The organism is Arthrobacter sp. P1_H7, from assembly GCF_056405215.1.
Genome location: NZ_JBFUCO010000025.1, coordinates 1 through 54,455 on the forward strand (window position 1 = coordinate 1; position 54,455 = coordinate 54,455).

38 protein-coding genes, 3 tRNA genes and 4 pseudogenes are annotated in these 54,455 nt (G+C 62.5%); 23 read left to right on the forward strand and 22 right to left on the reverse strand.

The annotated features are described in order from the left end of the window. Both AC1DXI_RS19375 and AC1DXI_RS19380 read left to right on the forward strand, forming a co-directional pair. A pseudogene (locus AC1DXI_RS19375) lies at positions 1–240 on the forward strand (HNH endonuclease signature motif containing protein); the annotation flags it as partial. Positions 241–427: 187 nt separating this feature from the next. Then, positions 428–907: a DUF2087 domain-containing protein gene (locus tag AC1DXI_RS19380; protein WP_476939947.1), complete on the forward strand. Its 480-nt coding sequence runs from the start codon at positions 428–430 to the stop codon at positions 905–907. A 207-nt stretch (positions 908–1,114) separates the two neighbouring features. Here the strand turns inward: AC1DXI_RS19380 and AC1DXI_RS19385 are convergent, their stop codons facing one another. From AC1DXI_RS19385 to AC1DXI_RS19395, 3 genes are all read right to left on the reverse strand, one after another. Further along, entirely contained in the window at positions 1,115–2,083 is a 969-nt protein-coding gene (locus tag AC1DXI_RS19385; protein WP_476939948.1) for a GNAT family N-acetyltransferase, read from the reverse strand. Between the two features lie 119 nt (positions 2,084–2,202). Continuing rightward, positions 2,203–3,345 (reverse strand): phosphotransferase, encoded by a 1,143-nt coding sequence (locus tag AC1DXI_RS19390; RefSeq protein WP_476939949.1) that lies wholly within the window; start codon positions 3,343–3,345, stop codon positions 2,203–2,205. Positions 3,346–3,560: 215 nt separating this feature from the next. Further along, positions 3,561–3,866 carry a hypothetical protein gene (locus AC1DXI_RS19395; protein ID WP_026537151.1) on the reverse strand — a complete coding sequence of 102 codons (306 nt, stop codon included), beginning with the start codon at positions 3,864–3,866 and terminating at the stop codon, positions 3,561–3,563. Positions 3,867–4,141: 275 nt separating this feature from the next. On the opposite strand from AC1DXI_RS19395, the gene AC1DXI_RS19400 reads away from it, so the two are divergent. The 3 genes from AC1DXI_RS19400 (at position 4,142) to AC1DXI_RS19410 (ending at position 7,461) form a co-directional block, all read left to right on the forward strand. After that, the gene (locus AC1DXI_RS19400) at positions 4,142–5,755 is read left to right on the forward strand and encodes a phospholipase D family protein (protein ID WP_476939950.1); all 1,614 of its coding nucleotides are present in this window, start codon (positions 4,142–4,144) and stop codon (positions 5,753–5,755) included. Positions 5,756–6,026: 271 nt separating this feature from the next. Further along, a complete protein-coding gene (locus tag AC1DXI_RS19405; protein ID WP_476939951.1) occupies positions 6,027–6,407 on the forward strand; it encodes a nuclear transport factor 2 family protein in 381 nt (126 codons plus the stop codon). 205 nt (positions 6,408–6,612) lie between these two features. Then, positions 6,613–7,461 carry an SDR family NAD(P)-dependent oxidoreductase gene (locus tag AC1DXI_RS19410; RefSeq protein ID WP_476939952.1) on the forward strand — a complete coding sequence of 283 codons (849 nt, stop codon included), beginning with the start codon at positions 6,613–6,615 and terminating at the stop codon, positions 7,459–7,461. A gap of 85 nt (positions 7,462–7,546) precedes the next feature. Here the strand turns inward: AC1DXI_RS19410 and AC1DXI_RS19415 are convergent, their stop codons facing one another. Together AC1DXI_RS19415 and AC1DXI_RS19420 are read right to left on the reverse strand one after the other, a co-directional pair. After that, positions 7,547–8,407: a 3-hydroxyacyl-CoA dehydrogenase gene (locus AC1DXI_RS19415; RefSeq protein WP_476939953.1), complete on the reverse strand. Its 861-nt coding sequence runs from the start codon at positions 8,405–8,407 to the stop codon at positions 7,547–7,549. A gap of 26 nt (positions 8,408–8,433) precedes the next feature. Next, the gene (locus AC1DXI_RS19420) at positions 8,434–9,066 is read right to left on the reverse strand and encodes a TetR/AcrR family transcriptional regulator (RefSeq protein ID WP_476939954.1); all 633 of its coding nucleotides are present in this window, start codon (positions 9,064–9,066) and stop codon (positions 8,434–8,436) included. A gap of 69 nt (positions 9,067–9,135) precedes the next feature. Between AC1DXI_RS19420 and AC1DXI_RS19425 the strand changes: the two genes are divergently transcribed. The 3 genes from AC1DXI_RS19425 (at position 9,136) to AC1DXI_RS19435 (ending at position 14,215) form a co-directional block, all read left to right on the forward strand. After that, entirely contained in the window at positions 9,136–11,544 is a 2,409-nt protein-coding gene (locus AC1DXI_RS19425; RefSeq protein ID WP_476939955.1) for an alpha/beta fold hydrolase, read from the forward strand. Positions 11,545–11,989: 445 nt separating this feature from the next. Further along, a complete protein-coding gene (locus AC1DXI_RS19430; RefSeq protein ID WP_476939956.1) occupies positions 11,990–12,421 on the forward strand; it encodes a hypothetical protein in 432 nt (143 codons plus the stop codon). A gap of 819 nt (positions 12,422–13,240) precedes the next feature. Then, entirely contained in the window at positions 13,241–14,215 is a 975-nt protein-coding gene (locus AC1DXI_RS19435; RefSeq protein ID WP_476939957.1) for an aldo/keto reductase, read from the forward strand. A gap of 202 nt (positions 14,216–14,417) precedes the next feature. Here the strand turns inward: AC1DXI_RS19435 and AC1DXI_RS19440 are convergent, their stop codons facing one another. Beyond that, entirely contained in the window at positions 14,418–15,785 is a 1,368-nt protein-coding gene (locus AC1DXI_RS19440) for a ferredoxin reductase family protein (protein ID WP_476939958.1), read from the reverse strand. Positions 15,786–16,904: 1,119 nt separating this feature from the next. Here AC1DXI_RS19440 and AC1DXI_RS19445 point away from each other — a divergent pair. Both AC1DXI_RS19445 and AC1DXI_RS19450 read left to right on the forward strand, forming a co-directional pair. Continuing rightward, entirely contained in the window at positions 16,905–17,591 is a 687-nt protein-coding gene (locus tag AC1DXI_RS19445) for a DUF6994 family protein (RefSeq protein WP_476939959.1), read from the forward strand. A gap of 1,244 nt (positions 17,592–18,835) precedes the next feature. After that, a pseudogene (locus tag AC1DXI_RS19450) lies at positions 18,836–19,008 on the forward strand (IS30 family transposase); the annotation flags it as partial. 14 nt (positions 19,009–19,022) lie between these two features. On the opposite strand, the gene AC1DXI_RS19455 reads toward AC1DXI_RS19450, so the two are convergent. The 4 genes from AC1DXI_RS19455 to AC1DXI_RS19470 all read right to left on the reverse strand — a co-directional run bounded on the left by AC1DXI_RS19455 (position 19,023) and on the right by AC1DXI_RS19470 (position 20,960). After that, on the reverse strand, positions 19,023–20,225 hold the full coding sequence (locus tag AC1DXI_RS19455; protein WP_476939960.1) for an IS110 family RNA-guided transposase: 1,203 nt from the start codon (positions 20,223–20,225) through the stop codon (positions 19,023–19,025). 485 nt (positions 20,226–20,710) lie between these two features. Continuing rightward, positions 20,711–20,783 (reverse strand) — tRNA-Arg (locus AC1DXI_RS19460). A gap of 6 nt (positions 20,784–20,789) precedes the next feature. Further along, positions 20,790–20,863: transfer RNA gene (locus tag AC1DXI_RS19465), tRNA-His, on the reverse strand. Between the two features lie 24 nt (positions 20,864–20,887). Next, positions 20,888–20,960, reverse strand: a tRNA-Thr gene (locus AC1DXI_RS19470). A 28-nt stretch (positions 20,961–20,988) separates the two neighbouring features. Here AC1DXI_RS19470 and AC1DXI_RS19475 point away from each other — a divergent pair. Together AC1DXI_RS19475 and AC1DXI_RS19480 are read left to right on the forward strand one after the other, a co-directional pair. Continuing rightward, positions 20,989–21,138 (forward strand): hypothetical protein, encoded by a 150-nt coding sequence (locus AC1DXI_RS19475; RefSeq protein ID WP_476939961.1) that lies wholly within the window; start codon positions 20,989–20,991, stop codon positions 21,136–21,138. A 626-nt stretch (positions 21,139–21,764) separates the two neighbouring features. Next, on the forward strand, positions 21,765–22,106 hold the full coding sequence (locus AC1DXI_RS19480; protein ID WP_476939962.1) for a hypothetical protein: 342 nt from the start codon (positions 21,765–21,767) through the stop codon (positions 22,104–22,106). An 11-nt stretch (positions 22,107–22,117) separates the two neighbouring features. Here AC1DXI_RS19480 and AC1DXI_RS19485 read toward each other — a convergent pair whose 3' ends face one another. After that, positions 22,118–22,465, reverse strand: coding sequence for a hypothetical protein (locus tag AC1DXI_RS19485; protein ID WP_476939963.1), 348 nt, complete (start codon positions 22,463–22,465; stop codon positions 22,118–22,120). Positions 22,466–22,526: 61 nt separating this feature from the next. Between AC1DXI_RS19485 and AC1DXI_RS19490 the strand changes: the two genes are divergently transcribed. The 3 genes from AC1DXI_RS19490 to AC1DXI_RS19500 all read left to right on the forward strand — a co-directional run bounded on the left by AC1DXI_RS19490 (position 22,527) and on the right by AC1DXI_RS19500 (position 24,039). Then, on the forward strand, positions 22,527–22,922 hold the full coding sequence (locus AC1DXI_RS19490; protein ID WP_476939964.1) for a hypothetical protein: 396 nt from the start codon (positions 22,527–22,529) through the stop codon (positions 22,920–22,922). A 182-nt stretch (positions 22,923–23,104) separates the two neighbouring features. Continuing rightward, positions 23,105–23,320, forward strand: a complete 216-nt coding sequence (locus AC1DXI_RS19495; protein WP_223916930.1) for a hypothetical protein — start codon at positions 23,105–23,107, stop codon at positions 23,318–23,320. A gap of 149 nt (positions 23,321–23,469) precedes the next feature. Next, positions 23,470–24,039: a GNAT family N-acetyltransferase gene (locus AC1DXI_RS19500; RefSeq protein WP_476939965.1), complete on the forward strand. Its 570-nt coding sequence runs from the start codon at positions 23,470–23,472 to the stop codon at positions 24,037–24,039. On the opposite strand, the gene AC1DXI_RS19505 is transcribed toward AC1DXI_RS19500, so the two are convergent. The 4 genes from AC1DXI_RS19505 to AC1DXI_RS19520 form a co-directional block, all read right to left on the reverse strand. Beyond that, the gene (locus AC1DXI_RS19505; protein ID WP_476939966.1) at positions 24,036–24,284 is read right to left on the reverse strand and encodes a hypothetical protein; all 249 of its coding nucleotides are present in this window, start codon (positions 24,282–24,284) and stop codon (positions 24,036–24,038) included. The genes AC1DXI_RS19500 and AC1DXI_RS19505 overlap by 4 nt on opposite strands. A 226-nt stretch (positions 24,285–24,510) precedes the next feature. Next, positions 24,511–24,795, reverse strand: a complete 285-nt coding sequence (locus AC1DXI_RS19510; protein ID WP_476939967.1) for a DUF4190 domain-containing protein — start codon at positions 24,793–24,795, stop codon at positions 24,511–24,513. 2,704 nt (positions 24,796–27,499) lie between these two features. Next, positions 27,500–28,744 (reverse strand): hypothetical protein, encoded by a 1,245-nt coding sequence (locus AC1DXI_RS19515; RefSeq protein ID WP_476939968.1) that lies wholly within the window; start codon positions 28,742–28,744, stop codon positions 27,500–27,502. After that, the gene (locus AC1DXI_RS19520; protein WP_476939969.1) at positions 28,737–29,615 is read right to left on the reverse strand and encodes a hypothetical protein; all 879 of its coding nucleotides are present in this window, start codon (positions 29,613–29,615) and stop codon (positions 28,737–28,739) included. The genes AC1DXI_RS19515 and AC1DXI_RS19520 overlap by 8 nt, the downstream gene beginning before the upstream one ends. 246 nt (positions 29,616–29,861) lie before the next feature. Here AC1DXI_RS19520 and AC1DXI_RS19525 point away from each other — a divergent pair, with 246 nt between their 5' ends. Then, entirely contained in the window at positions 29,862–30,017 is a 156-nt protein-coding gene (locus AC1DXI_RS19525; protein WP_476939970.1) for a hypothetical protein, read from the forward strand. Positions 30,018–30,353: 336 nt separating this feature from the next. Continuing rightward, positions 30,354–30,665, forward strand: coding sequence for a DoxX family protein (locus tag AC1DXI_RS19530; RefSeq protein ID WP_476939971.1), 312 nt, complete (start codon positions 30,354–30,356; stop codon positions 30,663–30,665). Between the two features lie 88 nt (positions 30,666–30,753). Here AC1DXI_RS19530 and AC1DXI_RS19535 read toward each other — a convergent pair whose 3' ends face one another. Both AC1DXI_RS19535 and AC1DXI_RS19540 read right to left on the reverse strand, forming a co-directional pair. Further along, the gene (locus AC1DXI_RS19535; RefSeq protein ID WP_476939972.1) at positions 30,754–31,776 is read right to left on the reverse strand and encodes an LLM class flavin-dependent oxidoreductase; all 1,023 of its coding nucleotides are present in this window, start codon (positions 31,774–31,776) and stop codon (positions 30,754–30,756) included. Positions 31,777–32,988: 1,212 nt separating this feature from the next. Then, positions 32,989–33,942 carry an HNH endonuclease gene (locus AC1DXI_RS19540; protein ID WP_476939973.1) on the reverse strand — a complete coding sequence of 318 codons (954 nt, stop codon included), beginning with the start codon at positions 33,940–33,942 and terminating at the stop codon, positions 32,989–32,991. 858 nt (positions 33,943–34,800) lie between these two features. Between AC1DXI_RS19540 and AC1DXI_RS19545 the strand changes: the two are divergent. Both AC1DXI_RS19545 and AC1DXI_RS19550 read left to right on the forward strand, forming a co-directional pair. Next, positions 34,801–34,919, forward strand: a pseudogene (locus tag AC1DXI_RS19545) (IS3 family transposase); the annotation flags it as partial. Positions 34,920–35,417: 498 nt separating this feature from the next. Continuing rightward, a complete protein-coding gene (locus AC1DXI_RS19550) occupies positions 35,418–42,809 on the forward strand; it encodes an RHS repeat-associated core domain-containing protein (RefSeq protein ID WP_476939974.1) in 7,392 nt (2,463 codons plus the stop codon). 192 nt (positions 42,810–43,001) lie between these two features. On the opposite strand, the gene AC1DXI_RS19555 is transcribed toward AC1DXI_RS19550, so the two are convergent. The 3 genes from AC1DXI_RS19555 to AC1DXI_RS19565 all read right to left on the reverse strand — a co-directional run bounded on the left by AC1DXI_RS19555 (position 43,002) and on the right by AC1DXI_RS19565 (position 45,449). Then, complete coding sequence (locus AC1DXI_RS19555) at positions 43,002–43,169, reverse strand: MerR family transcriptional regulator (RefSeq protein WP_476939975.1); 168 nt, start codon at positions 43,167–43,169, stop codon at positions 43,002–43,004. 56 nt (positions 43,170–43,225) lie between these two features. Next, positions 43,226–43,684: a hypothetical protein gene (locus AC1DXI_RS19560; protein ID WP_476939976.1), complete on the reverse strand. Its 459-nt coding sequence runs from the start codon at positions 43,682–43,684 to the stop codon at positions 43,226–43,228. Between the two features lie 1,009 nt (positions 43,685–44,693). After that, positions 44,694–45,449: an SDR family NAD(P)-dependent oxidoreductase gene (locus AC1DXI_RS19565; RefSeq protein WP_476939977.1), complete on the reverse strand. Its 756-nt coding sequence runs from the start codon at positions 45,447–45,449 to the stop codon at positions 44,694–44,696. Positions 45,450–45,732: 283 nt separating this feature from the next. Between AC1DXI_RS19565 and AC1DXI_RS19570 the strand changes: the two genes are divergently transcribed. From AC1DXI_RS19570 to AC1DXI_RS19585, 4 genes and pseudogenes are all read left to right on the forward strand, one after another. Next, a complete protein-coding gene (locus AC1DXI_RS19570) occupies positions 45,733–46,455 on the forward strand; it encodes an HNH endonuclease family protein (RefSeq protein WP_476939978.1) in 723 nt (240 codons plus the stop codon). 105 nt (positions 46,456–46,560) lie between these two features. Beyond that, a pseudogene (locus AC1DXI_RS19575) lies at positions 46,561–47,492 on the forward strand (ABC transporter ATP-binding protein). A gap of 6 nt (positions 47,493–47,498) precedes the next feature. Further along, complete coding sequence (locus tag AC1DXI_RS19580) at positions 47,499–48,812, forward strand: ABC transporter permease (protein ID WP_476939979.1); 1,314 nt, start codon at positions 47,499–47,501, stop codon at positions 48,810–48,812. 211 nt (positions 48,813–49,023) lie between these two features. Next, complete coding sequence (locus AC1DXI_RS19585; RefSeq protein ID WP_476939980.1) at positions 49,024–49,401, forward strand: hypothetical protein; 378 nt, start codon at positions 49,024–49,026, stop codon at positions 49,399–49,401. 211 nt (positions 49,402–49,612) lie between these two features. On the opposite strand, the gene AC1DXI_RS19590 is transcribed toward AC1DXI_RS19585, so the two are convergent. Both AC1DXI_RS19590 and AC1DXI_RS19595 read right to left on the reverse strand, forming a co-directional pair. Further along, positions 49,613–51,508 (reverse strand): S8 family serine peptidase, encoded by a 1,896-nt coding sequence (locus tag AC1DXI_RS19590; protein WP_476939981.1) that lies wholly within the window; start codon positions 51,506–51,508, stop codon positions 49,613–49,615. A gap of 874 nt (positions 51,509–52,382) precedes the next feature. Then, positions 52,383–54,281 carry a hypothetical protein gene (locus AC1DXI_RS19595; RefSeq protein ID WP_476939982.1) on the reverse strand — a complete coding sequence of 633 codons (1,899 nt, stop codon included), beginning with the start codon at positions 54,279–54,281 and terminating at the stop codon, positions 52,383–52,385. Positions 54,282–54,455: the final 174 nt, after the last annotated feature.

Genomic DNA, 54,455 nt, shown 5'->3' on the forward strand with positions numbered 1-54,455 from the left:
TGGGAACCACCCCGCTGGCCCGAGGACTGGCTGCCCCACATCCCGGCCACGGACACACGCCCGGAACCCGACACCGGCACAGGCTCCGATCAAGCCCCGCCCGAGGACCCGGACCCAGACCTGCCCACGGATCCGGACCCGGACCTGCCCCCGGACCCCTTCCCGGACTGGCACCAATTCACCGCCGGGCACCCACTGACCGATCCAGTACCGGAATACCGCCTGCTCCAATCCGTCTGAACGGCCAACCGTCAATGTCCGGGCCATCAGTCGCCGCCTGCAGGCCCTGTCCGCCACACCCGCGCGGGACTACGATTTTGCCTGGTGACCAAGCACGGGGTGACCATCACAGGCGGGGCAGACGTAGAGTGAGGAAAACGCTGTGACCGGAGGGACGAGGCTGAGCGGACCGCACTGGCGGCGAGTAGTGGCAGCCCTCGCTAACACGGACGCTCGGACCGCCTACGCGCAAATAGTGCTCGGCGCCAAGCTCCCCGACGTGCTTGCTGACCTGAATGACCACCGACGAAACCGGGCCACCGCCGCCCTGCTTGAGTCAGGGCTCGTGGAACGCAATGCCGCCAACGAACTGGAGGCACCCGAGGCGATCTTCCGCGACCTTCTAACACAGCAACCGCGGCGCCAGGCGCAAACCGGATTGGCCCGCTTCATGCGCTTGGGGAGGATCGAGAGGTATCCAGCCAACATGACGGAACGGCGGGAGCTCCTGGCTTGGATCGTCAGCGAAGCTATCGAGCCGGGCGAACACCTAACGGAAAAGCAGGTTAATGAACGGCTCCTCAGCTATTCCGATGACGTCGTGATGCTGCGCCGCTACATGATCGACTTCGGACTCTTGGAACGTACGGCCTCGGGTTCCTCATACTCCCGTCACGACGAAGCCTAGGACTGGAACCTGGCATTCTGACAGCCTCAAAACCTGTCCGAGCGCAGACGGGACGCAGTAGTCTCTTTTTGCCACCGGGTATAGATGCCACCGGGTACAGAAGGGCAGCTTTGCTGCCCGCCCAAAAGAAGAATGAGAGATGTAGGTCTATTTGGAAGATTTTCCAACAGTTGACCGGGACATGGTGCACGGTAGGGGACGGGGATGTCAGCGCCAGTCGTCGATCACGTAGGCGTCGGGGTGACTGTAGCCGGGCTCGTTGGGCCGGTGCATGGTCACGCCCTGCATTCCGGTATGGAAACCTCGGGCGACCATGCGCTGATAGGCATCCGGGCGGCCAAGGTTCATCCCGGCCTCGAGCTGACCCAGTCCGCGCTCGGCGGCCAGTTGCTCGCAGGCGTCGAGTAGTCGTTCGAATCTGTCACCGGCCTGCCGGCCGGGGCGTACGGCGCCGAACTTGACGAAGCACACATCCGCGCCGGCCTCCGTGCCCGGTCCGCAGTGACACACGGCCAGCCCGTCGAGTCCCGACTCGCCCGGCAGCAGCACGGTGTCCCCGGGTCCCTGCGCGTGCGTGGCCACGATCTCGCGTTCCAGGTCCAGCCCCTCGTACACGGCGTCGGTCAGGGCACGACAGGCGTTGAGGTAGTCGGGCCGCTCGGCGGCGGGCAGTTCGGCATACGTCACCCGGCCGGGCACCGCGCCGCGGGCTTCGACCGGCTTACGCATGACGGCGGTCAGGAATCGGGGCCAGAAGCCGTACCGGCGGTAGAGCTCGAGGTGTTTGGGACTGTGCGCGAAGGTGAACAGGCCGAGGTGGCTATTTCCCCAGGTCTCGAAGCAGCCCATGATCGGCTCCATAAGGCTTTTCCCGACGCCGTGGTCCCACAGGTCCGGACGCACGGTCAGCGGCCCGAAGAACCCGACGCTGCCCCAGTTGGCGGCGAAGTTCGATCCGGCGAGCTCGCCGTCGACCGTCGCGGCGAAGGCGGCGTGCGGATCGGCGGCAAAGCGAGTACGGACATAGTCGGCGGTCCCGAACGGATCGGGGATCCCGAGGAACGTCCCGAACGCCGCCCTGCAGATCTCGTCGGCGCGATCGAGGTCCGTTTCGCGCAGCGGGCGGACCGACACCGGGCCCCCGATACTCTTTCGCCCGGTTTCCTGTGCGGTCATGACTCTCTCCCTCCACGACGTGTTCCTGCCTCCAACCCGTGAGTTGGGTGGCCTCCTCCAGCACCCGCGCTTGCTCATCAAGATCCCCGCGCAGCCCCGAACCCTTGAGCTGACGGAAGCTATGCCTCAGTGCTCTGATAATGCTTTGCCCGTTCGTCGAGAACGGCGGTGGCCATGGCTAGGCGCCCGGGGAGCGGAACCAATGCCTCCCGGAGCCAGATGGTGTCCGAGTAGGCATGGAACCGGTCCGGATTTACATGCAGTTCCTCGACTACGGCCAACACTTGATTGTGAGCCGTAAGGTAACGTGCCGACGACAGGTGGTTCCGTCGCCGGTGCAGCTCCAAGCGCACGTCCATCTTGGCCAGATCGCGGGCCGCCTCTGCTTGGGCTCCTTCGTCAAAATCCAGCAATCCGAGCGGGGACCGGTCGTCGACTACGATGATCTGCTTGCTGTGCAGGTCTCCGTGGGACCACACCAGCGGATCCGGGGCCGTCCGAAGCAAATTCTTCGTCACATCCTCCGCTGCGGCCCGCAAGGCACTGACTTGAGGCGACATTTCCGGCACGTTTTCGAAGTGACGCAGCCAGCGGTTCACGCGTCGCCACAGATACGCTGCTTCCACCTCTGCTGAGCGGAGCGGCAGGCTGTTCAGAACGCTGCGCGCGGCGCTGCCGGGCGGGACGCTCAGCTGAGCGACCCACGAGCGCGCCCATTTCTCCCATGCCCGTGCGAACGATTCATCGCTGGTCGTGTAGTGATCCTCACTCAGCTCGTTCAAGGTCGGTCCCGGGACGGTGCTGAAAACGATGACGTCCTTGGCGCTGCGAAGGATCCTGGGGGTCGTGAAGGTGCCGGCGGCGTCCAGGAGAATGTTCACGCGTGCGCAGCGTTCGGCGGACGCGATGGCCTGCCCTGGCAGGAAAATCTTAATGTAACGGCCCTCCGCCCGGACCACCGCACGCCTGTGGGGCCGATACGTAATGAGTTCGCCTTCCTGCGCTTCCGCCCGCAAGGCGGGCAGTTCGGGATCGTCCAGCGGCACGAGTTCAAAGCGCCCCTGACGCAGATAGGCTCCACGGAGAGCGCGGGTCCGGCCCTGACTCACGACCTCCAGCACGTAGTTTCCTGGCTTCTTGTCGAACCAGGCCCGGCTGACTCGCCAAGTTGTGCCCGTAGCTTCGTCGGCATATTGCAGGACGGGCAGGTTCCAGCTCATCGGATCAGCTCCAAGTGCCGCTTCAGATTGTGTGACCAGCATGAACGAAGAGCATGAGGTCCAGATGAAGTGCGCATTAAGGAACCCTCATGAATGGACCGCCGTCGGATCGCTCTGGCTGAGTTGGACAGTCTGCAGAAGCTCTCGACGGCGGGATGCAGCGCAGAGTCCGCTACGGAAATCAGTGAGGAGATCCGCTTGGAAATCGCCACAATCAACCCAATTCGGGAAATCCAGGACCACAGGATTCTCAGCGGTCAGCCCGCGCCCTGGCCCTCGCGGGCCACCTCTTCCAGAATCCTGGCTGTCGGCGCTGCCGTCATCAGCTGCCCTATCACCTCTGGTTTGTCCCACACCTGGCTGCGCAACTTTTCCAGAAAGCCGGTCGCGGCGTCCTTGGTGTCGAAGTCAAGGAGCACGGCCACGCTGTTCTGGTCCTCGGCATCCCGGAACAAGCGGACAGACCGGGCGCCCGAGGCGGCGCGGCCTGCGGGATCGCTGTCGAAGACGTTCTTGAAAGCCTCGTAGTCCCGGACCGGATAGCTAATCTGCAGGGTGAACATCGTCGTTCCTTTCCCTCGGGCTGTGTCAGGAACACGATAGGCCGACCAGCGCTATCCCGGTAGGGCCAGAGTGCGGCTTTGATCCGGTGCTGCGCCGCCCTCCATAAAAGCCATCCCTGAGTATCAGTTCAAGTGGGCGCCCATCACGAATGGCTGTTCCGCTGGTCCGCTGACACCGGGCGCCTTTGACCCGGTCGGTGACATTAGGCAGCACAGTCGCTACTTTGAAGACCGGACACAAGTGGCCTGGGCTCGGGCGCCGAAAGAAGGACTGAGTGGACAGTGATGCTGGTACGTGGTTTCTGAGCCGCGCTGAGCGGGGGAATTTGGCCACAGACGTACACGCGGGCGGTGCCGGATCGCCGCCGTGGTCGGAGGGCAATCTCGTACTGCCCCTGATTCATGGAGCGACCTACTTCGCCCGGCTGCACGAGGAGTTAACGGCTCTGCAGGCGGGAGACCGCGTGTGGTTCACCGACTGGCGTGGCGACGCCGACGAGCGGCTGCTGGCGGACGGACCGTCGATCGGCGACGTGCTCGCGGGGTTGGCCGGCGCGGGTGTGGAAGTGCGGGGCCTTGTCTGGAGATCCCACGGAGAGCGCGTGTCGGCCCCGATCAGCGGCCGGTCCAACGAGCTCCTGAGTCGTCAGGTCAACGACGCCGGCGGAGAGGTGCTTCTGGATCAGCGTGTACGCCTGTTTGGCTCCCATCACCAAAAAATCTTCGTCATCCGCCGTCGTGACAATCCGTCGCGGGACGTCGCGTTCGTTGGCGGGATCGACCTTTCCCACAGCCGTCGCGACGATGCCGACCACGCGGGAGACCCGCAAGCCGTGACCATGGATTCCCGGTACGGGAAACGACCGCCGTGGCACGATGCCGCCCTCGAACTGCGTGGCCCCGTGGTGGCAGATGTGCTGGCAGTGTTCGCTGAACGGTGGAACGACCCCCATCCCCTGGACCGACGCACCCCCTACCGGATGCTGCTGCAACGACTGGCCCGTATGCCCCGGCACCCCGAACCGCTCCCGGCCACTGCTCCTCCGCCACCGCCGGCGGGCCCCCACGCGGTGCAGCTGCTGCGCACCTACGGCGTTAGGCGTCCCCCGTTTCCGTTCGCGCCTGGTGGGGAGCGCAGCATTGCCCGCGCCTACACGAAAGCCTTCGCCCGTGCCCGCTCGCTGATCTACGTCGAGGATCAGTACCTGTGGTCGAAAGAGGTCGCAGCCGGAATCGCGGAGGCCCTCGACCGGAATCCCGACCTGAACGTGATCGCCGTCGTCCCCCGTTACCCCGACGCTGATGGGCCGCTCGCAGGGCCGGCGGCCCGGATCGGGCAACTGCGTGCCATCAGCATGCTGCGTCGGGTCGCGCCCGACAGGGTCGGCGTGTTCGACCTGGAGAACCGCGCGGGAACTCCGATCTATGTCCACGCCAAGATTTGCATCATCGACGACGCCTGGTTCACCTGCGGCTCAGACAACTTCAACCGCCGGTCCTGGACCAACGACAGCGAGCTCACCTGCGCCGTATTCGACACGACTGTCGAAAACCGGGACGCGGCCGGCACTGACAACAGCCACGACACTTTCCGGCCTTTGGCTCGCGGGCTCCGGCTCCAACTCTGGGCCGAACACTTGGGCCTGGACCAGAACGACCCCCGGCTCGTCGACCCGGCGGCCGGGCTCAAACTTTGGAATACCACCGCAGACACTCTCGACCGCTGGCATGAAACCGGCCGGGGCTCACCCCGACCCGCCGGACACGTGCGCCACCACACGCCAGAGCCGGTGTCGCCGCGCCAACGCATCTGGGCAGATCCGATGAGCCGCCTCCTCATGGACCCAGACGGCCGCCCCCGCCGGCTGCGCGGCACTACCCAGTTCTAGGCACAAAGCTGACGGCCGCGAACCAGCAGAACGCCTGAACGACTCCGGGGACCGCAGCCCCGCCACGCCGCTGCGTCTTCGCCTCAGCCTTCGTGCATCCCAGGCAAACGACGGCGAGCACCACGCCGCAGCGGCAGCCCTCCTCGTCGTCGTGACTTCTGTACTCAACGGCTATAACCTGACCGGCGACGATCCGGTGCAAATTGAACCGCGTTCTCCGCCTCATCGATGTGCAGAGCTTGAATATTTCAATCTTAAGGAGGAGCTGCCGATGTCCACGCTGAGCAAGGCTGCGCCAGACGTACTCCAGCGCTACTACCGGATCCTGGCCGCGGGCATAGATGCGTTCGACCCCGACGGCGAGCTGCGCACTTTGCTCGTCGATGACCTCGAATTTGAAGGTCCGATCGCAGGGAAGCGCACAGGGGCCGCCGGATTCTGCCAAGGCGTAAAAGGCTTCATCTCCACGATGTCGGACCTTGAGATCATCCAAGAGGTCCACGGCTCAGATGGCTCCGCGATACTCTACGACGCCCGCATGCCGGCCGGGATTGTCCGGCTCGCAGAGTTCTTCCGCTTCGACAACGGCAAGATCTCGATACTCCGGATCCACTACGATCCCGCCGACTACGTACGACAAGGCGGCCGCTGATCTTCCTCCCCGCCCGAGGCAGACGCCGCCGGCGTCGCGGAATCATTCAGCCTAAATCCGTCCGCGGCGTCCCGACAGACCCCCCATAATTGCCCCGATGCGATGGAACAGCGCCGCCGGGGAACCACCCGGCGGACAACCACCTCGGAACTGTCACCACGCCGGCGCCCTTGCTCTCCCCGGCCGCTGCGCGTATGAGAGAAGCATGGGTTCGCGACGAGACGTCCTCCGCGGACGCGTGGCGGTGGTGACTGGCTCGACGCGCGGCCTGGGGTTGGCTATGGCCCGGTTGCTGGGGCATCAGGGTGCGACCGTGGTGCTGGCGTCCAGGTCGGGCGCCGACGTCGAGGCCGCCGTCGAGCGGCTGCATGCGGAAGGCATCGCGGCGTCCGGGCGTCAGTGCGACACCGGCGAGCTGGCCGACGTCGAGGCCCTGCGCGACGAGGCCCTTAGCCGCGGGACGCTCGACATCTGGGTCAACAACGCCGGAGCTTCCGGTGTCTTCGGGCCGACGGCGTCCACACCGGTCGAGGACTTCACGCGAGTGGTGCGCACGAACATCCTCGGCACGTTCCACGGGTCGAGGGTGGCGTTGCCGGTGTTCATCGGCCAAGGTCGCGGCGACCTCGTCAACGTGTACGGCCACGGCGACCAGGGGCCGGTAGCGCTGCAGAACGCGTACGCGTCAAGCAAGCGTTGGGTGCGCCACTTCACCGAGACGTTGCGGGTGGAGACCAAGGGCACCGGCGTCCGGGTGCATGGCATGAATCCGGGCCTGGTGATCACGGACATGCTGGGGCACGTCACGTCCCAGCCCGGGTACGAGCATCGACTGGGCGGGCTGCAGGTCGTCGTCGGCCTATGGGGGCAGACCCCTGACGACGCCGCGCGGCCGCTGCTGGACCTGGTAACGTCGGACGCCGCCGAGTTCCGGTATCTGACCAAGACGACCATGGTGACCCGCGGGGTGCGCAACGTGCTGGCCGGACGCCTCCGTCGCGCCAAGCGCATGCCCCTGGACATCACCGTCCTGGACACGAACCGCAAGGGCTGACGGGTCCGCGTCAAAAGCGGCTCCGTAGCCACTCCCCCCGCCGGTGAACCGTCCGTCAGCACCGTCCGTCCGCCCATGCGAAGGCTCAGTAGGTGTAAAAACCCTCGCCCGTCTCGACGCCGAGCTTGCCCTGGTCGATGTAGTTGTCCTTGAGGTACCGAGCGAAGGCCTGGGATCCGGGCTCTGGCGAGGACGCGGCAATGTTGTAGGCGGTTCCCAGCCCGACGACGTCGTAGATCTGGAACGGACCGCTCGGCGCTCCGGTGGCGATGCGCCACGTCTTGTCGATCGTTTCCGGGCTGGCGACGCCCTGCAGCAGCAGGCCGGCGGCCGCGTTCAGGAGCGGGACCAGCAGGGAGTTCAGCACGTAGCCGGCTTTCTCCTTCCTGATCTCGATCGGCTCCAGCCCGCTGTTTCGCGCGAACTCGACGACGGCGTCGAAGACTGCGGGATCGTTTTCGGCGGTGCCCATCACCTCGGCGATGTTCTGCGCCCAGATGTTGTTGGCGTAATGGATGGCGAGGAAGCGGTCGGGGCGGCCGGTGGAATCCTTGAGATCACTGGGCAGCAAAGTTGATGAGTTCGTGGCGATGATGGTCTTGGCGGGGGCCAATTCAGCGAGCATGCGGTAGACGTCCCGCTTCACCTCGAGCAGCTCAGGAACGGCCTCGATCACGAGGTCTGCATCGGCGACGGCGTCCCCGAGGTCGGCGGTGAGACGGAGGTTATCAAGAGCTGCCTCGGCCTTGCCCTCTCCGGCACCGCCGACGTTGGCCGCCCGGTAGATGCCGACAAGCCGGGCGAAGCGCGCCCGGGCCTTCTCCAGGGCGTCGCCGTCGACGTCGTAGGCGGTGACAGTGAATCCGTGGAAGGCGGCCTGATAGGCGATCTGGGAACCGAGCACTCCGGTGCCGAGCACGGTCAGGGTCTTGATCTGGTGAGGCATGCGGGTTCTTCCTTTCCACCCGGGCGCTAGGAACGGCCGGGGTTGACGGACCCGTAGATACTGCGGATCCAGATGGTGGATAACACGTCCAGGGCATGGGACTCCGCGATCGAGGGAATCTCCCGGTTGAGGACGGCGGTGATCACACGCTCGTTCATGAGATTGAGGCTTACGGCCAGGTCATGGGCGTCGATGCCGTCCGACGCGGCCCCTCGGGCTTGCTCGGACGAGATGACATCGCTCGAGAAATCGACCCAGGACTGCATCGATTTGGACCATAGGGCGCGCACCTCGTCGTTGCGGGCCCGCGCTGCAATCGCCGCGGTGGCGACGCCGCGATGCGCCACGAACACCTCAACGAACATGCCAATGGAGCGTGTCCAGGCTCCCGCGGGGTCACTTTCGAAATTTCGCGGCAACTCGCTGACACGGTGTTCTACCTCGGAGATCACCCGGTCCAGAAGGGCCAGCAGCATCTCATCCTTGGACGAGAAGTAGAAGTAGAAGGTGGGGCGCGAGATGCCGGCGCCGCGGGCCAGCTCCTCGATCGAAACGTCGTCGAAGGACCGCTCGCCAAGGAGCGCCTCGGCGGTGGTGAGGATCGCGTCCTGGCGTTCATCCCCCGAGACCCGTGCTGTACGTCTTCCACGTGGAGCCATGCGCCCATCCTAACGCGAGGTATCAACACGGTGTTGACTCTCTCGACTTTAAGTCGATAGCTTGGCGTGATGAGCGCGCACGTGGATGTGTTGATTGTCGGAGCCGGGCTGAGCGGCATAGGTTTCGCGAGCCGGCTGAAACGCGAAACACCAGGGAAGACGTTCGCGATCCTGGAGTCCCGCAGCGCTGTTGGTGGCACCTGGGACCTCTTCCGCTACCCCGGCATCCGCTCCGACAGCGACATGTACACGCTCGGTTACTCCTTCCGGCCCTGGACGGGCGCCAAGGCCATCGCCGACGGCGATTCGATTCGCGAGTACATCGAGGCGACGGTTGCGGATGAAGGTCTCGAATCGCGGATCCGGCTGAATTACCGTGTCGTCTCGGCCGAGTGGTCGAGTGAAACCGCGCGGTGGACAGTGACAGCAGTCCCGACGTCGGGCGGCGAGTACCGACAAGACGATGCGGCATCCCGTCCCGGCGAGGCAGCCACCTTTACCTGCTCGTTCCTGTCCGTCTGCTCGGGCTACTACCGCTATGACGAGGGGTTCACCCCGGCCATCGAGGGCGCCGACACTTTCGCCGGATCGATCGTCCACCCGCAGCACTGGCCAGCCGACCTCGATTACGAGGGCAAGCAGGTGGTGGTCATTGGCAGCGGCGCCACCGCGGTGACCCTTGTGCCGTCGATGGCGAAGTCGGCCGCCAAGGTCACCATGCTTCAACGCTCCCCCACCTACATCGCCCCCGTGCCGTCCCGGGACCACCTGGCCGACCGCCTTCGGGGCAAGGTGCCCGCTCAACTGGCGTACGACGTCGTCCGGGCGAAGCACATACTCTTTTCGATGTTCACGTACCAGCTCAGTCGGCGGCGGCCGGAAACGATGAAAGCGATTCTCCGTAAATCGGCCGTCGCCAAGCTGCCGGCCGGCTTTCCGGTCGACACGCACCTGGCCCCGTCATATCAGCCCTGGGACCAGCGGGTCTGCGCGATCCCGAACGGGGACCTCTACCGGGCGATCAGCGCCGGCACTGCCGACATCGTGACCGACGAGATCTCACGGATCGCCCCGCACGGGATTGACCTGGTGTCCGGCGGGTCGATTCCTGCCGACGTGATTGTCACCGCGACAGGACTGAACCTGCTGGTGATCGGAGGGATGACCCTCACTGTAGACGGCGAGCAGGTGGACGTGGGCAAGACCCTCACCTACAAGGGCATGATGCTCGACGACGTGCCCAACTTTGCGCTCACTATCGGCTACACCAACGCGTCATGGACGCTCAAAGCCGATCTGGTCGCAGGCTACATCTGCAGGCTGCTCAAGTACCTCGACCGCCGGAACCTGCAGTGGGCGGCACCCAAAGCACCCGCTGACGTCGCGACGGCGGAGCTGGGTTCCCTGATTGACCTGAAGGCCGGGTACATTCTTCGCGGCGCGGACAAGCTCCCCCGGCAGGGCGCGGGCTCGCCTTGGCGACTGCACCAGAACTATCTGCGCGACTTCGCCCTGCTCAGGGCCGGCCGGGTCACGGACCACGTTCGGTTCGGCCGGTGCGGGCAGCAGGTGCGCGGATCCGGACGGACGACGGCGCCGCTCCCGGATCCGCTCGTCCTCCCCGGAACCGGGCACGTCGACGTCGGCGGTGCGCGGTTGCGCTACCGGAAGACCGGCAGCGGGGATCCCGTGCTGCTCCTGCACGGCATCGGCCAGAGCCTGGAGGACTGGAACGAGCAGCACGAGCGGCTCTCGGCTCGCCATACCGTGATCAGCGTTGACCTGCCGGGCTTCGCGTACTCAGACCGGCTTTCCGGAACAGCGACTTTGGCGAAGCTTGCGAATATCCTGCCCGCCTTCCTCGATGCCCTGGGGGTGCACGGTCCGCTGCCCGTGGTGGGCAACTCGCTGGGCGGCGCCGTCGCCATGAAGCTGGCAGCCGACCATCCGGACCGCGTCTCGGCCCAGGTTCTTGCCAACAGCGCCGGATTCGGCAAGGAGGTGGCACTGGTGCTGCGCCTGCTCGCCGTCGGGCCGCTCGCGGCGCTGCTGCTGCGTCCGGATCCAGTGGCTTCGCGCCGGACCGTGGAGTCGATCTTCTACGACAAAGCACTGGTGACCGACGCCCGCGTTGACCACGCGTTCGCTTTGTCGCAGCGGGCGTCCCACCGCCAAACCCTCCTCCACGTCGCTCGCGACCTCGGAACCATCTTTGGTGTCAGGGCCGGGTGGCGGAGGGCCCTCCTCGGGGCGTTGGCGCAGTCGGAGACTCCCATGCTCGTGGTCTGGGGCGACCACGACCACATCCTCCCGTTCAGCCACCTCGAGGCGGCAGTGGCAGCGTTGCCGCACGCCGAGTCGTACGCATTCTCGAAGACGGGGCACATGCCGCAGATCGAACGGCCCGACGAGTTCGCCGCGGTGGTGGAGGACTTCCTGTCACGGGTTCCGGCGGGGACGCAGGCGGCAGCCATCTGAGGCGTGTGGGCGATCCGAAGGCATAATAACTTGCCCTGGCTGTAATTACTGGCCACGTCCCGGAAACTTTGCCTTCAAGCGGGACATTCGGCCCGCCGTTATAAGAATTGGGGGCTACACAATGCATTCACATCGCGCCAGACTCTTCACTGCCGTCACCATCGCAGGTTCTTCCATCGGCCTCGCCCTTGCCGGCTGTGGGCCACAGCCAGGGACTCCCGCCGCCGCTTCGAGCCTTGTCGTGATTACCATGGCAGACCGCACGGCGACGTTATCTTTCCCACCTGCTTCCACTGCAGGACCGACGGCACCTGCCGCCAGGGCGGTACCGGCGTCGGAGGTTCCCGCCTCAGCGGCTAAGCACGGGTCTCCCGCGCTGAAGACCTTCACGTTCCCGGACGGACACATCTCGTTCGCCTATCCGGAGACGTGGACTGTGCGAACCGTGCACCCGCCCGCCGGCCTCCCCGGCGTTGAGGTCATCGTTGCTGACGGTGCGGGAAACGATCTGCTCTTCCTGGCCAACGGCGTCACTGCAGGGTGTACTGGCGGTCCCGTGAAGCGTCACGTGTTCGATCACAAGGCAGTTTCCGGAATGACGGCGCCGGACGGCAAGAAGCCCGTCTTTGGATTCGCTGTGGAATCCTTTGGTGATGGCGATGCCTACTTCATGGGGCTAACTGATCCCCGGTCGCTGAAGGAGGGCGAGGGCGTCGCATCATGGTGCAATCTCGTCTCCACCGCCAACGGCGGACTGTTCACCCGGGTTCTTTTCGGCGACCCGGGGTTCCCGAACAGGGGGGCCGCGAAAGCCTGGATGGCGACAAACCAATACACCCAACTCAAAGCACTGCTGGTCAGCCTGAGCTACACCTGACCGTCGGACCGAGGATCGCGGCCGCTCGTACCCACGTAGGTGCGAGCGGCCCGATCACGGTCACTTCCCGGTCAGGCCGACATGCAGGCCGGTGACGAGGTGGTAAGACCAAGCGGCGCGAAGGTTGCATCAAGATCCGTGCTGCTGGGCACGCGCCAACGTTGCCAGTCGCGCCATGTAGGTGATCGATTCGAGGAGCCACTTGGGCCGCTCGCGCAGGGCCAATCCGACCTGGGCCCGAGAGGAACTACGCGGCAGATTCGCCTCATGAGCACACAATAAATGACCTTCGAAAAATGACCTTTGATGTGAGATTCCGATCTATCTAGACAAATCTGCATTATTGACCCCAGTGTTCGCGGGAACTTTCGATCACTTGAATGAGCGGTTGTTCCAACTTAGTTGGCCCTTTTTCGAAGTCGGTCGGCCGACGCACTTGAACCGCGTTAATGGGAGTAGCTCCGAATGGCCAACAACTTCCGTTTCTGACGGATCGGATCGACCTTATCCGGCGTGTGCCCCGCCGTCTCCGAGGCCATCCTCCCAGCCGGACAGCACGGGCCAGCGGACCGAATCAAGCTGCCGTCGCGGGTCGTCTAAGTCCCTTGCGACGACACTGCCGGCCGGCTCGGCATTGAGCCGGCGGCCTTTGATCTCCGCTCCAACCGGGCTGGTTCTCCAAACCCGGCGGCATCTGCCTGCGACGCTGCGACGGTGGGATCGGCCGGGACCCCTTGCGTGCACACAGTTGGCCGTTCTTCACATAGCGTGGGGGCAAGGGCCGCAGCCGGGCCCGGGACTGTTTGACGGAGGACGAACATGGAATACATCAAACTCGGCAACACCGGCATGGACATCTCCCCGCTGGCACTGGGATGCATGACGTACGGGGACCCGGGCCGGGGCCCGCATCCCTGGACGCTGCCGGAGGACCAGAGCCGGCCGCTGATCCGCCAGGCCGTGGAGGCGGGCATCAATTTCTTTGATACTGCCAACGTGTACTCCAACGGTTCCAGCGAGGAAATCATAGGCCGGGCCCTGGCAGATTTCACCCGCCGGGATGAAACCGTCATCGCCACGAAGGTGCACGGCGCGATGCGGCAGGGACCCAACGGGCGGGGCTTGTCCCGCAAGGCCATCTTCGCCGAACTCGATGCCAGCCTGACCCGGCTCGCAACGGACTACGTGGACCTGTACCAGATTCACCGGTGGGACCCCGCCACGCCGATCGAGGAGACGCTGGAAGCTCTCCACGACGTCGTCAAAGCCGGCAAAGTCCGCTATATCGGTGCATCCTCGATGGCCGCCTGGCAGTTCAGCAAAGCGCTCTACCTTCAGCAATTAAACGGATGGACCCGTTTCGTCACCATGCAGGACCACTACAATCTGGTCTACCGAGAGGAGGAACGCGAAATGTTCCCCCTCTGCGCGGACCAGAAGATCGGGGTGCTGCCCTGGAGTCCGCTAGCGCGGGGGAAGCTCACCCGGGACTGGGACGAGAAAACCAACCGCTCGGAGAAGGACGAGTTCGGCAAGACGCTCTACACCGCGGAGGAAAGCGACAGGGCGGTCGCCGAAGCCGTGCGCGTCATTGCCGAACGCCGCGGCCTGCCCCGCGCCCAGGTCGCCCTGGCATGGGTCCGCTCCAACAGCGTGGTCAGCGCGCCGATTGTCGGGGCGAGCAAGCCGGCACATCTTACCGACGCCGTCGCCTCCTTGGAACTGACACTCACCACCGAGGAAAAGGCGGAACTGGAAAGCCCATACGTCCCGCACGCGGTCGCCGGATACTGAGCAGCGACGGCGTGAGGTGACCCGACGGCAGCACCAACCGCGCGATTGACGGACGCTGAAGCGCGGCCTGGCTCGGATCTGACAAAGTCAGTACACGGGGCGTCGCGGCGTTCAGGCCGTAGGCCTTTCGCCCCTCATCATCAGGTGACTATCCTGCCGGCGGCTGAATCGGCAGACAACCCCATTCGTCCGGGCGGACAACTTAGCGCCACTGGAAGTACTCGCGGTGGATGTTGGCTGTGCGGACTCCTGCGGAACGGAAGGTCCTCCGGAACTGCCTGAGCATGGGATCCGGCCCACCCATGAAGACCGAGAGCTTCCGGGGCGGGGTGTCCACGGCGGCGAGCACCTGCTCGGGCGTCAACCGGCCGTCGACGGCGGTGTCCACCAAGTGCACGGTCAGGCTTGGGTAGTCTTTCGCGATGGATGTGATTTCCGCGGCGAACGGGGACGGCCCTGCCGACGTGACAAAAAAGTGGACTGACTCCCGCAGGTCCCCCTCCAGGGACCGCAGCCAGCTCAGGAACGGTGTGATTCCCACACCGGCGGCAATCCAGACCTGGTGTTCCGTTCCCTTGTGCCTGTCGAACCGGCCATAGGGTCCGCCCACCACCGCCGGCATTCCGGGCTGCACCACGTCAGGAAGCCTTGTTGTGTGGTCCCCAAGCGCCTTGACGGTGATACGCAGGTGCTGGTCCCGTGCCGAACCGGACATGGAAAAGGGATGGCGTTGCCAGCCCTGCTTGGTTTCCAGGTAGATCATGGCGAACTGGCCAGGCCGGAAGTCCAGCGGTCTGCCGAGCGGTGCAAGGCTCAGCTCCACCAGGTCCGGGGCCACTGCTTTGACCTGGTCCACCTGGTAGTCGTGGTGCGGCAGGAAGCGGCGCGCCAGGAGCTCCCGGTAGGCGTAGAACGCCAGCCCGACGCCGCCGATGGCGACGAAACTCCACCGTAGCCCGGGGCCGGCGTCGAACGCGCTGCCATCCAGCAGTCCGTGGAAGAACCCGGCCGCAACGAATATTCCCGTCAACCGGTGGAAGCCACGCCAGCGCTCGTAGCCACCCAGCAGGCGGGCCACCAGGCGGACCGGCCGGGCGCTTCCGAGGCCATGGACCAGGTCACGCACCCGCGCGGGGACCATGGTCCGCCAGCGCGGCAGGATGGCCCAGGCCACCAGGGCCGCGAGCCCGGAGATCCCGATGACGGCAAGGGTTTTCCCCACGCTGGTCGCCTCCGGATTGGTTGCCAGCTCGATGTGCGGAAGCAGGAGGACGGTCCCGGTGATTGCGGCACGCCGGTGCCAGATGGCTGCGTGGTCAATCCCGCCGAACACGTGCTCCACCTGCGGGAGGGTGCTGATCAGGACCAGGGCGATGGAGAGCAGCAGGATCGACTCCCCGCCGAAGAGCTGGCCGACGTATCCGGCGGCAGGTTCCCCCTCGGGACGGGCCAGGAGCCAATACAGGGCGTAGGCTGCCGCGAGGATGATGATCACGGTGGGGCCCACGCGCCGCAGGGGCACGCCCGGGAGCGACGTCAACGGTTTGGCTCCGGGGTGCGGAACTTCCATGAATCTCGGCTCCTTCTTCACGGCTTGCTCGTGCAGCACCGCCTAGCCGTCATCCTAGGCCAGCCACGGGCGGCGCGGAGAACCAGGCACCCGTGGAATCTCACATCAAACAGAAGGAAGCAAACTGTGAGAGCTAGGGCTTCATGGCGAAAAACGCCAGATGCGGGCCACCGTAATTACGCGGTTTTGGTGGACTACTGCCCATGTTGTCTGACTGACCTATTTGGCGAAATTGGTAGGCAATGTGAAGTATCACCCTTGGTAATAGCTGAACGGTACACATCTTCGTCGCCACCTCCGGCCCTGCCAATGGTTGATTGGGTCTGGTCCGAGGCGCGTCACCAGCTCGGCCTTCTTCTTTGCGAACTCTCATCCTGGGTGACAATGTCTGAACCCCGTAGGGCAGCAGGCTTTGTAGGCTGTTCGTCACAATCGCTGAGGTTGAGTCAGAAGGCAAGGAGGTCATGCAGTCGGCGGGGTCCAGGATCAGCGACCCAGCAGCCACCGTCTCCGAGGTCTGCGGCTTCTAACCCGGGGCCGCCAAGAACACCGCTTAGACGGTAAGGATCGCCTCGATGCAGTCGATGGTGACTGCGCGAACCCCATCGGTCCCACCTGCCGGATAGCCGGTGGCGGCGAAGAACTGGGCTACGTCGGAGCTGGCGTTTCCCAGTCGGGCTTGTCCTCATTGTCGAGGCGCAGGACGGTGCAGTTCAGTGTCCGACCCTGGTTTATCCGGCGTTCGGCGAGGCGGACAAGCCTTGCTGCTGCCTCGCGGCGCGAGGTGAAACACTGGCTGGCTGCGGTGCCGATCTTTTACTTCCCACAGCTGCTCAGCCTGGACGAACTTCTCGACGAAAGTGAGTCCCGCGAACGGGGGCTTCGCTGAGGAACATGCGGACGTGTTTCCGCGCTTCCCACCAACCCGTTGTCCGGTATGTCGGCGAGGATGGAGTCGCCATGTTGGCGCACCGTAAGTCCGCTGCGGCTTGCGGCCAGTGCGCCCTCCCCTAGTAGCCTGTCGCGTAGACCTCCCCCAAAGTGCTGTTCTGAAGGTACGCTGACGAGCAGTGGAATCCACACGTCGGATTCAAAAACGGGGCTCCAGGGGGCAGAAAAATGGCCGAAGGCGTTGATACATCCTTCGAGTTCCACTCAGACTCGGCTGGCAAGGACCCTGACAGGTACAGTCCGACGCTGCTCCTGTACCACCAGCTGCTGTGGAGCAAAGAGTTGCCCACCGGAGGGCGCTTTGACCTTGCGCCTGAACGCAGGCACCTCGAGCACCGATCTTCCCGGGGCGTCTTTCTCCTCTCCAGTGACGCCTTCACCACCAGGCTTGGGAAGAAGGCGGGGCGTGTCATACGTGAAATCCCTGATGAGGAGATGCCAGAGGACCTCGGCTACACAGTCGGCAGCGCCATCGTGTTCCCTGGCAACAGGGTCGGCAGAAAACAGACGATCAATGGCGCACGGGGATTCCGCGCCAACCTCGCCGACCGCCCCGACCTGACCTTGGAATGCATCCGCCGCCACTATCTCGGAGTTATGCCGAACCCGCTGGCAGATGTCCTGCTCAGGTATAAGGACTTCTTCGACCTGTTCGGGGACTTCCGCGGATACGTCGAATTTTTCCTGCTGCAGGACCTCGTAGAGGATGACGGCCAGACCATCCGGTTCTTCCACCCGTTCGCTGATTTCAGAACGCCGGCCGTACCGAAAAACAAGGCTGAATACCTCAGCTATCTGCAGGCCAGCAACGGCTTCATCCGGGCACGGAACCGCAGGATCGCCGAAGCGCTGTAGGGGCTGTCACTGGCCGCTTCCGTTACGGAGGCAAACACTCCAGAGCGTCAGGAAAGACCAGCACCTCGTCTATGGGATGATCCGGACGTTTAGCGCGCCGACCAGCAATCTTTGCAAGGGGGGCCATTTATGGGACCAGAACACTGACGAAGACAAGAAGAAGATAGTAAGTAAGAGGACTAAAGACGAACGCCTGAATCACGTCGGCTCAACGGGGACAATTTAGCTGGCGCTGCGCCAAGATGTAGTAGCCGTGAGTGCTGCGGCGCGGCGGCAAACAAACAACAAATGTAGATGGACAGGCTACTTGGTCCGAAGGACCATCGTTTCGACCCTGTAACTACGCGATAGCTGGCGCCCGGGCGTTACTGGCCCCGGACAGGCCAGATTCCTAATAACGGTTAGGGATTGAAAGTTTCCACGTCGCGCCCCGGGTCTTCGGGTTTTCCTTGGCCGCCAGGTCAGCCTCGATCCGTTTTGCCTGCTCAAAGTAGGCACGCTCGGCTGCATTTCTGATACCGCCAAAAAGTCCGGCTATGGCGCCGCCTACTGCAGCTCCACCATGCTGGGCAGCACTACCCAGACATTAGCTCGCCGCCGGAAGAAGCCATTTACCCGCCGACAGGGCGCCCCCCGATCATGAGCGCGTATTCCTCCAGTGGTCCCCCCGGTTACCGAAGAACACAGATTCATCCATGCTTAGCCCCAACTTGTTCTCGTATGATGCAGCAACCTGCTTCTTGACGGCCTGAGCTGGAACCGGGCTCGTACGTGTCGGCGAACCGGCGTCGGGAATCACTGGCTGCCTGCCCTGCTGCGGAATCTCGGCCCGACACACTTGTTGGCTGACTTTCGGCGCCACAGGAGCGGCTTTCCGCGGACCTCGTGCCATCACCGGAAGGCACATGACCGGGATCTCTCGCTCGTAGCCCTTCAGCAGGTCCACTAGGATGTGGTGCTCGCCCCCGCGCAGTTGTGTGAGATCCAGGCGCTGGCGTTCATGTCGGTATCGGACCACCATCAGCCTTTCGCCAGGGAAGCCCGTACCGGGCAGGGACACGATGACCTTCGTCCAATGTGCAAGCATTTCAAGCCGGTTCAGCTCCCGCTCTCGCGGTGTAGCGTTCGTGCCGTAGACACGCGCAAGCCCGCGCCAGGTACCGAGAAGTTCACGTCGGGGGTCCATCAAGGACAGCCGTTGAGCGTAGGGCGCCTGCGCAAGCTCGATGATGTCTAGAACCAGGGAGGCCAGAGGCGGACTCAAACGCGAGATACAGGCAGCCCTGCGCAGCGGCCGGACACGCCGCAAACCGCACAACTCCGGGGAACAACGCACTCCCGGTTCGTGGACCCCATGGTCATGATCTCCGAGCGTCCGGCCGAGATCGAGGACCGCGCCGTGCCAGGCCATTGGGAATCTCAATGTTTCTGTCAAGCAGCTTGAGCGCGGATCCCTGGCGTTGGTTCCTGGTAGAGGGCGTGGTCGCGGATCATGGCCCAGAGGACGTTGATGCGGCGCCGGGCAAGGGCGATGAGCGCCTGTTTATGTGACTTTCCCTCCCCGCGCTTCCGGTCATAGTAGATTCGCGAGGCCGGGCTGTTCTTCAGGCTGGAGAGGGCGGCGAGGTAACAGGTTCGCAGGAGCCTGCGGTTGAAGCGACGCGGTCGGTGCAGATTCCCGCTGATTCGTCCTGAATCTCGTGGGACGGGGGCCAGGCCCGCGACGCTGGCGAGCCGGTCGACGGAATCGAACGCGTCCAGGTTGCCGCCGATGTTCGCGAGGAAAGTTGCTGCAAGTATGGGGCCGAACCCCGGCATGCTCAGTAGAACATCGGCGCTGCCGTGCTGCCGGAACAGGTCGGTGATCTGGGCATCGACGTCGGTGATCTCTGCATCGATAGCGTTGATCTGCCCGGCCAGCCGGATGACCAGGGCAGAGCCTGTGGTCTGAGTTGGCAGGACGGTGTGCTGGGAGTTCGCGGCCGTAAGCGCCTTCTCGGCCATCTTGGCACTGTTCCGGCAGCCGCGTTTCCTCAGCCAGGCGGCGAGCCGGGTCAGGCCTATCCGCCGGATGCCCTCCGGGGTCTGGTAGCCGCCCAGCAGGATCAGGGGCGCCTTCTTGGAGTAGTCGAACGCACGCTCGAGCGCAGGGAAGTATTCCAGCAACGTGGCACGAAGCCGGTTGATCGCCCGGACACGGTCACAGATCAGATCGGTGCGGCGGGCGGTCAGCAGCCGCAGATCCACGCTGATCTGGTCCGCACTGCGAACGGGTTGGAGGTCGGTCCGCATGCGTGCCTGGTCGGCGATGATCCGGGCATCTTTCGCGTCAGTTTTGCCATCCCCGCGATAGGTCGCCGCGGCGTGATGCACGATCCGTCCCGGGATATAGAGCAGCTGCTGGGTATGCGCGGCCAGCAACTCGATCAACAGGGCGGCGCCGCCGGAGTTCAGATCCGTAGCCCAACAGACCTCGCCGCCGGCGGCGATCTCCGAGACCGTGGCTATCAGGTCGAGCAGCACGATTTCGTCGTTCTCGACCCGTTTCGAGAGCAGCACCGTTCCTGTCTGATCGATCACGACGCAATGATGGGCTCTTTTGCCCGAGTCGATTCCTACCCAGAATGCCGGCATATCTTTAGGTCCCTTCGATCAGCTCCAATTTCCGTTGGCCCTGTCGATAACCACGCCGGCACGTCCTTACCCAACGATCAATGTCGTAAGTCTCAATCAGCGGTCGAGTCATCGGCGGGCAGCGGGCGGCCATTCCCAGTGAGCCGTCCAAGCGGCAGGGCGACCTGGGCCATACCCGCCACCCGAGGGTGATCGAAACACTACGACAGCCCCGAAATCACCCACAACAACACCGTAAGGAGGGTGACCTCATTACCGGCGCCTACAACCAGTCAGCGATCGCGACCCTGGTCGAACGCACCACCCGGTACGTGATGCTCGTCCACCTGCCGCATGACCACACCGCCGAAATCGTCCGTGACGGACTCATCAAGACCATGGCCACCCTGCCGGAGCACCTGCGAGGCTCCCTGACGTGGGACCAGGGCGCGGAAATGGCAGGACATAAATCCTTCACCCTCGCCATGGGGGCCAGGTGCGTTGCGTGCCCGCGATTGGAATCGAACCAACGGCCTCCTGCTCCGGAGGCAGGCGCTCTATCCCCTGAGCTACGCGGGCGTGAAGTGGGGTGACTGACCGGCTTCGATCCGGCGACCTCCTGGGCCACAACCAGGCGCTCTGCCAACTGAGCTATACACACCATGCGGCGCGATTCGCGCCCGAGCCTGGTACGAGACTTCAACTCGTGAGGTCGTTCTTACCAAGAACGCGCTCTACCATCTGAGCTAACCGGGCAGGTATTGAAATGGCGTACACTCGCGGCGTGACCGAAAACGAGACCCCGGAGCAGCCCGCGAACGAGCACGGGGTCGACCATTTCAATGAGGCTGACGGATATACTCCCGTCAAAGGCTGCCAGCTTTGCGAGGACGCGGTCGACAGCGCCTACGGAATGGCCTCGGACCTGGGCTAAACCAGATCCTTTGCCCCCGGCTGGATTCAAACCAGCGACTTCCGGAGTCGGAGTCCTCCCCGGAGAGCGCTTCGTCCGTCCGGGAACGCTCCAGGAGGTCCAGTGCAGCCCTGGAATCGGTCAGCACGGTGAGAGTGCCGGTATAGTCGCCTAGGACCAGGTGCATGTTTAGGGTGGCCTGCAGGCCCCGGCGGACACCGGCCAGTTCCCCGGCGCGGATGCCGCCTTTGTCCGTGACGGCCGTGTAGACGCGTAATGGAGTCGGACTGTTGGCGTTGCGGATGGCCGACCGACGACGCTGCAGCCTGCAGAAAGCCGGCGGGCTACGTCCGCTAGATACACGCTTTTCATACGTGTCCCATTAGTAATCAACTAAACCAGTACATGGTCAGCCCATGCCGTCACGTGAAGTAGTGATTGAGCTGGCCATCAGGAAGCACAACGAAACATAGTGATTCGCCGGCCCTGATAGGCTCTTCGGCTGCGCATAGGCCTACCCAGCGGCAACCAACATCTTTCGTGTGTGCGGCATGGTGAACGCCGCTCCTCGCCGCAGTTCGTGGGCCGGTATAGGCTCAATCTGGCGCGGACCCGGCTGGGGTCTACTCGGGAGACGGGGATGCATCGTGGGCATTTGGGACAGACTGAAACAGGTCATCGACGGGGTGGCGCCGAAGACTTCCGAATGGCCGCCCGAGCAAAGCCCTGAGCCACCGGCGCAGGCTGTCCCCCAAGGACCGGCCGCCGGTGAGTCCGACCCCATGCAGGGCTACTCGGAGATCTGGGCGAGCGAACTCATCGACGGCGACACCTGCAAGAACTGCGCCTCCCACGACGGCCACGAGTACACATCGATGGCGGACGCCCGGGCCGACTATCCGGAGGGCGCATACCCTGCCGGCGGCTACAAGCACTGCACAAGCGACTCGGGCTGCCGCGGAACCCTCATGATGATCCGCAGCGCCTGAGACAGCCAGACCTAGTTCTGAGCCGCTTCCGGCGCGCTGACCGGCGGCGCCCAGCCGAGCTCGACGAGCTTCTCAACGATCGCCATCCACGGCATCATGCGTTCCTCGTACGGCAGCTTGGCGAACTTCTCCCTCTCCCCCTGGTTGTCGATGAAGGTGTTATTCGCGGCGACCTGGGCCTGGATGAGAGCGTCCTTGAACTCCGGTGAGAGCTGCTCGACGGGTCCAACCTCGGAAACCCGTCCCGGGCGTTGACACGGTCGAGAATGGAAATCCGGGGAAGGGCCATACTGTTGGAACCACTCCGGGCGAGGAAGAATTCCGCTCCGGAACGCGGGTAGTGAGTCCGGGTCCGACACTGTGCAACCTAATGTGTGCGGACGGCGGAGGGCCGCTCCCCGGGGCTCAGGCGTTCTGCCAGTGGATCTTGATGGCGTCCGCGATGGGGCCCTTGGCAACATCCACGGTCAGGACGACCGGGGCCCCGTTCTCGTGTTCGATGTCGAAGTTGCGGTACACGCGGCCGCAGGCATCCCGCGGGGCAAGCTGTGGGCGGCCATCGTCGCCCAGTCCGAGGAGGCCCAGGACGACGGGCTCTTCGACGATGAGGCCGGGGTCAAGGAATGGCTGGCCACCAACTACGACGACATCATGAAGGAAGCGCAGCGGCGCCTGCAGAAAGCCGCGGCCGCCTATGAAAAGGAGAAGGCCGCGCAGGACGTCATCACGAAAGCCAGAGCTGCCGGGCAGAAGGCCGAGGCGAGGGCGCTGCCGGCAGCGAATCGGGAAGCGGAGCTCGTCGCCAGCCTCGGCTGACGGGAAAGGGGGCCGAAAGTCCTATGTTCACGGCCGCCGACACCGCATACTGTTTGCAGGGGTCTGGGATGGACGTCAGATTTCGACGCGTCCCTGACCAAAAACCTTCAGCGGGCCGCAAGCCCTGCTGTCCAAATCAGGGGTGCAGCGCAGCTGCCGACCATAAATCCGTGGGGGAGATTATGGCTGTAATCGAGGATCCGGCAGCTGCCGGCAAAACGGCGTTCCGCTTTGCGGCTCCAATCTCCAGCACCGAGCATCCCAAGGACGTCTGGCGGCCCGGTTCGACCACGACGTCGGGTGCTGCATCCCCGCTGAACGACAGTATGTACGCGGACCCCGTCATCAGCCCGGCACCGCGGGCGTTCGACCGGAGCCTGTGGCCCCACCTGTATTAGCCAGGCCCGGACATGGCAAGTGACTGGCCGGGCGTTCATCGACCGGCCAGTCTCTTGTAGTCGCTTAGAGCGGCTGGAGGTCTCCGATAGACCGGCCATGACCGAGGCAGCATTGACGGTCCGGCCGAAGGTTCACTAGGTTGATCTCCATGCCCTACCCGCTGAGAACGCCCCGGCTTGCCATCTCTCCTTTAACTACCGGTGACATTCCCGCGTTCATCGCCTACCGCCAAGATGCTGACGTGGCCCGGTGGCAAGGGTGGGATTCGAGCTACAACGAGAGGGACGCCGCCGAGCTCATAGCATCCCAACCGACCACGGAACTCCCCAGCTCGGGCGGATGGCTGCAGCTCGCGATTCGAGATCCCGAGAACGGGACCCTCTACGGCGACATCGCGATTCACGCCCTTGATGAGTCCCACGACACGTTCGAGATTGGAGTCACCCTCGCCCGATCAAACCAGCACCGAGGGATCGCACGCGAAGCGGTCATACGGGTCCTGGATCACCTCTTCACCTCTGCAAATGCCCACCGGGTGACGGCGAACTGCGATACCCGAAACGCACCCGTGGCCAAGCTCCTCACCGCGGTAGGAATGCGGAAAGAGTTAACCGAGACTGACGTGGAATTCTCCAAAGGAGAATGGATCAACCTCGACAGTTACGCCATCCTCAAAACGGAACTCCTCCGAAGCCCTGACACAGTCACACAGGGCTAAGCACCGCCGAAGTCACCTGCGCGGGACGTCGTGGAGGCTAACCGGCGCTGGATATTCGTTTCACTGTCGCCCACTGTGGAGGTGGAATCGACTCCCTGTTCGAAGCTCCAGAGTGCGCGAAAACGCCTGAGCTTCCATTCACCCTTGAACGTTACGAACGCCGCGCATGGAATTTTGAAATGAGTCTCAACGGCATCAAGGAACACGGAAGAAAACGGAGCATGCTCGCGGGCAATCGCAGCCATCCCCAATCGCCCTGGCGGTGCGCCGGCTCCATGAAGACGCAGAGACCTAGTCTTCCGTGCAGATGACCAAATTTCCGACGTTTAAGGACGCATGTGAAGGTACTTTGGCCAACGTCGCCTTACGGCCGGCGCGCCCACTCAGCTCAAGCCACCCGAGGCGGCAGGGTAATGGAGGTGGAACGGCGGCTAGGCAAGCCATTCCGGACTAACACCGAAACACGTACGGCTACCGGGGCACGAACAACGTGAGGATCGCGATCCCTAGCCACAGGTAACCGAGAAGGAGCCCGGCGAAGGCCATGCCGGCCCCCCGTTCACCGGTACGCGCAATCTGTTCACGCGCGATGTGCCCGAAGATGATCCCCAAGCACGCCGAAGAGAAGACCGAACACAAGCGCCAGAACCGCCATGGTGTTAGTTCTGCCGGTGGCCTGGTCGGGGATAGCGGTGCCCGGAGCAAGCTCGTTGGAGTAGACAGGACGACCGTCCGCAGTGGACCCGACGAGTGCACAAATTGGTTCGCCTGCTGCGGTCACGGCAATAGGCGGCACTGGCTGGTTCCGTTGGGTTTCCTCGGCCGCGGCTTGCTCCGCTTCACGATTCTGGGGGTTCTCAGCCATTGTGGGGTAGGCAAAAATTCCCCGACCCCACGTAGTCGGCGCGTTCTTGGAAACGAAGGATTTCGAGATCAGCGCAGCCGAGCATCTGTGCCGCCGTGGGATAGCGGTTCGATTCAGTCCGCCCTAAAGATGGGGCGGTATAAGGGCCGGAATTTGGGACGTTCCAGGGCGTGCTGGTCTTGACGGAGGGCTGAAGGCGGGAACACGATGTAGCCACGTGTCCTCCGGACTGGAAAACCTAGGGAAATGATGGCTGACAACGGTTTACCCGGCGGGGTCGGATTGGCTGAAGCGAATTCGTCCTTGCGCGAAGAACTCACCTAGGCGATGGAAAACGCGCCGCCCCAGGGCCTGCGGTTCAAGAGTGATTGAAAGCTCACGAAGCGGCCCTGCACGATTTGCCGTGCAGGGCGACGACATCTCACAAGGATGACTGTAGATGGACAGGCTACTTGGTCCCGAGGACCAGTTCTGAGCCCACGAATTTCCGTGGTTTGAGTAGCTCGCGCCGGACTCACAATGGACAAAGCAAATGGTCCTTTGTGCAGCTTCGCGACCACTCCGTGCGTACCCAGTCGTGACCGTGTCTCGGCCGAGAATCGGGCAGGGCACCAGTTCCATCCGCACAATCCGGCGATCGCTCGAACGTCCAGCATCCGGCGCAGCGCGTCGTCTGCAATTGTCGGTTCAGCGCAATATTCAGCAGTCGAAAAGTCACAGGTTTTCTACGCCACGGTCCGCGGCGCACGAGCCCCTTCCGTGTTCTAGGGTTTCTATTAGAGTCAGACATGCAACACCCGTAGCGCCCATCATCTGAGGGATCCACTAACCGAGGAGACCGCCATGCCCACTTCGACGAACTGCCAACCGTGGTGCAATGGCCACAGAGAAGACACAAACGAATCGTTCAGGGACGATCCTTTTGAGCCGGCCCCCCAATGAGCAAGGACAATTCACCATTGATTCTTATGGCACCGTGCCCGTTTAGTACTGGCCGCTCCGCGCGTTGTTGGCGCTAACGATTCTATGGAGATCTACCTAAGAAGTATCGACCGACGGTGGCGCAAAGAACTGCACGAGCACGTTGCCGGTGTCCTAGTATTCTCGCCCTACATCACTTCCAAAACTGCCGACTCAGTTCTGGGCCTCGTGGATGAAGGCCAGTGCGAGGTATACACATTATTCGAGATGGACGTTTTTGCCTCCGGCGCGCTCCAAGGCACTCCGGCGCGAAACGGCCCCGCCCACGTTTGCGCACTCCGGGGCCGCGTCCCTGGCCAAAAAGACCATCAGAGAAAGACGAAAGGGGGCGGAAACCCGCCCCCTTCTCAGCTCTAAGCCTGGCCAGGTCCGCCATCGTCGTGTTGAGCGCAACGAGTCTCCGGACTGTCGGGGGTCGTGGCTTCCATTGGGGCGCCACACGCCTCGCATTTCCTCAGCGGTACGGAGTTTGTCGGCCGAAACTTCAACTGATCCCAGTTGGCCGTGACGACGGCACCCACATATGCTGCGGCCAGAGTGCATGCTACGACTGTCTCGACTTTGGCGAGGGTGGCGTTGCCTCTTGCCATTCCTCCGCCTCCATTGATGAGCGGCCCCTTACCAACGTTGGCCAGGGCTGCCCGGTTACGCGCCGCTCCAGTAAGCTCGGCGATGCGCCTCCCGGTCCCTGCGACCCCGAACATGGCGGATTTCCAAAGCCAGGCGTTTCGCACCCCTACCCCGGCCTTTCCCGCCAACGTGAATGCTGCGCCCGGGAATGGAACCCTGACCCCGGTGCCCCTATCGTTATTCTCACTGCTCAATGTCTGTGCCTCTTCCCTTCTGCTCATTCGTCGCTCGTCCGGCGTTAAGCGCCTGCCGATAGCTCAACGTACAACGCCAAAACTGCCGGAGCCAGAGCCCCACCTGGGTAGCAGCGGATGCCTCCCGCCGCACACGTGCTCGTCGGAAGCGAGCAACATCATGAGCTCAGTCATTCACCGCTGGCCGACCGGCACCCCTGCGAGTGGACAGTTCCGACATACTGCCTCATGCGCAGTGCAACCATAACGCCTACTTCAAGTGCGTACGGCCTGTACCTGTAGTTAGTGTTGTGAATTGAATCAGCCACGCGTTTGAAGCTGTGAACGGCTGACAGAACTCTTCGGTTCCGCCATCATCTGCACCAGGGGCGGGCAGCGACCGCGGCCGTTTCTGGCGCACCCATGTCGACCGGGAACCGCGCAAGGGGCGGCGCAAGGGTTTCAACGAGGCTGGCTACGCGCGTCTTCTGGACGCCGCGCACCCGTACCTGGGCGGGCCGATTGTGCTGGTCTGGGACAACCTGAACACCCACACCATCGCCGCCATGCGGGAGCTGGCCGCCACAAGACCATGGCTGACGGTCTGCCAGTTGCCGCTCTACGCCCCGGATTCAACCCGGTCGAGGCCGTGTGGTCGCTCCTGTTGAGGTCCTGGCCAACCTCGCCACATGCGGCATCGACCAACTGGCCCGGCTCAGGCGCCATCCAGTACCGGGCCGACCTCCCCGCCGGCTTCATCGCAAAAAGGCGGCCTCGACTTCACGCCGGCAACCCCCACAATGAAACCTCTCTAGCCGACCCAGTAGGCAGAGGTTACGAAGTCGTGCGCCATCAAGCCGGTAGTGACGTCGAAACCATACACATCGACGGTTCCGAACGCATCGTCGGGGTTGCGGCTGGAATGGGCGAACTGGCGCTCCATCACGAACTTGCCCGAACTGTCGGCCGTCACGTAGTTCCTGATCTGGCCCCTCTTCGGGACACCGGCCAGCGTGACTATGACCGTCCCGCCGGGAGTGAAGCCCCATCCTCGGACCTTGGTGTCGTTGCCGGTTTGGTTGCGTAGTACGTCGATGTCGATGCCGAACCGGGGTGGCGGTAATCGCGGGGGCACGTCAAGAGCGAACTTGATGGACGGGCCCGACGAGCCCCAGTGGTCGTTGCCCTCGTTGGCATGGTGGACCATGTGCGATACGTACCAGAACACCACGTCGGTGTCGTTGACGCTCTCGCCGTTGTCCTGCAAGAGGCCACCGGTGTCGAACTGCCAGTTCCAGGTGTCATGTGGCCATGGTGCCTTCTCGTAGCGCCACGGATGCAGCTCCTCCTCGGCGTTGAAACGGCGGATGCCGACGTCGATGCGGGAGAAGTTGTCTACCGTGCCGTCGTTGGCGCCTGGGAAGATCCAGGCGCCTTGCAAGGTGACCTCGTTGCGGACGAACCAGGCGGTCTGGGCACGGGGGTCAAAGTGCTTGACGTCGTTGGCCTCGGTTGTGTAGGAGGCCCAGGCCCCGAAGTTGCGTTTGAAAACCCGGTTGTGGTCGGTGCCATCGATGTCGAAGTCTAGCCGCCAGTAGGGATGGTGCTGGTGATCCATGTTGATGGTGAGGCCCTTGCTCCAGAGCCGCGGCAACACCCACCCGTCCTCGCTGATGTGCCACTGCTGCGACAGGTGGTATGCGCCGATGCGCCCGTAGATGCTTATCTCCATCCATTGGACACCGTCGCGGATGTAGTCCTCAAGGCCCACATATTGCCAGCCGCGATTTACGATCTGCTGCAGGCCATAATTGCCGCCGAGCTTCCACCGCAGCCGGTCAGCGTACGGTCCGGCGCCCGCGCCCAGCGGTCGGCGCCAGTCCAAATAGCCACCGTCCACACGGTACTTGACCCGGATGGCTGGCATGCTGAACTTCCCAATGACGTTGCGGCCCCGGTAGGTTCCGTTCAGCAGTGACAGTCCTTCGAATCCGCCGACGTCGTAGTCGAACTCCCATGATCCCCAGCTGATGTGTCCGGTCTTGGTGTTAGGCATCGGTTGCCTCGCTCTGGCTCGCGTCGGTTCGCCTGAGGTCAGGGTCTTGGCGGGCCACCAGAACCTTGCGGCGGTTCAGATCGACCGCGGCTCCGTACCGGGCCGGCTTCTCGCCTTCGGTTTCACCTGGGTCAAAGAAGGTGACCCACAGGATCCGGCGCCCCGCCAAGGGGTCCTCACGGTGGAACTGTTGCAGTAGCCCGCTGGCCTCGAGGTTTTCCACGAGACCGTGCAGGCGCGCGTCGGCGCGGGCGATTTCGATCGCTTCATCGATCTCCTCGACTGCTTCTGGCGGCTGGAAGCCTGGAACATTCACGGCACGGACGAGTTCCAGCCCCTCCATCTCCACCTCTACGGCCATATTGTGGGTATGGCTGAAGAAGATGAGGCGCGTCCGTAGTGGCCGGTCGAGGTCGGGCCGCATGCCCTTGCCAGTCGCGGCCATGTCGGTATGGATGAAGGCGTGGCGTTCGCCGAGCAGTTCCCGCACATCCGGATGTGATAAAGCCGCATGGCGGACCTGTTCCTCCAGTTCGTCGGTGAGAGACCCGTGCAGGGGCTCGGCCTGCAGTTGCCGCACCTGGCGCTGCTCGGTCGGCCGCGGCGGCCAGCCTTCACCAGGTCCGGTGAAGGCAAAGCGTGGAACCCGAGGTACCTCGCTCGGTAGGTAAAGTTGCTCCTTTACGGGCGTCGCGATCTCAAGCTCCAGTCGCGGATCCGGTTCTGCCGACATAGGCGCCCCCTGTTCCCCCGGCTGGCTCTCAAGGTCGACTTTCGCCTGAGCCGCGATCTTCCGCAGCACCCGGTTGTGAAGGCTGACGAGGTCATCGAGGGGAATGTTGGACAGGTCGATTTCTGGCTCTTTGGACATTTATCGGTCCTCGTCGTCGGTAACTGAACCTTTCTCCTTGTCATTACGTATGAAAAAGAGACGGGTCTTTTCGATCCTCAACGCGTTCAGTGTGACCTTTATCAGATCATTGTTCAATGGCCACGTTCACGTCTCGACAGTTCGGTGTTATTGAACCGTCCCGGTTTGATGCCGTTTTCTTTCTGGTGAAAGGATTCTTCACATGCCCAAGAAGTACCCGCCGAGGTCCGCGAGCGTTCCGTCCGCATGGCGCTGGACCGAATCGAGGACTATCCGACCGTATACGCCGCCTGCAGGGCCCTGGGCACGAAGCTGAACGTCGGCACCGAGACGGGGCACAAGTGGGTCGTCCAGGCCCAGGTCCTGCGCCGGCAGGGCCTGGCCGTCCCTTCGCGGTCGTAACGGGCCTGGAAGGAACGCCCGCCGGCGGTCCGGACCCATCAGGGTGCGCTGACACGACGTGCTTTAGCGTTCCCTTCTCCGTACGCTCCGGTTCGCCAGCGATTGCACCCCATCACCTCACGAACGCTGCTGACGTTGGCGCGCCATCGTGCCGACGATGCTGGGTCCATAGCCCGCGGGCGCATGGTGGTTTGCCATTGCTCCCCCAGCCGCGCTGCGCAGGCTACAGGCCGGTTCCCGAGACCAGAGTACGGACTTTTGAAAAGCGTGGCACCCTCGCCCATAGGCCATGATGCTCCCATGTTCCGCCTTTTGGGAAGAAGTGCTGCGATCTTAGTGCACACCCGAGCGGCTTGGGTCCGTGCCAGCACGGCCAGCGTCCACGCCCCTAACGGCTTCTTCGCCACAGAGGGCGGCCTCGAGTACCCCGCGGTGCTGGGCCTGGCGGCAGCATCGTTCACCATCGGCGGCCCCGGACCCTTCTCCCTGGACTCGCTCACCGGTCATATCCTGGACCGGCCCTGGATGCGGGCGGCTGCCTTAGCCGTGATACCGGCAGCCATCGGGATCCAGATCTACCGCCGGCGTAAAGCCCTGGCCAACGACACGGCGGCACCGGATTCCGGAACCCCGGTGGAGGAAGGCTAAGCCCATCCCGACACTCCTTAGCCACCCAGGCATTGGCCAACCAAGCCACTAACTCAGCGGTCTCCTAGGGGGAATCTGCCACGCGGGGTCAGCGCCAGCCGAGCTGCGGCGCCACATACTTCAGGATCGACTCGATGACGTGGGCGTTGTAGTCGACACCGAGCTGGTTCGGGACCGTGAGCAGTAGGGTGTCTGCCGCGGCGATCGCCTCGTCCTCGGCCAGCTTCGCGGCCAGCTCATCCGGGGCACCGGCGTAGGACCGGCCAAAGACCGCGCGCGTTTTCTCGTCGATGTTGCCCACCTGGTCGGAGCTGTGGCGGTCGCGGGCGAAGTATTGCCAGTCGCGCTCGTCCGTCAGTGCGAAGATGCTGCGGCTGACCGAGACGCGCGGCTCCCGTTCGTGCCCCGCCTCCTTCCAGGCCTGCCGGTAGAGCTCGATCTGCTCGGCCTGCTGGACGTGGAAGGGCTTGCCGCTCTCGTCATCCTTGAGCGTGGAGCTCTGCAGGTTCATGCCGAGCTTCGCCGCCCAGACGGCCGTGGCGTTCGAGCCGGAACCCCACCAGATGCGCTCGCGCAGACCCTCCGAGTGCGGCTCCACGCGCAGCAGGCCCGGAGGGTTCGGGAACATCGGGCGGGGGCTCGGCGCCGCGAAACCCTCGCCAGTGAGCACCTCGAGCAGACGCTCGGTGTGCCTGCGGCCCATGTCGGCGTCCGACTCTCCCTCGGCGGGGGCGAAGCCGAAGTGACGCCACCCGTCGATGACCTGCTCGGGTGAACCCCTGCTGATGCCCAGCTGCAGCCGGCCGCCCGAGATCAGGTCGGCCGCGCCGGCGTCCTCCGCCATGTAGAGCGGGTTCTCGTAGCGCATGTCGATCACGCCGGTACCGATCTCGATGCGGCTTGTCCGTGCCCCGATCGCAGCGAGCAGCGGGAACGGGGAGGCGTATTGCTGCGCGAAGTGGTGGACGCGGAAGTAGGCGCCGTCCGCCCCCAACTCCTCGGCCGCGACCGCGAGGTCGATCGCCTGCAACAGCGCGTCCGACGCGGTGCGCGTGCCGGACTCCGGGTGGTCGGTCCAATGGCCGAAGGACAGGAATCCGATGTTTTTCACACCACAAACCAACATGTTGGAAGGGGTTCTTATTCCGCGGGCCTCAGCCTCGCACCCCTCCCGCGGCACGGGCCGCCTCGTTTACGGGTCACACAGGGGCAGTGAATCGTTCAGGGCTCATTGCCAGCAGCATGATTGTTGGCAGAGCCAGTCTGGTTTGGAACGACGCCATTACGCTGCCCTGCCCACCTACGGCGATCCGTATTAAATCAGAGTTTTTCCCGCACCATTTTCACAAAAACGGTCCGTGACTTCTGAAAGGTTTCATTGTTCCTTGGGTCGTAAACCCAATTGTCCAGCGCCGACAGCATTTCGGCGGCCCTCTTATGGATTGCCGTGGAACACGAGATCTCGACCTTGGTGACCAGGTCATGTCGCGGCGCCGGCCCCCACTCCATGCCGAGCCGCCCCCGGAAGTCCGCCTTGGCGTAACTCGAAATCAAAGGTCTGGCGCTCGATCCGGTCAACCACTTCTAGCAACGTTTCTGTGGGAAGACGACTACGGCGGGGCGTGGATTCGGCTGCAGAAGAAGTAGCATCCGGACGGGATGGTGGTGTCAATCGAGTCCATGAGGCCGACAGACGGAACCAGCCTTCCGTTGATCCAAGTGGGCCTAAATTAACAATTGTTAAAGTGCGGAAAATTTATAAGCGGAATTGCTAATTTGCAACCGTACTGGACAAGAGCAACGGTGTTGGTGATGTAGACCAGCGGGACCATCAGCAGCAAGGACAGCAAGGTGAATTCCACCACCGCGCTCCCCTGCTCGGAGCCCTCAGGTTGGGGGCGTTCCACCTCCGTAAACCCGCGAAATGCGCACGTCCGGGCGCGTGGCCGGACCGGACGTCGCGTTTGTCATCAGCCGAAATCGAGAATAGCCCTCACCCTCAGAGCTGCTCCCCAAAAGTTGGAGTCGATATTAGAAGGTGGTTCTAGGCTACGTGTAGGGAATGGGCCCGGTATTGCGCCGGGCTCACACCCTTCACGGCGACGTAGCCACGAAAAGCGCTTTTTAGGCCACTTCAAGGAAGAGTTCTTCCGCCACGACCCCTTTGACTCCACCTGACGTTCGAAGGCCCCGCACGGCTGAACGTGCGGAACCTTCCTCGAGGAGGCGGAGGAGCAGCCAATGGCCGGAACCGCCAACTAGGTGTATTGAGAATTGCAGCTGCGTCGCCAAGGCCGCCAGCTTCATCGGGAACTGGCCGGAATCAAAAGAGGAAGCCATCGAAGAGTGGAAGCTGCACCGGGAGTGAGAGCTGGGGCGGGGACTCATCAGAAGGATCCTCCACGGACGCCGCTTCACGGAGAAGCTTCCTCTCAGCCGCCAAGGCCCGACGGACACTGAGCGGCGGCAGCTTGCCGTGCCGCCACTCGGAGACGAACAGGTCATTCTTCTCGTCATTGCACTTCTTGCATGCGGCGACCACGTTGCCCGGCGCGTGCCGGCCTCCTCGTGATAGCGGGATGACGTGCTCCATCACCAGGTGGCCGACCGAATTGCCGCAGTAGAAGCAACGGCCGGCAGCCCGTTTCAGAATACGCAGCCACTCCCTGCCGGTGACCCCCACATATCCTGGGTTGTTGTACTTGCGTGCGCGGCGATTCGCGCCCATGGCCACCCTTAGGGGCCTGTTCGCTTCCCTCCATGCCTTGGACGTTTCCAACCTTCTCGGCTGGGTCCGGTAGTAGTAGGTCTTCGCATCCACGATGCGCTTGACCCGCTCTTTTTCATACCGGGCGTCGTCCCCGGCCTTGCCCCTTCCATCGGCATACGCGCGCTTGCTCGCTGCGTTGCTCTTGCAGAACCGGGAGCAGTAGACGGCGTTACTCCTCATGTCGGAGATGTCCTTGCCGCATTCCGGGCAGCTTCTGGGAAGGTAGGGGTTGACGTCTGTATGCTGCGGGTCAAGTGCAGCGGCGTCCCCGTGGTTCTTCAGCCGTAGGTAGTGCCGCTGGCAGTAGCCCTTGGCTTTGGGCTTACCTTCGCAACCGGGGTAGATGCAAACCTCTGGGTTTGGTGAGCGCTGTTGCATCCCGGGCGGGTTGACGGACCCATGCTTTTGCAGCCTCTGGTAGTGCTTGCCGCACATCCCGAGGATCAGCTTTTTCGCAGGCCCGCAGTCTTCCACGCTGCAGAGTTTTTCTACCGCCCCCATTCTCATGGTTCTGAGCATAAGGAGCCGGTCCGACGGTCGGTGGATTGCACACGGCTAGCCCGCCACGTCTCGATTTCGTCCGGGTCCGCAAGTAGGCCGGCACGGTCATCGTGGCTGGCAGGAGCCGCCATGTGGGGTTCACGGTTCCGAGGGAAATCAAGCATGATGCAGGTCTCCTGCGAGTCGTCGCCGTGGCGGTCTTCGGGCAGGTCGGGCGACGCCGGATAAGTCCAGTACTCGCTCCCCGGACCGTCCTTTTGGACCCACCCTCGCTCTGAAAGAATCGCCGCAAGCTCCATGTCGAAGCTGCCTTCCGGCAGCGGTTCGTCAGTCCACACCCCTTGGGGCTGCGGCTTGGTGGTCTCCTTATTCCGAACCTTGCTTTTCGGCACTGTTTCTCCTCTGTCGGGGCTTTGTCAGTGCCACCGTAGAGGGCAAATCCAGTCCGTTTCACGTTCATTTCTTCACACAAAAGTTCATTACGTAAGCACTTCGGATTGGGTGAAGAACGTATCCCGGATCGATCTGCGTGAAGCTTCTAAACACCCGTTTCAGTTGTTTCGGAGCCGAAGTCAGCCGCTGGTCTCTTCCAGCGGACCCGATGAGTGAATCCTCCGCGCTTCACGTCTTGACGGCTTCCGCCTCAGTGACCTGGTCGATGGTGTGCCCCGCGTTGGCCCGGGGCTCCTGGCCTGAGCCGAACGGCGCCGTCATCGAGGACTTCCTCGACGAGTCAGCCCAAACAGCCGACCGGAATGGGGAGAACCGATGAGGCTTGAAGGCAGGAACGTGATGGTGTTCCTGGCGATACTGCTGGGGGTGGCCGAGGTCGTCGTTGGATTGACCCTCATCGTCCTTTGGACTGTGGGGATCACCACCTGGATCGAGCGGACGTACCACCGCCGGCGACGGCCGAGACGGCTGGGGAAACTCACGCAATCGAATATGAAACAATCAACCGGACGACGCTCACTGCGGCCTAAGACCCCGAGTCAACAAATGCCGGGGCAGTCCCCTTGAAGGCATTTTGGGGTTGGGCACGCCGTGGGATCGCTCCTTGGGAGAGCTGCGAATCGACCAATTGACCGTTGATATTGACCCGGATGTGGGCCAATATACGATTAAAACGCGTAGTCCCGGGCCCCACAGCCCGTACTGTGCCATCCATCCTGGCAACCCGGAGTGCTAGCGGCATACAGACCGCCAGCACTCCGAAGGGACAATGAACGACTCTTCCGGCTTAGGCGAGCGGAACAATATTGGGGTACAGCATGGTCGGATCCCCTAGTTTCAGAGCTTCTTCTCCTTGGACGCCGGCCCGAAGGAATGTGTCAATGCTCCAGCGAGGCATTGGCGATTGTTCGTCTCGTGTTGGAAGCGGTCCGAGGCACAGGAAAAGGTCGGACGGACTGTGTTTCCGATTTAAACGCCTACTGGCCCCTGCAATGGCTCACGGTGTGGCGGTTCTGCTGGCTACGTTCATGAGCATCCCCATCCCCCTTCCCCAAGTAAATGGAATCAACTCCGTTGGGAGCGTGGGCCCGGGGCTTGTTGAGTCATTTGGCCGAGCCACTTCGCCTCAAGCCGCGGCGGCGGCGAGCATCGGCGGTCTTGACGCCGATGTTTCTGCGATCGGCGGGTTCAAAGAATCCATCCCTATACATGTGCCGCAATTCCATGCCATCCGCCCCGAGATCGCGTTCAGTTATGACTCGGCGCGTGGCAATGGCGAGGTGGGTGTGGGCTGGCAAATAAGCGTCGGGTCGACCATTGTGCGGGCTGGACCGCGTGGAGGGTTGCCTCGCTACGACGCCAGTGATTCATTCATGATTGACGGCGCAGAGTTGGTCGCGTGCGCTCAACACTGCCAGACGGGAGGAACCCACGAAACCCGAGAGCAAACCTTTGAACGAATAATTTTTGACGGCACCACGTGGAATAGGTGGCAGCGCAACGGCGTTCATTTAGTTTACGAAACCCAGGAAGTCCCGGCATCCGCGTACGAGTGGTCGCTTGCCAAGGTCATCGACACTCACGGAAATGCCGTCACCTACCAGCAGGACTGCCCAAGCGCCTGCGTTATCGACCGCATCACCTATGCATCCCAGACTACGGGCTGTGGGAATCCGGTCCAGCCGACATGTAAGGTAGGCGCCTTGATCCGGTTCTACCATGAAGCGCGACCTGACCCTGTCACTTATTCCACAGGCCGAGGAGCACGGCAGATACGGCAACGCCTCCGTACGATCGAAGTGCGCATGGACGACCAGCTTGTAAATGCCTACCAGCTTCAATATGACGTGAGTATCTCAACGGGCAACTCAGTGCTGCGCTCGATGCAAGAGTTCGGAAGTGACGCATCAATTTCTCCCTCCGGGGGCGTCACCGCCGGTCCGAACCCTCCGCTCCCACTAATCTCCATGCGAACCTCATCGACCGGAGCCTCGTCTCCACAGTGGCAAGAACATGCCACTAACTGGCCATACGCCATCACATCACCGCCCGGGCTGAAGGACTTTCCGGCGCAGACGATGTCAGTGCCAGGCAATGCATACAGCTTCCGGCCTGATGGTGAGGATGATTTGTCGCCAACGCCTCTCCTTGGGGACTATGACGGAGATGGTCGTATTGACGCCGCATCTTGGCGCCGTAGCATGGTTGGCGGGCTTTGCTCGCCGTTGTACGTTCGGTTGGCGTCTAGGCCCGGGGGCGCCCCCATCTCCACCCCGCCGCAAGGTTGCCCAGAGACCGGCTACGTCACCGATCTTAACGGCGATTCGGCGGATGATCTGCTCCTCATGAATTCACAGGGGAGCATCAACCAGGCTGTCTCGAAGAGGGATGGAACTTTCCTGCTGAAGCCCGGATATACGAAAGCGCCATGGACCGGCGTTAAGGATCGTCTCTGCGCCTCTGGTGACCTAAATGGCGACGATAACGGGGACCTGCTGTGCGCCTTCCATAAGAGTGGCTCTCTTCCCGAATTGGGCATCATGCGTTCGACGGCTGACGGACTCTTTCAAGTTTCAATTGAACCTCTGCCGCCGACCATCACATCCCTTCAAGATGTGCTGCTGGCCGTCGGTGACGCCGACGCCAGCACTACTACAGATGTCTTCCTCGCAGAAGGCGCCCCGGGAAAACCATTGCGTCTCATCGCTGGCTATACCGCCCCTGACGGATCCATCAGTTCGTGGGAGACAACCCAAACGTCTTGGGGACTCGGCGATCCCAAATCGTGGCGTTTATCCTGCGGCGATGTCGACGGCGACGCCCGATCAGACTGTGTTATTCTCCACGAAGCGGGGGGCAGCACCAACGTTCTCGTGCTACTGTCTGTCAAAGGATCTGCGGAGCGGTTCGTCCCCCGGGCTTCAAGCATCCCTGCGGGGAACGTGAACGTAGCTGACGTGGATCAGGACGGTCGCGCCGACCTAGTCTCAGGTGATCCCGTCGGTGCGGCTCGTTCGAAAGGCGACGGCACATTCGAGGCGCATCAGACGTGGAACACAACCGTGACGTGTCCTGTTGTGGACAATGCCGTGGCTGTTACTGGCGACATAAACGGCGATGGTTCCTCTGACCTCATCTGTTCAACCATTCATGGTCCTGCTCCCCGGTTTCAGTTGGATGTCCAGCCTGCGCCTGTCGCTCCGCCCCCTCTGCACCGGTGGACGACATTAGACGCAAATGGTGACGGACGAGACGATTTGACTGCTGTCCACTACCGCAACCCCGGATACCAGATATATACGCTTTTAGCGCAACCGGCGGGCGGTTATGTGAGTTCGTCAACGCCTATCCTGCCTGATTCCGCGGTCTCCGCGGCGCCCCTGAACAATCCCGACGCCGCGGGATGGATGATTGCAGACGTGGGTGGCCCTGAGGGAAGACCCGACGGTAAATCAGACCTAGTCTTCGTTGACCGTTCAGGGACCACCTTGCGTATCACGACGCTGTTGTCCACCGGTGCTGGATGGACTGTCAAATACAGTGAGCCGTGGCTCCTCGGAGGCGCCCCATCGCCTTATAACTCTGCAGACACACAAATGTGGCGTCTCGCAGAGCTAAACGGTGACGCCCGCGCGGATCTTTTCCATTTTGTTTCCCTCGGCGCCGGGGTTCGGTTTGAGTATCTTCTTTCCGACGGTGCGGGGGGCTGGATTAGCGGCAGCAGCTCCCATTTTGATTCCGTGACGACTGCTGGCGGTCCTCTCACGCGGACGGATGTCAACAGTTTCCGCATGGCTGACCTCAATCGGGACAAGATCAGCGATTTCGTTCATGTCGAGACAGGAGGACAGGCTGGGTCTACTTACATGACTGTGCGCAGCATGCTATCCACCGGGGCTGGGCAATGGGAGGACGAAACACGCCAACGATTCCAAGCAGTTGATTCCGCCGCAGCTCATCGTCTGCAAGTAATTGAGTTCAACGGTGACGGCATCACCGACCTCGGCAGGAGTACCGTGTCGGGCGGCTGTATCCGGATTGAGGCTTACCTGAGGCAAGGCACCGACTGGTCGACCCCAAGGTCCGGACAGTCGGCCCAGCCGTGCCAAACGCCGGCCGGATTAGAGGACCGGCGCAACATCATCCTCAGTGACGTCAATGGTGACAACCGCACCGACGCCTACACAATATCCCGCGTCGGCAACGGAACGACAGCGAGGACAGCCCTGTCCACTCTGGTCAATCCAGGCGACCCCGATCGCCCATGGAACTGGACCGACCAACCGAATCTCAGCATTTCCGAGCCGGACTCGTGGGCGTGGCTGGTCCTCGACGTAGACTCTGACGGCAAAGGCGAACTCACGCACATCGGCGGAGTAGCGACGTCCAAGCTCACAACCCTGGCCTGGACAGGCAACGATGACCTCCTCACCGAAATCAACAACGGCCGCGGCGCCATAAAGGAGATCGCATACCGTGCGCAGCCCGGCGAGCGGTCCTATCTGCCTCCTGGAATGCTGTTGACGGCCGTGAGCCACATTGCCATAACTGAATCGACGTCAGACCCACCGGTTCACGCGGTGGCGTCGTTCAGCTATAAGGGGGCCTTGTGGTCAATTCCCTATCAGCGGTTGATCGGTTACGCGAGTATCCGCTCCGACCGAGGTAACCGCGCCATGGTCACGAACCGCGAACTCACCGAAACCTGTGGCGCCCGTCTGTCCTCGACATCGCTGGAAAATGCTAGCGGCGGAGTCATCAACAAATCGGGCCTCAATTATGTAGATACCGGTGAGGCACCGCCGTACACATGCCTCCCCGCGACCATCGTTCAGTCCGAGTGCGAAGGGACGCTAGCCTGTCGGGAGAAGACAACCAGTTACAGCTATGACTCCTACGGCAACACCGAGATGGTGGAAGAGTCCGGGGATGCGGGACGGCGACGGTTTTATCAGCCGGTCCGGCCCAACATAGCGGATTATCTCGTTGACCGCCCCTTCAAACAGGAGGTGCTGCGTGCTGACGCGTCGCCCCCACCGGCCGGTACTTGGATCACGCAATCACTGACTCTGTTCGGCTACGATGACGATGACTGGGAGCACGCACCTCATGAGCGCGGTGACCTTACACGGATCACCACTTTCCCCAGCATTGCCAACGACGTGGCCGCAGATACCTTCCTCCACTACGACGAGGTCGGGAATGTAGTGCGGATCCAGGATCCGGTTGGTACGACAGGCACCAAAGTGTACGACTCCGCCAGGAGCCTTTTCCCCGTGTCGATCTGCGCGGCTACCTGTTCGATATTCGTGTGGGACGAGAAGCTCGGGGTCGTTCGGTCGGTTCAGGACCCGAATCTCCAGACAACGACGACTGATTACGACGCATACCGTAGGCCCACAAAGACCACCCGCGCCGACGGCAGCACGACGATCACACGCTATCTGTCCGTTGGCTCCTTCACGGGTCTAGATTCCAACCGGCAACGAGTCCGCACTGAGACCTCCGACGGTAGTGTTACCGACGCCGTGCACTGGCACGAAGAATTGTTCGACGGACTGGGCAGAACCTACCGAACCCTTAACGAAGGCACGACTCCGGTGCTCGATGACGTGCTGGTATCTGACTTACGCTTCACCGACGCCTCCGCATATCCAGCTTCCGTTATTCTCCCGCACCGGGCTGTTGAGGCACCCAGAGAAACGAAGTACGAATACGACGGTGCCATGCGACTTACAGCCCTGAAATATCCGGACGGAAGTGGTGTTAGCCGTACGTACGGCGTGGGGCGGGTGGAGAATCGTGACGAACTAGAGCATCTCACCACAATCCATTCGGATGCATTCGGACGGATAGTCGCGGTTGACGAGCACGCACGCGGCTGTCCACAATGCCAGTTGGAATCGATGACTACGCGGTACACCTACGACGTTCTGAACGGCATGCTTACGGTAACGGATCCGGCTGGAAACGTCACAACCATCGTCCGGGATGACCTGGGCCGTGAAACATCGATCACTGACCCCGACCGCGGCACTACTACACGGGCTTGGCGGCACGACGGAAGTCTGGACACAGAAATAGACAGTAATGGCGTCCACTCTTGGACATACGACGCCGCAGGACGTCCAATAAGCCAGGTCGACACCGCTGGCGGCACAACGAAGACGGTGAGCTGGGACTACGACGCCGACCCTGTAACCCTCCAAGCTCAGGGGTACAGCAAGGGACTGCCTGTGCTGACACAATACTCCACGGCGGGGTTGGCGGGAGCAGTGACCGGTTCGGAGCGACTATGGTATGACCAACTCGGCCGTACCATCCAAGCACGTCGTTGTGTCGACTCGGTGTGTCAAGACATGGGCGCGACATATGATCTGGCGGGTCGCCTTAGTGACCTACGCTATCCCGATCCGGGGAACCCGGACGGCGAACACGTCAAGTACACTTACGACCCGGCGGGTCGCCTTGCGTCTGTGGGTACGTATCTAACAAGTGTTCAATCCAACGCCTCAGGCCAAATAGCACAACAGACCTATGGAAACGGATTAGTCGAGCAACGGTCCTACGATCCCGACCGCCTATGGCTCGATGCTCAAACTCTTTCCACGACTCCCAAATCCGCAGCTCCGGTATACGCCGCCGTGTATCAACACGACGCTACTGCGAGAATCACCAACATCGTCACCGCCAATTCTTCTGGTCCAACGCCGCAGCCAGTGACGTCCACGTTCACCTATGACGAACTGGGTAGACTCTCCACCACGACCAGCAGCGATGAACCCTCCTTCGTGGCGCAAACCTTCGAATACGACGCGGCCGGCCGCATGACGCGCTCACCCGGTACAGGCGCCATCTCATACGATGACCCTGCGCATCTCCACGCACCCACGTCCAGCTCTGCAGGACATCAACGCATCTATGACCGGGACGGCAACCTGACGAAGCTCTCGGACCCAGGCGGCAGAAACCTGAAGATCTCATGGTCACCCGACGGCATGCCAGCAACAATTTCGACCGGCCACGGCGGAACCGTATTCGGTTACGGGGCCAGGGGCGAGCGCGTGAAAAGCACGGCCGACGGTACGGCAACACTGTTTTTCGACCGATTTTTGGAGCAGGGCCCGAAAGGTCTCACCAAATACTACTGGGCGGGCGATCAGCTGATTGCACGGCGTGAGGCAAACGGTGCTGTTTTCTACGTATTGGAAGACCATATCCACTCCACCCGCGTGGTCACTGATCAGAACCGAACCGTTGTAGGGCGATACAACTATAAGCCGTATGGGGAGCAGCAAGCCCAGAATTTGACGGACAATTCACCGCATCTGTGGCAGGGGCAGCGGCACGATGCGGACGGCGGTCTGGTCTACATGAATGCGCGTTACTATGACGCCGTCATGGGTGTTTTTACTGCGCCGGACTCCATCGTCCCGGACCCGTACCAGCCGCAATCTCTCAACCGCTACTCGTTCTCGCTCAACGACCCGGTGAACCGTTGGGACCCAAGTGGACATGTGAGCATGCGTGTGGAACAGAAAAAGGAACAGGAACGGCGGGGCCTGAGCACCGTGAAGATGGAGGCATATGCACAGCAGCGGCAATGTATTAATGGCTTCAGCGGCTGCTCGGCCGCGCTGGGGGGCGCAATTAAGGTCGCAAAATCGGGTAAGAAATGGGTAGACGAGTCAACATTCAGACCGCTCTCCCCCGAGGAGAAAAACATTCCGTCGACCTTTGGCCTCATCTTCGAGGGGAAGGGCCACTTCGAGGACGTGATCGTTCCGGTTTCAGCTGAAGATACGGCTAACACTTCAACGACTTCAACGACCTCAACGTCTGCGCCCACTGCAGCCCCGACGGCACCTGCCGTCCCCACCCAACCAGCCCTAAATAAATCCGGCCCACATCGACATCCGGAGTATTTTTTCTGGGTGTCCCGTGAATGGGATAGGAATTTAGGGCAAAAGGAGAAGGAATCTAAAGGACTGATTCACAAAGGGGAGGGGGAGGTTATTGGTATCGTTGGAGCTAATGACGAAGGTCCATTTGTAACATTCCTTGGTGCGGCGGGTTACGCGATAAGTGGCATACCGAGACAAAAAGAAATTTATGGAGCGATATACGGCGGCAAAGACGTGACCTTCCAGTGGAAAGTTCTTCCTGGCCGCATAAAGCTCCAGGTCATTCACGATTGGATAATATTGGCCGAAGGCGGTTATGGCGCAGTTGTAGCCGGAGCCTATAAGACATCCCATGGCACGGGAGTGTACTTTGGTACTAGGGTCGGACACTTGGCATACGGAATCGGATTTAATGCTGATCAAGCCCTCAACTTTCTCGAGGCGTTAGCGGGACCGTTGGGACCGGAAGAGGACAATCCATGGCTGTCCGGCTGGAACTCCGGCCCGGGGCCGTAGCACGTGTCGCTAAAAAACGATCCACGCCTTACACGCGGTTCGTGCACGAATACAGCCCCTGTGGGCGGGCCGATAAAGTCCACAAAACGCGGGGGCTGAGGGCCTACTGATAGCCCCCGAGTCCACGAACCACACAGAAAAGAGGCTCCGTCATCAGACCCCAGACCGCTGGAAACTAGGAAAATACCGCCTCTACCCAAGAACATCAGCAAGACAACCGCGTCTGCCGACTTGGAAACCCTTCATCTCCCCTGCTTTGAGCAACGCACTAACCTGGTCGCCTGCATTGAGTTCTTCGGCGACTTGGTCAATGGTCAAGAGGCGGTCCTCCTGCGATGGGCGGCCGGTCATGCTGTCCATGGTTGGAATATGCCTTCCGCTCGAAATCTGTAATGGGCTGGATGATGTGCCATCCGTCAGTCGAGAGCGGCTTCAAGGTCGTCAACTTCCCCAATGTACCGAAGTTGTCGAAGCAAGCCTCCTAGCTCGGCTAGATCGCCTGGCAAAGTGACCACACATTTCGCGGCCTGACGAACGGCATCAACGTTTATATTGGCCCGGTACTCCCGTCGCATAAACTCCTTGAATGCTTCGCCGACTCGCTTCCTGGTCCTGAACGCGGCCTTATATGCCTGCCAATCGTCTGCGTCCAGATTGAAATGACTCGGCGCCAGATAATCGAGGATGTCCGGTTGGGAAAGTCCAAAGGTGGTGATTCGGTTGAGCCTTCCAACTTGTATTGCCCGCCTGCCGGGCTCGGACAGTGCGCGTTCTTCCTTCGTGGCGGACTTCACTTCGAGTTCAGCGAGAGCTCTCTCGGACAGCCGGGAGTCTTTATCTGTGAAGGCAGCAACGGCTCTCTGCCAAATCGCCATCACCCGCGCTTGGAAAACTACAACTTATCGGGGCGTTAAGGGCGTCAAATAGGAACTGCATATCGGGTGACGCGGCGGCATTGTCCGTGCCGCGCGTGACATAGACTCTCGCGCCAGAGGTTTGCATGTCCTCCGCGAGAAACTATCACTGTTCGAGTTTAGTGGTTGTTCTACGCTCCGCCCGGCCGCCTCGCGGGGATGCATCACCCGTCAAGTACTCAAGCCAGCGCGCTTTCACAGCACGATGTCGCTCCCAACGAGCCGGTTCCGCTGAAACGCGACCCATCGTCCAGCTAGAGTGCGATCTTCTAGCCGATGCCCTGCTCCGTGATCGGCTCTGCCAGACCAATTTCAACGAGGGTCGCGCCACCGGTTCCTTCCCGTAGACGAGCCGCCTCACCCAGTGGACTTGCGCTCCACGAAGTGGACACCATCGCCATCGTGATCGGCCCATCGGCCTCCCCTGCCTCTAACGGCAGAGGGTGACAATATCCCGTGGCGAAGTGTCGTATCTGCAGGACTTCGCCCTCATAACAGCCGTTGCGCTCGCTCACGGCCAGAGAGCGGACTTGCAGGCCCTACGACTTGCGGGCAACGGCAACGGCACCGACGACAGCGACATCAAAGGTGGACTTTGGTAATTGGTCCACCTGAAACACCCGAGTCGAGCGTCATTACCGGCGCATAGAGAGGACCTCCGACCTCAGGATTGTCCCATTCATAGACGAGAGCCACACGACGTTGCCAGACTGGTCGCCGGTGGCCCCATTGCCGGCCTGCCGCTCAAATGTCTCGTCCACAGAAGCGGGCCCGGCACATAGATAGCGGGCACGTGTCATGTGGCAGGGATTCCGGCCGGCGGAATGGCTCCGCCCGACGGGCACAGCGGGATTCCGGCGGGCAGCTGCCGCGCCGACTCGGGCTGCGTCCTGATCCGCCGATGGCTTCCAAAATTCATCGGCGGATCGGGGCGTAGTACCCACAAGCCGCCCGCTCGCAGCGGTGAGGTTTAGACGGCCGTGTAGCCGCCGTCGACGAGGACGTAGGAGCCGGTCATGAAACTGGCCTTGTCGGACAGGAGGAACGTGGCGACGCTGGCGACCTCATCGGGTTGTCCCAGGCGGCCAAGCGGATGCTTTGCCTCGAGCCCGGTGACGACTTCCTTCGGTGCAGCGGCCAGCAGCGGCGTGTCGATATAGCCGGGGCCGATCGCGTTGACGCGCAGCCCCTGGGCCCCATATTCAGCCGCAGCGTTCTTGGTCAGGCCCACGACGCCGTGCTTGGCCGCGGTGTATGCGGCGTTGCCAGGAGCGGCGACGGTGCCGTGGATCGACGCCATGTTCACGATGGCACCGTTGGCGGCGCCGGCGGCAAGGATGGCCGGGACCTGGTAGCGCATCCCGTAGAGGACTCCGCTCAAGTTGATGGAGATGACCCGGTCCCAGTCGTCAATGTCGACGTCCCCGACAGGAGCGTTGGCGCCGCCGATCCCTGCGTTGTTGACGGCATAGTTGAGGGCGCCATAGGTCCCGACCGCGAATTCGACGGCCTTCTTGCTGTCCTCGGCCACCGCCGTGTTGGCCTGGAATGGAACCGCGGTGCCGCCTGCGGCCGTGATCTCGTTGGCGACGCGCGTGGCACCGTCGAGGTTGAGGTCGACGACAACGACGTTGACACCGTTCCTGGCCAGGTCTTTGCTGATCGCTTCCCCGAGTCCGGAGCCTCCGCCGGTGACGAGTGCGGTCTTGCCTTCGAAGCTACCCATGATTCCTCCTCGTACGCGGGATCGGTCCCGCAGGTTTCCGTGGTGCGCTGGTTGAGCCACGCTTTTGGGCCAACCGGGTTCGAGGAGGAAACATTCCGTAGGTTTGCACGAACCGCCCAGATTCGTGCCAACTCCTCCGGCCTGGGCCTCCTGGTTACCGGGTGCGTCGCCGGCACTGATGGCGTCCGCGCCTTGGGCCGCCTATGCTCGCCCCAGGCAGCCGTGTGCGACTATTGCTTCACGCCGTCCTTGGGCGTCACTTTCATTGAGTATGGGGGGAACCATGAAGGTCCATCGCTCCAGCCAGGTCCGCGCCGCAGCCGTACCGGCACTGAAATCCAGGCGGTTGTCTACGCTGAGGCGGGCGGCCGGTGTATCGGTGGTTGCGGCAGGCCTGTTGCTGACCGGCCTTGCCGTTCCGGCTGAAGCGGCAACCGTGTACAAGGCTCCGCTGCGGACTGCCGTGCGCGGACTCGTTGTCGCGGCCGAGGTCAACGCCGGCTATGACCGGGACCGCTATTTCGGCGCCTGGCGGGATACCAACGGGGATTGCCAGAACACGCGGCAGGAAGTCCTGGTCCAGGAATCCAGGGCTGCCGTGTCCTATACGAGCCGCGGCTGCACGGCCAGCACCGGACGCTGGGTGACCTCGTGGGACAACCGAGTCAACACCTCCGCATCGACGGTGCAGATCGACCATACGGTCCCGGTTCATGAGGCCTGGGGATCCGGGGCAAGGTACTGGTCCCAGGCCCGGCGCGTGGCCTTCTACAACGACCTCGGCGACACCCGCACCCTGGGCGCCCAGACGTCCGCTCTCAACTCCTCCAAGCAGGCCAGCGGCCCGGAGACGTGGATGCCGCCGAAGAACCGCTGCGCGTACATCGGCCAGTGGGTGGCGGTGAAGATCCGCTGGGGCCTGCGCGTCGACAGCGCAGAGAAGGCGGCACTGATCCGCTACGCAGACTCCTGCCCCAACGTCACCCTCACGGTTACCCGCGCCTAATCGTCAGACGGCCTTCACCGCAGCTCTGTCGATCACGCCTGATTGTGCAACAGGCCGTTGCCCAATCGCCGCCCACACCGGCAGTACGCCGGTTAGAGTGTTGCCATGACGCTGGGGGGTGCGGCCGCGGAGCCGCTTGTACACATCAAAGATTTCCGGATGGACTTCGGGGACACGACGGTCATCAGGGACCTGTCCTTCGATGTCCGGGCAGGGGAAACGTTCGGTTTCCTGGGCAGCAACGGATCCGGGAAAACCACGACGCTCCGGGCCCTGCTGGGGATCTACCAGCCCACCGCGGGGACCCTGCACATCGGGAGCAAACCCTTCGCCCCGCAGGACGGGGCCCGGCTCGGGTACCTGCCCGAGGAACGTGGCCTGTACAAGAAAGAGTCCTTCCTGGACGTGATGGTCTATTTCGGCCGGCTCAAGGGCCTCGACAAGGCACGTGCCAAGGCCTGGTCCCGGGAGTACCTGGAACGGGTGGACCTGGCCGACAAGGCCACCACCCGGCTGGATAAGCTCTCCGGCGGGCAGCAGCAGAAAATCCAGCTCGGCGTGACCATCATGAACGACCCCGACTGCTGATCCTGGACGAGCCGACCAAGGGCTTCGACCCGGTCAACCGGCGGCTGCTGATGGACATCATCGAGGAACAGAAATTCGCCGGCGCAACCGTGATCATGGTCACCCACCAGATGGAGGAAGTCGAACGTCTTTGTGACCGGGTGATCCTGCTCAAAGACGGGACCTCCCGCGCCTACGGCACCGTCGCCGAGGTCCAGGAACAATTCGGCGGAACCGTCTACCGGCTCACCTACACCGGGACTCTGCCCTCCTCGGCCCTGTATGACATCGTCAGTGCCGGTGGCGGGCAGGCCGAGCTCTCCCCCAAACCCGGCGGCGACGAATCCACGGTCCTGCGCGAGCTGATCGGCCACGGCGTCGCCGTGAAGTCCTTCACCACCGCCATGACGTCCCTGGACGAGGTCTTCATCAAGGTCTACGGCGAATCCCACGACATGGCGGAGGCATAGAACCCCATGACACAGAAAACATCCACGCAGCTCCCCTCCCCCGCCCCGACGCCGGCCATCCCGCCGCCCACGCCGAAGCGCCCCTTTGCCGGTCACAACCTCGGCACCGTCGTCGGGTTCGAATTCACCCGCACCGTGAAAAAGCGCCGCTTCTGGATCGCGACCCTGGCCATACCGGTAGTGATGGCGATCGTGTTCGCGCTCATCTACCTCAGCAACTCCTCCACCGCGGCCAGCGCCGACGCCCAGAAGACCGCGGCCATGTCCTTCACCTACACGGACGCCTCCGGACTCATCGCCCCGGCGATCGCCACCGCCATGGGCGGCCGGCCGGCCACCGATCCGGACAAAGCGCTGCAGGACGTCAAAGACGGCGCAACCGACGCCTACTTCGCCTACCCCGCCGACATCGCCACCCAGCCGGTCAAGGTCTACGGGCAGGACCAGGGGATCTTCGACAACGGCAAGTACGACGCCGTCGCCAAGCAGCTCCTCACCGCCTCAGCCCAGGCCACGATCGGCTCACCGCAACGGATGGCCGCGGCCAGCGGCGACGTCAAGACCGAATCCCAGACCGTCATGGACGGCCAGCCCGCCGGCGGCATCGGATCCGCCGTCCCGCCGCTGATGTTCCTGCTGATCTTCTACGTCTCGATCATTCTGCTCTCCAACCAGATGCTCAACAGCACCCTGGAAGAGAAAGAAAACCGGGTCACCGAAATGATCCTCACCACCCTGAACCCGACCACCCTGATCATCGGCAAGGTCATCGCCCTGTTCATGGTCGGCCTGGTCCAGATCCTGGTCTTCCTCACCCCCATCGCCGTCGGATACGCCTTCTTCCGCGACAAACTCGCCATGCCCGACCTGGACCTCTCGACCCTGACTTTCGAGCCCGGCACGATGCTTGTCGGGGCACTGCTGCTGCTCGGCGGCTTCACCGTCTTCACCGGAGTCCTGGTCGCGATCGGCGCCGTCATGCCCACCGCCAAAGACGCCGGCACGATCTTCGGGCCCCTGATGGCGCTGATCTTCGTCCCCTTCTACGCCATGACCCTCATCATCTCGGACCCGCACGCACCCATCGTGCAGATCTTCACCTACTTCCCGCTCTCCGCCCCCGTCACCGCCCTGCTCCGCAACGGCTTCGGCACCCTCACCCCGCTCGAAGCAACCATCGTCATCGCCGAACTCTTCATCATCGGAATCCTCATCCTCCGACTCGCCGTGCACCTCTTCCGCTACGGATCCATCCAATACTCGGGCAAACTCTCCATCGCCGGCACCTTCCGCAAACGCGCCAAACCCACCAGTAAATGACCCCGCCCCGCCGGCACACGTCGGTCTTCGACGGAACACTCTCAAACCGGGCCCACCGGCGGCTAAAGACACTGGTCATCAGCGATGAACAGCAGCAGGCCGGCCGCGACAGCGGCAGATCCGGTCGGCAGTTTTCAGTTTCAGCCGGCTCCTTCAAGCCTGCGGATTCCTCAGCACCGCCAACACCCTCACCACCCTGAAAACCAATGGTGTGCTGACCCACCTCGGCGGGCCCGTGGGAACCGACCTCCTGGCCGTTCTCTGCCTAGCCGCCGCATGGTCCCTGTTCCTCGGCGCAGCCAGGCTCCTCATCCCCAAGGCTTTGACCCCGTTCAGGCCGCCCTGGCTGCGGACCGCAGCGACGCCCATCCTCGGGACGCTGACCGCAGATGCCCTGACCGCATTCTCCTTCTTCGGGGCGTTTATGACGATCGCGGCCGACACGACGCACCGCTCCGTCCACTCCCCCGACTTCGCCCAGAGGCTCCTCATCGTCGACAGCAAAGGATGTCAGTGGCTGGTTCGACCCTGCACCTCAGAGAATAAGAGCTCACGTCGGTCCGAGGACCGGCCAGGGCTGGGTAGATAAGTCCTCCGAGGGTGACTTCCCCATCAGCATCAGGTACTACGTTTAGACTCCAATGCCGACGGAGGGGCAGGTTCTGGACCCATAATCCGCTTCATCAGTTCCTCTGGGTGCCCGTTCCGGACGCCGTGTAGTCAGCATGGCCGGAGACCGGAGTAGTCGAGTCCGCACGCATGGCGGCACTGGATCGCGTCGCCAGCCTGCCCGCAACCGTCTAGTCGTGCCCGATACGCTGCGCGCCCCGCTCGATTGTCTCCTTTCCGGCTTGCAGTAGTGCCTGGCGCGCCTCCGGGTCAGCGACCCCCTCGGCTAGTTGAGTCACCGCGAGCCCGAGCAGCACGTCCCGCTTCTCCGGTGCCAGAACGTTCCAGCCGGGATCGACCGGAACCGGCCCCCCACCGTGGGGCAGCACCACCCCGGCTCCGCCCCCTGTCAAACCAAGCAGAATCTGCACCGAGATTGCATACGCCCAGCTCGGCCGCTCCAGCAGGTAGGTCGTGTACCTGTCGCGGGCATTGCGGAGCGCGGCAGCTGCATCAATTCGGCCGTATCCCATCTCCTCGTGCCATGTCCCATTGGGATGCCCGGTCGTCGTCGTGTAACCGTAGCCACCCACCTTGGCTGCGGTCTGTTCGATGAGATTCCGCACCAGGTCGTTGGTCTGGAGCCCGGGTGGGATATTGACCGGTTTCTGGAGCAACGCGACGAGGAGCCCGGCGAGACCGGCGACGTGTGGTGCCGCGGCCGATGTTCCAAAGAAGTCGCCGTACCCGCCGCCGTTTGCGGTCGTCCACGGGATCACCCCGGGCGCAACAACGCTCAGCTCCGGCCCGTATTTGCCTCCCCAGGGATGTGTCTCCCCGGCCGCCGGCCGCTTGCGCTGATCGCCCTGGTCAGAGGCCCCCACGGCGATGACCCTGTGGTGGCTGGCAGGGTATTCGACCACCCCGGGGTTGTTGCAGCCGGCATTGGTGAAGCAGTTTCCCGACGCCGCAACGAGCACCAGTCCTGCGGCATGCGCATTATTCAGTGCGATCCCCACGTCGACGTTGGGTGGATTCCACGTCCAGCTCATGCTGATGACATGGGCGCCATGTGTTCGGGCCCAATCGATGGCTCTCACAATGCTCATCAGGGACGTGATGCGGAATTTGTCGTCACCATTCGTATCGATGTAATGGTCGAGCAGACGGATCGGCATGATGGAACAGTTCCACCCGACACCTGCCACGCCTTGGGTGTTGTTTGTTTCGGCGGCGGCCACCCCGGCACAGAGGGTGCCGTGACCGCCAACATCGTTGGGGGCGCCGGTCCCGGCGATCACGTCCCGCCGGTCGGCCTGGGGGACGTATTTACTCGAGAGATCGGGGTGCGTCAGATCGCACCCCGAGTCAATGATGGCGATGACGACGCTCGAACTGCCCTGTGAAATGTCCCAGGCAGCTGGTGCCCCGATCCGGTCAAGATTCCACTGACTGGGAAAGCGAAAGTCGTCCGGGGTCGTTCCGCTGGCGGCGGGATTGAGCTGGATCCAGTCAGGGCCGGCGTACCGAACCAGCGGGGACCGGGCGAGGTCGCCCGCAACCACGATGATGTCCCGTGTCTCGGCGGATCGAAGCTGCACCTGGTAGAGGTTACCCTCGCGCGGATCCGGTGCCGAAACGACCACCTCCAGGCCCAGCGCCGAGACAAAGTCCGCGATCTCCTCCCCGGTAGCCCGCGGGATGAACCGGATCAGCAGCCGGTCGGCGAAGCTGGCTCCAGTGACGGCGGGCAACAGGTCACTGCGGTGGTACACAGGGTTCGCGACCCGTACCCGCTTGTCCGCACCCAGCGCCGCCACGAGGGAAGTGACGTCCTCATCGCCACCAGACTTGAGCCAGCTTCCGCGGCCGGGTTCCGCATTGCGTTCCTGCTCAGAGGAGATCTCGGGCGAGTCCTGCATTGTTTGAAGCCGATACTCCGTGAGGAGAGCTTCGATCTCCGGTAGCGAAAGGGCAGCCGAAAACTCGACGTAGATCTGGTCCAGGGTTCGAGTCATGGTGACCCCGCCGGCCGAGATCTCCCGCGGATAGGCTGATGAGTTTGGTGGCGTTGCAGAGTCGGCCATGGCGGCCCTCCTAGGGCTGAGGCCCGGCAAGGCCAAGCCGTTCGATGGTATGCGGTCCTGATGGGTGGCTGGACCTTAGCAAGGTTCTAGGACCTCCCGCAATGAGTCGCGCTAACTCATGCGAACATCCGCGTACGGCGAGACCATTACTGGCTCAATTTCTCAAAGCAGTGCAGCACCAGGGCTGTTATTAACCACGTCGTCAAACGGATTACCCTTCAGGTTTGCCACGTACCGCTGTCAGTTCCACCGCCCGTAAGCCTCACCCCTGCAAGCTGCAGAATCTCCCGCATGTACCTCAGCATCCCGCCAGTCGGAACCAAGACCTCTCGGTCATGCCGCGGCGGTTTGAGAGGCACAGTCATGGGCAATACATGACTGACCATCTTGCCTTGGATTGGGTAGCCGAGTCACGTACACGCTTTTTGGAACGTGTCCCATCGGGGGCGCGGCAAATCTGGCCACGCGACAACGTGTCATGCGGGGCGAGATTAACACCCAAAGAGACCATGGCTTCGCTTGGACGTTGACATTTCAGGTGAAGTGGTCAGAACCTCCCCTATCCAGACCAGCGCGTGTGCTCCGTCCACGCTTGCAACAGATAACCGCGAATCGGCGCGAACTCGTGCTCTCCGTAACGGCCCGTGACGCCCGGCGTTCGGTCGGCAGCAACCATTTGCTCCTCGGCGAAGTGCTCGTAATGACCCGGGACTAACCACGAGCCGGGACGAGGTACCGACAGCTCAACGCCACGGGGTAGCGAAAGTTCGCTCGGGACATCCCGCTTTGCTTGGGCATACGGCTCGCTAGGAGCTGGGACACCAAGCTTCGGCCAGGCACTGCAGCGAGGTGGCTGCTCAGTTTCGTGTCAGCTTTATGGATCGGCAGGAAGGTTCAGGAACGAAAGCAGATTGCCGTCCTGGTCCAGACAGTCGAGCAGGTCGCGATGCGGAATGTCATCGACGTCGTACCGGTATCGGCGGATCAGGACGTCACGCATCGCATACTCGCCAGGCGCTTCGTGTCGTCCCCGCAGATCCCATCGACGTGCTACTGAAACCGTTTGAATGGCGGCGTGCATGTTGACCTGGTCGTCGCCAAACTCGGACAGGGGGATTTCCGGGGACAGAGCTGTCTCTGGTTCTCGTGCAAGTTCCATTGCTCGCCTCGGACCGTCAACTCCGATCCGCATCCCGGCATGCTTCATCCGCCAGTTCATTGCGATGTTCACGAAGGAGACTAGAATCTGCCAGTCGAGCCATCCCTCATGGCGCAGCCGCAGGATGGTAGCCCGGCCAGCTTGATCGGATAGAAGTCGCGGGAGCGTTATCCGCAAGGCGTCGTTGGCGACTTCGTACCGTTCGCGGATGGCCCGAAGCGACTCAGCTCGATCGTAACCCGGTCCCATGGCGGTGGACGGCGAGAGATGTTCAATTTCGGCGGGATTGAAGGACTCGGACGATGATGGCCTGCGGGCGCTGGCGCAGAGGGCGTAATGGTCTGCGTCTAGCAGGGCTGCAGTCTCCTCGTAAGGACGCCCAATGGACACCTTGTGGACGATGCCACCTTTGAAGAGCGGTTCCAGGAGGTCTTGGAGCTCGCCGGGCGGGCGGATGTGGACAGTGTGGAGCAACTGGTAGCACAGGGCAAGAACCCGCGAGGTTCGCGCTTCGGGCTCTGTCAGCGAGCTCGAGAGGACGACCTCGGCGAAAATCTCAGGTTGTGACTCGTCAATGTCAATCTGGTCGCCTTGCCCACCCGTCTGGGGTTTCACGTCGACAACTATGCGGACGGTGCTGCGGATCAGGACCGGACTCATCGACGCGATGTCGGCCAAGAGGATTTGCAAGGTGGCTACGAAGCCTTCAGCCGCCAAAACAGTTTGCCGATTGTTTTTGAACTCGATGATCCAGCGGACGCCAAGGGCCTGGAAGTCGACAACTCGTCTGTCGCCAACGTCGCCGAAGACCGGGCCTGCGAGTTGATCGCCGGCTTTGGCCTGAAATTCGTCTTCCGTCAGCTGAAACCGGGAGTCGCCGTACTCGACCACTTCGACAAGTTGCTTGTACCATTCCGTCGTCGGATGAGCGGCTTCGACGAGCGACTCGAGTTCGGGCCAATAGGTGCGAATCGCAGCCAGTTCCAACGTTGCATTTGTGCGGTGTGCCGCGAGCTCCGGGTGAATGTCGTCGTTGAACGGATCAACGAGCAGTTGAGCGCGGGCGAGAAGCGCGATCTCGGTCAGCCCGGCAGCGTCGACCCAGGTACCGGCATGCTGAGAGTACGCGGCTGCTTCCAGCAGGGCCTTGGGGACGTGCGCCTTCACATCAGCGTCTTCGCTCTGGAGAGCCAGTGCAGCCGCAGTGCATGTGTACAACTTTGCCGCATACATGAGGCCAAGATTGGCGTACAACTTACCCAGATAGCGCATTGTAAGGATCGAGCCGTAGATGGTGTCACCGTTGAACCACTTCACCTTAGCGATGTGCAGCTCGGCCAGTGCCTTCAACGGCTGGCCGGCACGAACAAATGCCATCCCACGGTCTCGGCACCGTTGGGCAATGGCTGCGTCGCCCTGTACCTCGGCTTGCGCGAGATCTAGTTTGTCACGGACCTTCTCGTAACCCGGGTAGTTGGAAACAACCGGCGCGAACAGCGTGAACACACGGGCCAGAACACTGGATGAGTATGCTCGAGCCCGCGGGAGCAGGTCCACCACCTGCTCCAGGCACGTCATTGCGGCACCGACATCAAAGAAATAGGACTCGGGCATGGTGGTGACGTCGACTGCAACCTCATCTAGCTGGCTATAGGTCGTGTCAAGTGCATGCCCCGGGCATGACGGTTCGCCCCGTGTGTCTGGCGGGCGTTCTGAGGTGTTTGTGGAGGCGGCGGTTTGGTGGCTGGGCCGGTGTGGTTCCGGGGGCGCCCACGCTGACTTATGCGA

What these genes read in the sequence shown, in the direction of transcription:
- AC1DXI_RS19385 (WP_476939948.1), bottom strand. Translation starts at nt 2,083, where the DNA reads ATGACCGCACAGGAAACCGGGCGAAAGAGTATCGGGGGCCCGGTGTCG.
- AC1DXI_RS19390 (WP_476939949.1), bottom strand. Translation starts at nt 3,345, where the DNA reads ATGCTGGTCACACAATCTGAAGCGGCACTTGGAGCTGATCCGATGAGC.
- AC1DXI_RS19395 (WP_026537151.1), bottom strand. Translation starts at nt 3,866, where the DNA reads ATGTTCACCCTGCAGATTAGCTATCCGGTCCGGGACTACGAGGCTTTC.
- AC1DXI_RS19405 (WP_476939951.1), top strand. Translation starts at nt 6,027, where the DNA reads ATGTCCACGCTGAGCAAGGCTGCGCCAGACGTACTCCAGCGCTACTAC.
- AC1DXI_RS19410 (WP_476939952.1), top strand. Translation starts at nt 6,613, where the DNA reads ATGGGTTCGCGACGAGACGTCCTCCGCGGACGCGTGGCGGTGGTGACT.
- AC1DXI_RS19415 (WP_476939953.1), bottom strand. Translation starts at nt 8,407, where the DNA reads ATGCCTCACCAGATCAAGACCCTGACCGTGCTCGGCACCGGAGTGCTC.
- AC1DXI_RS19420 (WP_476939954.1), bottom strand. Translation starts at nt 9,066, where the DNA reads ATGGCTCCACGTGGAAGACGTACAGCACGGGTCTCGGGGGATGAACGC.
- AC1DXI_RS19425 (WP_476939955.1), top strand. Translation starts at nt 9,136, where the DNA reads ATGAGCGCGCACGTGGATGTGTTGATTGTCGGAGCCGGGCTGAGCGGC.
- AC1DXI_RS19435 (WP_476939957.1), top strand. Translation starts at nt 13,241, where the DNA reads ATGGAATACATCAAACTCGGCAACACCGGCATGGACATCTCCCCGCTG.
- AC1DXI_RS19440 (WP_476939958.1), bottom strand. Translation starts at nt 15,785, where the DNA reads ATGGAAGTTCCGCACCCCGGAGCCAAACCGTTGACGTCGCTCCCGGGC.
- AC1DXI_RS19445 (WP_476939959.1), top strand. Translation starts at nt 16,905, where the DNA reads ATGGCCGAAGGCGTTGATACATCCTTCGAGTTCCACTCAGACTCGGCT.
- AC1DXI_RS19455 (WP_476939960.1), bottom strand. Translation starts at nt 20,225, where the DNA reads ATGCCGGCATTCTGGGTAGGAATCGACTCGGGCAAAAGAGCCCATCAT.
- AC1DXI_RS19495 (WP_223916930.1), top strand. Translation starts at nt 23,105, where the DNA reads ATGGCTGTAATCGAGGATCCGGCAGCTGCCGGCAAAACGGCGTTCCGC.
- AC1DXI_RS19500 (WP_476939965.1), top strand. Translation starts at nt 23,470, where the DNA reads ATGCCCTACCCGCTGAGAACGCCCCGGCTTGCCATCTCTCCTTTAACT.
- AC1DXI_RS19505 (WP_476939966.1), bottom strand. Translation starts at nt 24,284, where the DNA reads ATGGCTGCGATTGCCCGCGAGCATGCTCCGTTTTCTTCCGTGTTCCTT.
- AC1DXI_RS19515 (WP_476939968.1), bottom strand. Translation starts at nt 28,744, where the DNA reads ATGCCTAACACCAAGACCGGACACATCAGCTGGGGATCATGGGAGTTC.
- AC1DXI_RS19520 (WP_476939969.1), bottom strand. Translation starts at nt 29,615, where the DNA reads ATGTCCAAAGAGCCAGAAATCGACCTGTCCAACATTCCCCTCGATGAC.
- AC1DXI_RS19525 (WP_476939970.1), top strand. Translation starts at nt 29,862, where the DNA reads ATGGCGCTGGACCGAATCGAGGACTATCCGACCGTATACGCCGCCTGC.
- AC1DXI_RS19540 (WP_476939973.1), bottom strand. Translation starts at nt 33,942, where the DNA reads ATGAGAATGGGGGCGGTAGAAAAACTCTGCAGCGTGGAAGACTGCGGG.
- AC1DXI_RS19550 (WP_476939974.1), top strand. Translation starts at nt 35,418, where the DNA reads ATGAGCATCCCCATCCCCCTTCCCCAAGTAAATGGAATCAACTCCGTT.
- AC1DXI_RS19555 (WP_476939975.1), bottom strand. Translation starts at nt 43,169, where the DNA reads ATGGACAGCATGACCGGCCGCCCATCGCAGGAGGACCGCCTCTTGACC.
- AC1DXI_RS19560 (WP_476939976.1), bottom strand. Translation starts at nt 43,684, where the DNA reads ATGGCGATTTGGCAGAGAGCCGTTGCTGCCTTCACAGATAAAGACTCC.
- AC1DXI_RS19565 (WP_476939977.1), bottom strand. Translation starts at nt 45,449, where the DNA reads ATGGGTAGCTTCGAAGGCAAGACCGCACTCGTCACCGGCGGAGGCTCC.
- AC1DXI_RS19570 (WP_476939978.1), top strand. Translation starts at nt 45,733, where the DNA reads ATGAAGGTCCATCGCTCCAGCCAGGTCCGCGCCGCAGCCGTACCGGCA.
- AC1DXI_RS19580 (WP_476939979.1), top strand. Translation starts at nt 47,499, where the DNA reads ATGACACAGAAAACATCCACGCAGCTCCCCTCCCCCGCCCCGACGCCG.
- AC1DXI_RS19590 (WP_476939981.1), bottom strand. Translation starts at nt 51,508, where the DNA reads ATGGCCGACTCTGCAACGCCACCAAACTCATCAGCCTATCCGCGGGAG.
- AC1DXI_RS19595 (WP_476939982.1), bottom strand. Translation starts at nt 54,281, where the DNA reads ATGCCCGAGTCCTATTTCTTTGATGTCGGTGCCGCAATGACGTGCCTG.